Source organism: Cellulomonas sp. KH9 (assembly GCF_900114185.1).
Taxonomy (GTDB): Bacteria; Actinomycetota; Actinomycetes; order Actinomycetales; family Cellulomonadaceae; genus Cellulomonas.
Genome location: NZ_FOSE01000001.1, coordinates 851,418 through 907,752, shown reverse-complemented (window position 1 = coordinate 907,752; position 56,335 = coordinate 851,418). Strand labels below are relative to the sequence as shown.

Sequence of the window (56,335 nt, the reverse complement as noted above, 5' to 3'; positions counted from 1 at the left end):
CCGCCGGGCGTGAGGACCACGGCGAGCGTCCGCGCGGCGTCGTGCACGTCGAGGCGCCACGCGCCGGGCCCGGCCGTGACGGTGCCGAGCACCGCCTCCGCCGCGGCCGGGAGCGCGTCGACCCCCTCGACCTCCGCGTCCACACCGACCTCCCACGCGGCGGGGTCGGCAGCGGGGTCCGGGGCACCGAGACCGGTCGGCGGGGTCGTGTCCAGCAGGCGGCACGTCGTGGCCACGGCCGCCGTGCCACCGCCGACGACCTCGTGCACCCGGGCGGCCGCCTCCCGGACCACCTCCGGCGGGTGCACGTCGCGCTCTCCCGCCAGGACCGTGCAGCCGTCCGCGTCGAGCACCGCGCCGAGCGGCGTCGTCCGGAGCGCCAGGGCGCCCAGCACGGCCACCACCAGGACGACGACGGCCGCCACCGCGAGCCGTCCACGCTCCGCGGCGGGTGCCGGGAGCATCCCGGGCGGCGACCCCGTCGGGGCGTCGGGCGCAGCTGTCACGACCCGCGACCCTACCGATGCGGGACGCGTGGGCGGCGCGTCGTAGGGTCCGCCCGTGAGCGCAACCCCCCGCGTGGGTGTCGTCGTGACCGACGCCTACCCCTCCGAGGACCCCGACCACGACACCGCACCGCTCGTCGCCGCGCTGCGGGCGCACGGCGTGGCGGCCGCACCGGTCGTCTGGCACGACGCGGCCGTCGACTGGGCCGCGTGCGACCTGCTGGTGCTCCGCTCCCCCTGGGACTACCCGGAGCGCCTCGACGAGTTCCTCGCGTGGCTCGACGCCGCCGAGCGCGTCACGCAGGTGCTCAACCCACCGGCCCTGGTGCGGTGGAACCTCGACAAGCGCTACCTCACGCAGCTCGCCGACCTCGGGGTGGGCGTGGTCCCGACGACGTACCGGACGTCCCTCGACGACGTGCGCGACGACCTGGGCGGGTTCACCCCCGGCGCGCACGTCGTGGTGAAGCCCGCGGTGTCCGCCGGGGCGCGCGACACCGGGCTCTTCCGCGCCGGCGACCCGGGGGCACTCGACCTCGCGGGGCGGATCCTCGCGGCCGGCGGCGTGGTGATGGTGCAGCCGGAGGTGCCCGAGCTGTCGCAGGGCCACGAGAAGGCGCTGTACGTCATCGACGGGACCCTGACGCACGCGATCGCCAAGGGCGCGCTGCTGGCACCGGGCGGCGGGCTGATCGGCGGGGTGTACGCCGAGAACCCGCAGCGGGTCGACGTCACCGCGGCGGAGGCCGAGTTCGCGCTCGACGTCGTCCGCGCGGTCGACCGGGCCACGGGCAGCGGCGTCCCGCTGTACGCGCGCGTCGACACCGTGGACTCGGCCGAGCACGGGCTGGTGCTGCTGGAGGCCGAGCTGTTCGAGCCCGCGCTCAACCTGCACGTCGCACCCGAGGTCACCGGCGTGGTCGCCTCGGCGGTCCTCGCGCGCCTGGGTTAGTGTCCGCGCACCGGGCACCGTCCGGCGGTCCCCGGCGTTGAGGGGGCGACGGGCGCGCGTGCGTCCCGACCAGGGAGGTGCCGTGGCGAGCTGGTCCGACCGGTGGGCGCGTGCGCGTGCGCAGATGGACGCGCTGCCCCGCCCCGTGCGCGTCGTGGCCGTCACGGTCGTCGGCGGCACCGTGGTGCTCACCGGCGTGGCGATGCTCGTGCTGCCGGGGCCGGGCGTCCTCGCGATCCTCGCGGGACTCGCGCTGCTCGCCACGGAGTTCGCGTGGGCGCGGCGCTGGCTGGACCGCGCGCGGGCCGCCGGCCAGGCGGGCGTCGACAAGGGGCGTGAGGTGTGGGACCGGCGGCGGTCGGCCCCCGGGCCCGACCCGCTGCGGACCACGGAGCCGGCGGACGCGCAGGAGCCGGCGGACGCGCCGGAGCCGGCCGAGGTGCGGGACCCCCACGACCCCCAGGACCCGGTCGACCCCGTCGGCGCGTCCCGCTGAGGCCCCCACGTCCCGGGGTGGCTCCGACACCGCTCCCGTCGGACGATGGGCGTCATGCACACGCGATCGCTCGGCCAGGGCCTCGAGGTCTCCGCGGTGGGCCTGGGCGCGATGGGGATGTCCCAGAGCTACGGTCCCAACCCCGGGACGCGGGACGACATGGTCGCCGTGCTGCGCGGCGCGGTGGAGCGCGGGGTGACGTTCGTCGACACCGCGGAGGTCTACGGCCCCTACGCCAACGAGGAGCTCGTGGGCGAGGCGCTCGAGCCGCTGCGGGACCAGGCCGTGATCGCCACCAAGTTCGGGTGGGACATCCGCGACGGGCGCGCGGCCGGGCTGGACAGCCGCCCCGAGCAGATCTGTCGCGCCGTCGACGGGTCGCTGCGCCGGCTGCGCACCGACGTGATCGACCTGCTGTACCAGCACCGCGTGGACCCCGCGGTGCCGATCGAGAGGACGTCGCCGGGACGGTCGGCGAGCTGGTCGCGGCCGGCAAGGTGCGGCACCTGGGCCTGTCCGAGGCGAGCGCGCGGACGATCCGCCGGGCGCACGCGGTGCACCCGGTGACCGCGGTCCAGAGCGAGTACTCGCTGTGGACGCGCGACCCGGAGGCCGAGGTGCTGCCCGCGCTCGCGGAGCTCGGCATCGGCCTCGTGCCGTTCAGCCCGCTCGGCAAGGGGTTCCTCACCGGGACCGTCGACGCGACCACGACCTTCGCGCCCGGGGATATCCGGACCCGTGTGCCGCGGTTCGAGGCGGAGAACCGCGCGGCCAACGCCGCGCTGGTCGAGCACCTGCGGGAGCTCGCGGCCCGCCGCGACGCCACCCCGGGGCAGGTGGCGCTGGCCTGGCTGCTGGCGCAGCAGCCGTGGGTCGTGCCCATCCCCGGCACGCGCCGGCTCGCGCGCGTCGAGGAGAACGCCGCGGCGACGGGCGTCGCGCTGTCGGCGGACGACGTGGCCGACCTGGACGCGCTCGCAGCGCGCGTCGGGGTGCGGGGCGAGCGCTACGACGCGGAGCACCTGGGGTACCTCGACCGCTGAACCCGCCCTGCAGTGGCGGACGGCACAGCCGCGGGACCTGATGACCGGATACCCCCGGGGGTATCCTCGAGCCATGTCCACCAGCACCACGCCCCACCCCGTCCGGCGGGTCGTCGTGGTCGGCGGCGTCGCCGGCGGCATGAGCGCCGCCGCCCGCGCCCGCCGCCTCGACGAGCGCGCCGACATCGTCGTCCTCGAGCAGTCCGACTACGTGTCGTTCGCCAACTGCGGCCTGCCGTACCACCTGTCCGGCGAGATCGCCGAGCGCGGCTCCCTCCTGCTGCACACCCCGCAGACCCTGGCCGCCGCGCTGGCGCTCGACGTGCGCACCGGCAGCCGCGTGACCGCCGTCGACACCGCCGCCCGCACCGTCACCGTCGTCACCGCGGACGAGCAGTACACGCTGGGCTACGACGCCCTGCTGCTCGCCCCCGGTGCCGTCGCGGTGCGTCCGCCCGTCGAGGGGCTGGACCACCCGGCCGTGCACTCCCTGCGCACCGTCCCCGACCTGGACGCCCTCGGCGCACGCGTCACGGACCTGCTCACCGCCCGTGCCGCCGACGCGCCCGCACCCACGGCCGTCGTCGTCGGCGCCGGGTTCATCGGCCTCGAGGCCGTCGAGGCGCTGACCGCCCGCGGTCTGCAGGTGCACCTCGTCGAGCTCGCGGACCACGTGCTGCCCCCGCTCGACCCGGAGCTCGCGCCCCTGCTGGCCGACGAGCTGCGGGCCCACGGCGTGGGCCTGCACCTGGGCGCCGCCGCGCAGCGCGTCGCACCGCGCGGTCACGACGGCTCCGTCACGGTCACGCTGTCGGACGGCACCGAGCTGGCCGCCGACGTCGTCGTCGTCAACGTCGGCGTGCGTCCCGCGAGCGACCTGGCCCGCGACGCCGGCCTCGCGCTCGGCCCCACCGGCGCCATCCGCGTCGACGCCGACCAGCGCACGTCCGACCCGCACGTCTGGGCCGTCGGTGACGCCGTCGAGGTCACGCAGGCCGTCACCGGCACCGTCGGGCCCGTCCCGCTGGCCGGGCCCGCCAACCGGCAGGGCCGGCGCGCCGCCGACTCCATGGTCGGGCACCGCACCACGCCGCAGGCACCCGTGCTCGGCACCGCGATCGTGCGCGTCCTCGGCCTCACCGCGGCCGTGACCGGCCCGAACCAGGCGGCGCTCACCCGCGCGGGCCTCGACCACGAGGTGGTCCGCATCCACCCCGCCCACCACGCCGGGTACTTCCCCGGCGCCGAGCAGATCCACCTGGTGGCGACCTTCGCCCCCGACGGTCGCCTGCTCGGCGCCCAGGCCGTGGGCCGCGACGGCGTCGACAAGCGGATCGACGTGCTGGCCACGGCCCTGCGCGCCGGGATGACCGCCGACGACCTCGCCGAGCTGGAGCTCGCGTACGCGCCGCCCTACGGCTCGGCCAAGGACCCGGTGAACATGCTGGGGTTCGTCGCGCAGAACGTGCTCGACGGCACCACACCCCAGTGGCACCCCGACGAGCTCGACGCCGCCCGGGCGGGCACGCTCGTGCTCGACGTGCGCTCCCCCGGCGAGTTCGCCCGCGGCCACGTCCCCGAGGCGCTGAACGTCCCGCACACCGAGCTGCGCGGCCGCCTCGACGAGGTGCGCGCCGCCGCGGCCGGGCGACCGGTCAGCGTGCACTGCGCGAGCGGGGTGCGGTCGCACATCGCCACGCGTGTGCTGCTCCAGGCCGGCCTGGACGCCCGCAACCTGTCCGGCGGCTGGCTGACGCTCAGCGCCGTGCACCCCTCCCTGACCGACCCGGCCGCGACCCCGCGGACCGCTGCGTGAACCACCCCCGCCGCGCCGGCACCCCGCCGTGGCAGGCTGCGGGCAGACCCGTCCGCCGCTGACCCCCACCCGACGTCACCCCCTCGAAGGAGACCACCATGTGCTACCCCGTCCGCTGCGCCACCTGCCAGAAGACCACCTGGGACGGCTGCGGCCAGCACGCCGAGGACGTCATGGCCGAGGTGCCCCGCGACCAGCAGTGCACCTGCCCGCGCTGACGGCCCGCACCGCACCCCACCACCCCGCACGCCCGTGCCGCGGCACCGCCGCGGTGCCGCGGCAGGTCCCCAGGAGGACGCCATGGATCTGGACAAGGACGAGATGACCAAGGTCGGCAACCGGCTCCGGCGCGCCCAGGGCCAGCTCGCCGCGGTCGTGCGGATGCTCGACGAGGGCCGCAGCTGCGAGGACGTGGTCACGCAGCTGTCCGCCGTCTCGCGCGCGCTGGACCGCGCCGGGTTCGCGATGATCGCGTCCGGCATGAAGCAGTGCCTGGTGCAGGGCGAGAACGCCGCGGACGGCGACACCCCGACGCTGGACGTGCAGAAGCTGGAGAAGCTCTTCCTCTCGCTGGCCTGACGCCGGCGCGCGGGCCGGTGCGCCGGTGCGCGTCAGCCCGCCGCCAGACGGAACACCGGCCACCCGATCTCGGTGCGCCACGCCGCCGGGTCCGGCGTGTCCCGTGGGCCCACCAGGTACGTCTCACGCACCGGACCGGCCACCGCGAGCGCGTTCGCGACGACCCACGCGCCGAGCTCGCCGTAGGTGACGTCGATGTCGTCGTGCGCCCCGGCGTGCGTGGTGACGGCCAGCTCGACGGCCGGCAGGGTCACCGGGCGCACGCGCCCGACGCGCGGCGGAGCGGCCGTGGGGCGGTGGACGACCACGTGCCCGCGCCCGGTCTCGAAGAGCGCGTTGTCGTACGACCCTCCCGGGGGGCCGGCGGGCTCGTGGACCACGGCGTCGAGCTCGGCCGTCGCGTCGGCGTACCACCCGAGGACCTCGTCGAGCGCGACGTCGTCCTCGACCGCGGCCACCGTCGTGGCCGCGACGACGCGCAGCTCGACGTCGATCGGCGACGCGCTCGGCCGCAGGAGCCTGCGGAGCGAGACCACTGCGGCCCGGGTCCGGTCGAGCTGCGCCTCGAGCCGCCGCAGGTGGTCGGCGACGAGCGCCGCGCGGGCCCCGGGGTCCGGGGCGAGCAGGACGCGTCGCACGTCGGCGAGCGGCAGGTCGAGCTCCCGCAGCCGGTGGACGACCTGGGCGGTGGGGATCTGCTCCGCCGTGTAGCGCCGGTAGCCGGTGGCGGGGTCGACCGCAGCCGGCTCCAGCAGGCCGGCCTCGTGGTAGCGACGCAGGGTGCGGACGCTGAGGTGGGTCAGCCGGGAGAACTCGCCGATCGTGAGCACCGTCGCAGTCTGGACCCTCTCCCGGGGAGAGGGTCCAGCCTGGTGCCCATGACGACGACACCCGACACCCACGGCAGCCTCCCGACGACCATCCGCGAGTTCCTCGCGGCGCACGTGGTCCGCGACCCCGCCGCGATCCGGGCGTTCACGCCGACCGCGGTGGTGGTCGACGACGGGCGCACCTACCGCGGCACGGACGAGATCGTGCGGTTCCTGGCCGGCGCGGGCGCGCAGTTCACGTACACCACCGAGCTCGTGGGCGTGCAGCACCCCGACGACCGGCACTGGGTGGCCACGCACCGGCTGGCGGGCGACTTCCCCGGCGGCGTCGCGGTGCTCGACTACCGCTTCACGACGGACGGCGACCTGGTCAGCGAGCTCGTCATCGGCTGACCACGGCGCCGCGCCGACGGACCGCCGCGCGGCTCCTCAGTCGCGACGGGACCCCGCCGTCACCAGGCCGCACTCGTAGGCGATGATCACCGCCTGCACGCGGTCGCGGGCGCCGAGCTTGGCGAAGACGTTGCCGACGTGCGTCTTCACCGTCGTCTCCGAGACCACCAGCTCGCGCGCGATCTCGGAGTTCGACGCGCCCTCCGCGATGAGCCGCAGCACGTCGAGCTCGCGCGGGGTGAGGCTGCGCAGCCGCGGGTCGGGCCCCCGGTCGGGGTCGACACGCTCGCCGTCCCCCGGCAGGTGCGGTGCGAACAGGTCGAGCATGCGGCGCAGCACCCGCGGTGCCACGACGGAGGTGCCCGCGTCGACGGTCCGGATCGCGTCGAGCAGCTCGTCGGGGCGGGCGGACTTCAGCAGGAACCCGCTGGCACCGGCGCGCAGCGCCGCGAACGCCAGGTCGTCGACGTCGAACGTGGTGAGCACCAGCACCCGGGAGGCCGGGTGCTCCGCGACGATCCGCCGGGTCGCCTCGATGCCGTCCATGCCGGGCATGCGGATGTCCATGAGCACCACGTCCGGTGCGAGGGCGGCGACCTGCTCGAGCGCGACGCGGCCGTCGGCGGCCTCGCCGACGACCTCGAGGTCCGGCTCGCTCTCGACGACCATCCGGAAGCCCACGCGCAGCAGCGACTGGTCGTCCACCAGCAGCACGGTCGTCACGGTCGTCCTCCGTCGTCGGTCCGGTCCTGGCCCGGCTCCCCGTCCACCTGCTCCTGGCCCAGCTGCTCCGGGTCCGTCTCGCCCGTCCACGGCAGCACCGCACGCACGCGCCAGCCGCCCTCCGGCCGCGGCCCTGCCTGGACGTGCCCACCGAGCAGCTCCGCGCGCTCGTGCATGCCGACGATCCCCCGTCCCGTGCCACCGCCCGACCCCGGTCGTGTGCCTCCGGAGTCGGCGACGTCGATCTCGACCGTCGTCGGCGTGCGCCGGACCAGGACGTCGACCGACCCGGCACCCGGGGCGTGCCGCAGCACGTTCGTCAGCGCCTCGCCCAGGATCCGCAGCACCGCGAGGCGCACGGACGTGTCCGCCGGCAGCGCGGTGTCCAGGCCGTCCGCCGTCACGGGCAGACCGGCGGCGGCGAAGCGCTCGACCACCGTCGGCAGGTCCAGCTCGGTCGGCTCGGCCCACCGGTCCGTCCCGTCGGCCACGGACGGGCGGAGCGCCCCCAGGACGCGCTGCATGTCGACCAGCGCCGACCGGCCGGTGCGTGCGACCTGCCGCACCGCGTCCCGCGACCGGTCGGGTGCGCGCTCGAACGCGGCGTCGGCGCCGTCGGCCAGGGCGACCATGACGGTCAGGCTGTGCGCGACCACGTCGTGCATCTCGCGCGCGATGTGCGCGCGCTCGGCGGCGCGCGCCAGGGCGATGCCGTCGTCGCGCTGGCGCTCCAGCGCCTGGTACCGCTCCACGAGGTCGGCCGCGTGCTGCCGTCGGGCCCGTGCCGCCGACCCGGCGGCGACGCCCAGCAGCAGCAGCGCGAGCAGCAGCAGCACCGACCCCGTGCGGCGGCCGGCCGAGAACAGCGGCGCGTCCAGGATGGTCCTCCACTCCGACGGGTCCCCCTGGCCGGTCACGGCGTTGCCCCACAGGAGCATCTCGAGGAGGCCGAGGTCCTGCCACGCCCACAGCGCGACCGTGACGACCGTGAGGACGGCCCCGAAGACCAGCCACGTCGTCGTCGTCCCGCGCGACGCCGCCACGCTGTACAGGGCACACGCGAGGCACGCGCCGAGCACCCCCAGGACCCCCGCCACCTGCAAGGACGCCAGCGCAGCCACCACCAGCAGCACGGTCACGGCGATCGGCCGCACCCGCCGCAGGAGCAGCAGGCCGGCACCGACCGCGGTACCGACCAGCCAGGTCACGGTGACGCGGTCCGCGACCCCGGAGTCGGGCTGGTACAGCCCGAGGCCGACCGCACCGTTCGCGGTCTCCCAGATGAACATCGCGCCGACGAGCCCGACGAGGGCCATGACCGCCGCGACCGTGAGATCCATGACCCACGGCCGCGCGGTGACGAGCCGCGCGACCGGGCTGCCGGCCGCCACCTGCGCCTCGGTGAGCGGCAGCTCGTCGCGGGTGCTCGGCACCTGGACCACCGCGTCACGTCGGATCACGTGCCCACCCTCCCATCCCGGAGGGCCGGTGCGGTCTGCCTCCCGGCCCGCGGCGGCGCGTGCCGCCACCCGTGCGGAGGACGGGGCGGGTGACGGGTCAGCGGACGTCATGGCGTCCCAGCCGGTACCCCGCGGCGCAGAACGCCACGACGACCCACGCGCCGATCACCGCTCCCCCACCCCACGGGCCGAGCTGCGGGCCGTGCGTCGCGGTGTCCAGCGCCGCGAGCGCCGCGTCGTCCTGCAGGAGCCGGGCCCCCGCCGACGGCAGCGCCGCGCGGATCGTGTCGGTGGCCGCGCCCGGGTTGGCCGCCAGGACGAAGTCCGCGAGGAACACGAGCACCAGCCCGGTGACGATCGCGTCCGCCGGGCGCCGCAGGAGCATGCCGAGCGCCAGCCCCAGCAGGGCGACCGCGACGGCGAGCACCACGAAGCCCGCGAGCGCACGGGCAGTACCCGGCACCGCGAGGTCCACGGCCGGCGCCTCGCCGGCGCGCGGCCCGGTCGTGGCCAGGTACGACGCCCCCAGCGCCACCACCGCCGTGACGGCTGCCGCGACGGCCACGACGACCGCCTGCGCCCCGAGCACGGGCAGCCGGCGCGGCACCGCGGTGAACGTCGTGCGGGCCGTCCCGGTGGTGTGCTCCGCCGTCCCGACGACGGCACCGAGCACGAGGAACCCGAGCTGCGCGACCACGTACCCGGACACGACGACCCAGGACCCGGAGCGACCGTCCCCGGTCCGCACGAACAGGCCGAGCCCGTACGCCGTACCCGCCGTCACGACCACGGTGCCCAGCGCGAGCCACGGGTTCGATGGCACGCTGGTGAGCTTGGTCCACTCCGCGGCGAGCACCCGGGGGAACGTCGGGCCGGGGCGGGTGGGCGCACCGCGGGGCGGGCGCGTGGCGGCCCGGCCGGCGTCGAGCGTCGTCATCGCACGTCCCGGGTCCGCAGCCGCACCGCGGCCACGGTGAGGAGGAGGACGATCCACGCACCCAGGACCAGGCCACCGCCGACGGGACCGACGTCCGGCATGCCGGGCATCGGACCGTACGACGCGGGCGTCGTCAGGAGCTGGCCGGCGGTGCCGGGGGTGAACGCCCCGATCGCGCCGAGGGCCGTGACGCTGTGGGGAGGTGCCGCGCCCATGGTGCCGCCGCCGGGGTCGCCCGCCATCGCCAGCACGATGGGCAGGACCAGCACGACGCCGAGCGCGGTGACCAGCGCCGGCACGGTCCGGCGCAGCAGGGTGCCGAGCGCGTACCCGACCAGCGTCACCCCGACGACGAGCAGCACCATGCCCGCCAGGATGCCCGGGGTGTCCCCGACCGTCAGGCGGAGCGGCAGGTCGCGCGACACGGCCGAGGGCAGGACCCCGACGACGGTGGCGGCGACCGTCAGGACGGCCAGCCCCAGGGCGAACCCCGCCACGACGACGGTCTGCGCCGCGAGCACCGGCCACCGGCGCGGCACCAGCGTGAAGGTCGTCCGGGCCGCACCGGTGCGGAACTCCCCCGCGCCGAGCAGCACCCCCAGCACGAGGGGGCCCACCTGGGCCAGCATCAGGCCGGTGGCCAGGTCACGGGTCGGCTCGAACCCGGGGTCGACGGACGACGCGGTCGCGAACATGAAGGCGAGCGCACCGGCCGCCACGACGGTGACCAGGCCGGTCCACCACGGGGACCGCAGCGACGTCAGCTTGGTCCACTCGGACGCGACCACGCGCCCGAACGTGGGACCACCGGTGCGGGCGCCGGCCGCGGTGCGGACGCCACGGGGCGTCGTGGTGGCGCTCATCGGGCACCCCCACGGGTGTCGGCGGTGCGGTACTCGACGGCGTCGCCGGTGAGCTGCAGGTACGCCTCCTCGAGCGTGCCGGACTCGGCGGCCAGCTCCAGGACGGTCGCGCCGCAGCGGCGCGCGGCGGTGCCGACCTCGTCGACGGACGTGCCACGCACCTGCAGCACCCCGCCCTCCTGCGGCACGACCTGCGCACCGAGGGCCAGCAGCTCGCGGGCCAGCGGCTCGGGGTCGGTGGTGCGCACGCGCACCGCACCGGCCCGCTCGGACCGCTCGACGATGTCCTGCACCGTCGCGTCCGCGAGGAGCCGGCCCCGGCCGATGATGACGACGCGGTCGGCGCACAGCGCGAGCTCGTGCATCAGGTGCGACGAGAGCAGGACGGTGCGGCCCTCGGCGGCCAGCTCGCGCACCAGGCGGCGCACCCACAGCACGCCGTCGGGGTCCAGGCCGTTGACCGGCTCGTCGAGGACCAGGGTCTGCGGGTCACCCAGCAGCGCACCGGCGATGCCGAGCCGCTGCCCCATGCCGAGCGAGAACGTGCCGGCGCGGCGGTGCGCGACCGGCTCGAGGCCGGTCTGCGCGATGACCTCCCGGACGCGGGCCTTGCCGATCCCGTGCGTCTGCGCCATCGCCAGCAGGTGCTTGGAGGCCGTGCGGCCGGGGTGCACCGAGCGGGCGTCGAGCATGACGCCCACCGCGTGCAGGGGCGCGGGCAGGTCGGCGTAGCGCCGCCCGTCGACCCGCGTGGTACCGGCCGTCGCGCGCTCCAGGCCGACCACGACGCGCATCGTCGTCGACTTGCCCGCGCCGTTGGGCCCGAGGAAGCCCGTGACCGTCCCGGGCCGGGCGGTGAACGTGAGCCCGTCCACCGCCGTCGTGCTGCCGTAGCGCTTGGTCAGCGCCTCCACCTCGATCATGGTGTCTCCTCCGTGGGTGCGGGCCCGTGCCGGGCGTCCGTCGGTGACGCTACGGAGCCGACCCCGGCCGCCATCACCTGCCGGTGGACGAGAAGCGTGGGGCCGTCTCCTCGTCCCGTGGGAGGAGGAGATGCGCACGGCCCCATGCCTACGGGGTATAGGTTGGAGCCTCAGCAACGTAGGAACGAGGTGCTCCGGTGGCGACACGTGCCGGTCTGACCGTGCCCGTGCTGACGACCGCTGCGGCCGAGCTCGCCGACGAGGTGGGCTTCGCGCAGGTGACCGTCTCCGCCCTCGCGCGCCGCGTCGGCGTGCAGCCCGCCAGCCTGTACGCGCACCTGCGCGGCACCGACGACCTGCGTACCCGGATCGCCGTCCGCGCGCTCGAGGAGCTGGGCGACCGGCTGTCGGTCGCCCTGGCCGGGCGTGCGCGGCGCGCGGCGCTGCAGGCGCTGGTCGACGTCATGCGGGACTACGCCCGGGAGCACCCCGGCCGCTGGGCCGCCACGCAGGTGCGGGTCGACGTGACGCAGGCGGGCGCCGCGGGATCCCGCGTCTCGGCGCTGACGGCGGGCGTGCTGCGCGGCTACGACCTGCCCGGCGCCGAGGTCCCGCACGCCGTGCGGTTCGTCGGCAGCACCGTCAACGGCTTCCTGCACCTGCAGGCGATCGGCGGCTTCGACCACTCCGCGCCGGACGCCGAGCAGTCGTGGGCACGCACGACCGACGCCCTCGACGCGGCCCTGCGCGCCTGGCCGACCTCCTGACCCGCGGCCCGACCCCCGACACCCCGACGGACGACGAGACGATGACAGCCCTCACCCCGACCCCCCTGACCGACGACCTCGTGCACGGCGCCCTGGAGCTCGAGCGGACACCCCGCGGCGTGCAGCCCCACCGGCTCCCCGCCTGGGTGCGCCGCCAGCTGCCCGATCCGCAGCTGCTGATGGCCGAGGCGCAGCCGTCCGGCGTGCGCCTGGTCCTGCGCACGCGCGCGACGGCCGTCGCGCTCGACGCCCACCCGACCCGCCTGGCCTACGTGGGTGCCCCGGCGCGTCCCGCCGGGGTCTACGAGCTGCTGGTCGACGGTGAGCCCGCGGGCCGCGCGACGGTGGACGGCGGCGACGTGCTCGCGATCGACCCCGTCACCGGAGCCCGCGAGGTGCGACCGGGCGAGCCCGGCACCGTCGCGTTCCGCGACCTGCCGGCCCGCGACAAGACCCTCGAGCTGTGGCTGCCGCACAACGAGCTCGCGACCCTCGTCGCGCTGCGCACCGACGCACCCGTGCACCCGGTGCCCACCGGCGGGCGGCCCGTGTGGCTGCACCACGGCTCGTCGATCAGCCACGGGTCCAACGCGACCACCCCCACCGGCACGTGGCCGGCGGTGGCGGCCCGGGCGGCCGGGGTGGAGCTGGTCAACCTCGGGTTCGGCGGCAGCGCGCTGCTCGACCCGCAGACCGCCCGGACGATGCGCGACACCCCGGCCGACCTGATCTCGGTCAAGATGGGCATCAACATCGTCAACGGCGACACCATGCGGCTGCGGACGTTCACCGCCGCGGTCCACGGGTTCCTCGACACGATCCGCGACGGCCACCCGGACACCCCGCTGCTGGTCGTGTCGCCGGTCCTGTGCCCCATCCACGAGGACACCCCCGGGCCCGGCGCCTTCGACCCGAGCACGTTCGGGTCCGGGCCCGTGCGGTTCGTCGCCACCGGCGACCCCGCGGAGGTCCCCGCGGGGCGGCTGACCCTCACGGTGATCCGGGACGAGCTGAGCCGCATCGTGACCCAGCGCGGGCAGGACGACCCCCACCTGGCCTACCTGGACGGGCGTGAGCTGTACGGGACGCCCGACGCGACCGCGCACCCGCTGCCCGACGCGCTGCACCCGGACGCCGCGACCCACCGGGTCATCGGCGAGCGGTTCGCCCGTCTGGCGTTCGTGCCGGGCGGGGCGCTGGCGCGCGCCTGACGCGGCGGGCCGGCCGGACCGTCGGCCGCCGCACGCGCGGCGCCGCTCGACGCCTCACGCGAGGGGCGGCAGCCGCCTCGATCACCCGTGCGGGCGAATGCGCGCGCCCTCGCGGACAGCGTTTGCCGCCCCGGGTGCCCTGCGAAACGTTTAACGATCCACATCTCCCTTCAGACGGGCGTATCGGCCGTGGCAATGTGAAGGTTCACATCGCGGTCGCGGTCGGGCGGTCCTGCACCGGCGCAGAGCCCCGTCCGCCCGGCGGACCGTGAGGGCGCTCCCACGCCCGCGCCCCCGCGAACGACTCGAAGGAGAGCAGCATGAGACCAGCACGTGCACCCGGGGCCGCGGCCCCCGTGCGAGGAGCGCGACGCCGCTGGGCGTCCGCGCTCGCGGCGGCGGCCTTGACGGTCTCCGCCGCTGGGCTCGCGGTCGTCACCGCGCCCGCGGCGTCCGCGGCCACCGTCGACACGAACGCGTCGTACGTGCTGATCAACCGCGGCAGCGGCAAGGCGCTCGACGTCTACAACCTGGCGACCAACGACGGCGCCCGCATCACCCAGTGGACGCGCAACGACGGCTCGCAGCAGCAGTGGCAGTTCGTCGACTCCGGCAACGGCCTCTACCGGCTCAAGTCCCGCCTCTCCGGCAAGGTCCTGGACGTCCACAACTGGTCCACCGCCAACGGCGGGGCGATCGTCCAGTACACCGACCGCAACCAGGCCAACCAGCAGTTCCGCCTGCAGGACGCCCCCGGCGGCTACGTCACGCTCATCAGCCAGCACTCCGGGCTGGCCGTCGAGGTCCAGGGCGGATCGACCGCCGACGGGGCCAACATCGTCCAGTACTCCAGCTGGGGCGGCACCAACCAGCAGTGGCAGCTGGTGCAGCTCGGCGGCGGCGGCAACCCCGCGCCCACCCCGACACCCACGGCGAACCCGACGACCCCGCCGCCGACGGGCGGCACCTGCAACCTGCCGTCGTCCTACCGGTGGCGTGACTCCGGCGTGCTCGCGCAGCCGCGCTCCGGGTGGGTGTCGCTGAAGGACTTCACGGTCGCGCCGGTCAACGGCCAGCAGCTCGTGTACGCCACGACGAACACCGGCACCGCGTGGCAGTCGACCGCGTTCGCCCCGTTCTCGAGCTACTCGCAGATGGCCTCGGCGCAGCAGCGGACGATGCCGTTCACGGCCGTCGCGCCGTCGCTGTTCTACTTCGCGCCGAAGAACGTCTGGGTGCTGGCCTACCAGTGGGGCGGCCCGGCGTTCTCCTACCGCACGTCGACCAACCCGTCCGACCCGAACAGCTGGGGCGCGCACCAGACGCTCTTCACCGGGTCGATCTCCAACTCGGGCACCGGCCCGATCGACCAGGCGCTCATCGGTGACGACCGGAACATGTACCTGTTCTTCGCCGGCGACAACGGCCGCATCTACCGGGCGTCCATGCCGATCGGGAACTTCCCCGGCAGCTTCGGGTCGAGCTACGCGACGATCATGACCGACTCCAAGGACAACCTGTTCGAGGCGGTCCAGGTCTACAAGCTCGCCGGCCAGCAGCGGTACCTCATGATCGTCGAGGCCATGGGGTCGCAGGGCCGGTACTTCCGGTCCTTCACGGCCACCAGCCTGGACGGGCAGTGGACCCCGCAGGCCGCCACCGAGTCGAACCCGTTCGCCGGCAAGGCCAACAGCGGCGCCACGTGGACGAACGACATCAGCCACGGCGAGCTGCTGCGCACCAGCGCGGACCAGACCATGACGGTCGACCCGTGCAACCTGCAGCTGCTCTACCAGGGCCGCAGCCCGAGCTCGGGCGGCGACTACGGCGCCCTGCCGTACCGCCCCGGCCTGCTGACCCTGCAGCGGTGACCGGCCCGGCCTGACCCACCCCGACGCGCCCCTGCGGCCCGCTCCTCGGAAGCGGACCGCAGGGGCGCGTCTGCGTGCCCGGACGGGCACCGGACCCCGGCACCACCGGGCAGCGCGTCTATACATCGCGGGTATACCTCGTGTGTATAGTCCTGGTCGTGAGCATCGCACCCGTCCTCCTCGGACTCCTGCAGTCAGGGCCCCGCCACGGCTACGACCTCAAGCGCGCGTACGACGAGCGGTTCGGCCACGACCGCCCGCTCGCGTACGGGCAGGTCTACGCGACCCTCGCGCGCCTGCTGAAGAACGGGCTCGTGGAGGTCGAGCCCGAACCCGGTGACGGCCCGGACCGCAAGCGGTACGCCATCACGGACGCCGGCGTCAGCGACGTCGAGCAGTGGCTCTCGCACCCCGAGAAGCCCGAGCCGTACCTGCAGAGCACGCTGTACACCAAGGTCGTCCTCGCCCTGCTCACCGGGCACGACGGCGCGGACGTGCTCGACACCCAGCGGGCCGAGCACCTGCGGCTCATGCGCGAGCTCACCCAGCGCAAGGCGACCGGCGACCTCGCCGACCAGCTCGTGTGCGACCACGCCCTGTTCCACCTCGAGGCCGACCTGCGCTGGCTCGAGCTCACCACCGCGCGCCTCGACCGGCTCGCCTCCGCGGTGCGCGCGTGACCCGCCCGGACCGCCCCGCGCCGCGCCCACCGACCACCCGCCACGAGGGGACCCCCATGACCACCCTGCCCACGCCCGCCGGCGACGCCTCCCGCACCGCCGCCCTCGAGCCGGCGGGCCCGCTGCTGGTCGCCGACGGGCTCCGCCTCGCCTTCGGCCCGACGATCGCCCTGGCCGACGCCTCGCTCGCGGTGCACCCGGGTGAGGTCCTGGCGCTCATGGGCCCCTCGGGCTCCGGCAAGTCGACCCTGCTGCACTGCCTGGCCGGGATCCTGCGCCCCGGCTCCGGGACCGTGACCTTCGACGGCCGGGACGTCACGGCGATGTCCGACGCCGGGCGCAGCGCGCTGCGCCGCTCCGAGTTCGGCTTCGTCTTCCAGTTCGGCCAGCTCGTCCCGGAGCTCACCTGCGCGGAGAACGTCGCCCTGCCCCTGCGCCTGTCGGGGGTGTCGCGCCGGGACGCGCACCGCACCGCGCGCGAGTGGCTCGCCCGGCTCGAGGTGCCCGACGTCGCCGACAAGCGCCCCGGGCAGGTCTCCGGCGGCCAGGGCCAGCGCGTCGCCGTCGCCCGCGCGCTCGTCACACGGCCGCGGGTGCTGTTCGCCGACGAGCCGACCGGCGCGCTCGACTCCCTCAACGGCGAGCGCGTCATGCAGCTGCTCGTGGCCGCCGCCCGCGACACCGGTGCGGCGGTCGTCCTGGTGACCCACGACTCGCGCGTCGCCGCGTACTCGGACCGGGAGGCCGTGGTCCGCGACGGCCGCGTGCGCGAGCAGGTCCGCGCATGAGCCGCGGCCGCAGCGGCCGGCTCACCGAGCTCGCCCTGGGCGTGCGGATGAGCGTGAGCGGCGGACGGTCCGGGTGGGCCCGGCTCGCCCTGGTCGCGACCGGTGTCGGGATCGGCGTGGCGATGCTGCTGCTCGTCGCCTCGATCCCCACGGTGCTGGACGCCCGCACGTCGACGGACGCCGCCCGCGCCCCCGGCACGCAGGTCGAGGCCGCGGGCGACGACACGCTCCTGGTCAAGCGGATCAGCTCCGAGGTCGGCGACGAGCTCGTCGTCGGCCACCTGCTGCAGCCCGAGGGACCGGACGCCCCGCTGCCCCCCGGCCTCGACCGCGTGCTCGCACCGGGCGAGTCCGTGCTGTCGCCCGCGCTGCTGGCGCTGCTCGAGTCGCCCGACGGTGACGTCCTCGAGGGCCGCTGGGGCGAGCGCGTCGTCGGCACGATCGCGCCGGAGGGCCTCGTCGGCCCGCAGGAGCTGCGGTTCCTCGTCGGGACCGACGCCCTCACCGAGGTGAACGGCCTGCGCATCGACGGCTGGGGCCGCGGTGGCACCCCGGGCGGCGGGGGCGGGGCGGACGCCGCGGTCCTCCTCATGGCGCTCGTCGGCCTGACGGGCCTGCTCGTGCCCGTCCTCGGGTTCATCGCCACCGCCGTCCGGTTCGGCGGCGAGGCACGCGACCGCCGGCTCGCCGCCGTGCGCCTGGTCGGGGCGGACGTGGCGACGACCCGGCGGATCGCCGCGGCCGAGAGCCTGGTCGGCGCGCTGGGCGGCGTCGTCGTCGGCGCCGCCCTGTTCGCCCTCGCGCGGGCCGTCGTCCCGCCGCTGGTCGCGCCCAGCCTGTCGTTCCACGCCGCCGACCTGCGCCCCTCCCCGGTCCTCGCCCTGCTCGTCGTCCTCCTCGTGCCCGCGGCCTCGGTGCTCGTCACGCGCTCCGCGCTGCGGGGCGTGGTCGTCGAGCCGCTGGGGGTCGTGCGGCGCGGCACCACGGTGCGCCGTCGGCTGTGGTGGCGGGTCGCGCTGCCGCTCGTCGGCCTCGTGCTCATGCTGCTGCCGCTCGTCCGCGAGGGCCGGGGCGGCTACCTCGGTGGCGCCCAGGCGCCGGCCATGATCGGGATGGCGCTGCTGCTCGTCGGCGTCGCGCTGCTGCTGCCGTGGTTCGTCGACGTCACCGTGCGTCGGCTGCGTCCCGGCGGGCTGGCCTGGGACCTCGCGCTGCGTCGCCTGCAGCTCGAGAGCGGCACCGCGGTGCGGGCCGTGTCGGCCGTCGTCGTGTCCGTCGCCTCGCTCGTCGCGGCGCACGGCCTCATCGGCGCCGACATGAGCCCGGCGGGGCGCGACGGCACCGAGCTCGTGGCCGAGGTGATGGACGACCGGCCCGGGTCGGACGGGTCGCACTGGGCCCCGGCGCTCGCGGGCACGCCGGGCGTGCTCGGCGTCGAGACGCTCACCCGTGCGTGGGGCGAGCCGGTGGCGGGCGGTGAGTCGATCCAGGTCGCCGTCGGCAGCTGCGCGGCGTTCACCCGGACGACCGGCGTCGAGGAGTGCACCGACGGCGACGTGATGGTCGTCGTGCCCCCGGGCGGTGGCGAGACGCCGCAGGCCGGCACGTCCTACCTGCTGGGCGCCCCCGGGTCCGACGCCCCGACGTGGACGCTGCCCGCCACGGCCGAGGTCGTCGAGCCGACCACCTCGGACGCCTACGGCAGCATGGCGACCTACGTGCACGCCACGCCGGCGGGGCTCGGTGGCGTCGACCTCACGGCGGCCGGCGCCACCACGGGGGTGACCGTCGCGCTCGACCGCGCCGTCCCCGACGCGGCGGAGCACGTGCGGACCGCCGTCTCCCGGACCGACCCGACCGTGTCCGTCATGGTCACCGACCCCGACGCGGACAGCCCCATGCTCGTGGCGATCCGCCAGGCGCTGCTCCTCGGCACCATGGCCCTGCTCGTGGTGGTGGGGGCCAGCCTGGTGGTCAACGTGGCCGAGCAGCTGCGCGAGCGGCGCCGGCCCCTGGCGGTGCTCGCGGCCTTCGGGGTGCGGCGCCGGACGCTCGGGCTCTCGGTGCTCTACCAGGTCGCCGTCCCGGTCGCGCTGGGCATCGCGCTGGCCGTCGCCGTCGGCACCGGCCTGACCGTCGCCCTGCAGGTGGGGTCCGACATGCCGCTGAGCCTCAACGTCTCCGGCATCGCCCTGACGGCCGGCGGGGCCGCGGCCGTCGTGCTGCTGGCGACGGCGGCCATCCTGCCGCTGCTGGGCCGGGTGACGCGTCCGGCGGGCCTGCAGGGCGAGTGACCTGCACACCGGCGCCCCACGGTCCCTCCGCCCGGACGGACCGTGGGGCGTCGTGCTGCGTGCGGCAGCGGTTCCCCGTTGAGCGAACACGGTGGGGGATGGTCCCGCGATGGGCGATGGTTCTGGTGAGCAGAACCGCGGCGTCCGTCATCCGGACGTGCGCCGCCGGCCCCGCGAGACGAGGAGACCGGCCATGACCGTCACCACTGCCGACGCCCCCACCGCCCAGCTCACCCGCCAGGACCGTTGCGACCGCTGCGGTGCCCAGGCCTACGTCCGGGCCACGCTGCCCGGCGGCTCCGACCTGCTCTTCTGCGGTCACCACTTCCGCGCCCACGAGGCCGCCCTCGTCGGCGCCGGCGCGGACGTCCTGGACGAGCGCCACCGCATCGACTGAGCCCGAGCGCACGAACCACCGGGCACGCGCGGGAGCACGCCGCACGTGCCCGGTCCGACGTTCATCCGGCGCACGGCCCCCGCGCGCGTCGCATCGTCGCTAGCCTGCGACGATGCGACGCCGCAGGCCCGTGCACGACGTCGAGGTGGTCGACGAGGACCTCGACCTCGACCTCCCCGCGCCGCCGTCCCCCGACCCGGCCCCGCGTCGGCCGTGCCGGACCGCCCTGACGGCCGGCGCCGTCACCGTCGCCCTCCTCGGGGCCGTCGCCGCGCAGGTCGTGACGGACCGGGGCACCGAGGACCGCGTCCGGGCGACCGCCGCGCTCCCCGGGGCGATCACCCCGCTGGCCGGCCCTCCCCGCATGCTGCAGGCCCTGTCCGGCGCCACCGTGCGCACGATGCAGGCACGGGCCGGCGACGACGTGGTGGTCGGCGTGCGCGAGAGCGGGCAGGGCGCCGTGCGGGTCGTGGCGCACCAGGGTGTCACCGGCTCCGTGGCGTGGGAGGTCGAGCTCGTCGACGGCACGACGCGCCCCGGGCCCGACCGCGCGGTCGACCACGTCGTTCCCGCGTCGGGCACGTGCGCGTCGCTGCCGCGGGAGGAGCACCGGGTGGTCTGCCTCGTGCACGACGGCCTGTGGACCGTGACGGATGACGTCTGGCAGGCGGTACCCGCCTCCGTGGCACGCGTCGTCGTGCTCGACACCGCGGACGGGTCCGTCGTCACCGAGCTGACCGGCCCGCTGGCCCCGACGACGAGCAGCGTCCTGAACGTCGTGGGCGACCTGGTGGTCGTGGTCGACCCGGGGGACCCGCCGGCCGTGCGGGCCGTCACGCCGGACGGCGCGCGCGCCTGGACCTGGCGGGGACCCGGCACGCCCGACGAGCCCTCTCCCGAGGACCCGCCCGACCGGATGGGCCACCTCGTCGAGGCGTTCCCGGTCGGCGACCTGGTCGGGGTCGTCACACCCTCGACGGTGCGGCTCCTCGACACCACCGGAGACCTCGTGCGCACCGTGCCCGTGCCCGACGGTCACGCCTTCTGGGGGTGGCAGCACGGCCGCGTCCTTCTCGGCTCCGACCAGGTGGAACGTGGTGCGTCCGGCGGACCCGGCGCGCTCGGCGGACCCGGCGGGTTCGGCGGACCCGGCGGGTTCGGGGCACTGGCCGGGCTCGGGCGGCCCGGGGACGACGGCCGCGACCGTGGCACCGTGGTGGTGCACCCCGGCGGGGAGACCCGGGTGCCGGGCGACCCGGTCGGGCTGGTCCTCGACGACGGCAGCGTGGCGGGGCTCCTGCTCACCACCGACGGGGCGAACCTGCACGCGTGGGACCTCGACGGCGAGGCGACGTGGACGGCGCCCTTCGACCCGCAGCACGGCGTCCTGGTCGTCGACCGGCGCGTGCACCTCAGCGCAGGCGCCGACCTCGTCACGCTCGACGCCCGCACCGGCGAGGAGGTGTGGCGCGCCGACGCGTTCACGGGCCCCGTGCTCACCGACGGGCAGCACCTGCTCACCCTGTCCGTCGCGCACACCGGCCCGGCGGTGGCCGCGCTCGACCCCAGGACCGGCGAGGAGGTGTGGCGGTCCCCGGTGCCGGACGGCACGCGGACCCTGTCGGCCCTCCACGGCCGGCTGACCGCCCGGACGCTCACCGCTGCGGGTGATGTCGAGGTGACGGTCCTCGGCTGACCGCCTGGTCGGTGGCCGCTGTGGGAGCGTCCCCCGGTGGACCCGGAGAGGGCCCCACGACCCCGGGGAGCGACAGGGCCCCCGCTGCGCGCGCCACCCCGACCTACCCTGAGGCCGTGACGACGAACCCCCTGACCAGGCGCCTGCGCACCCGAGGGTGGACGCCGTGACGACGACCCTCGCGATCATCGGCACCGGCGAGGTCGGCTCCCAGCTCGCCCGCGCCGTCGTGCGGAACGGGTACCGCGTCGTCCTCGCCAACTCCCGGGGCCCCGAGACGCTCACCGGGCTGGTCGCCGAGCTGGGGCCGGCGGCCCGCGCCGACCACGCCGCCGCCGCCGCGGCCGCCGGCGACGTCGCCGTCCTCGCGTTCCCCTACCGCCCCGAGCACGTGCTGCCCGTCGCGGAGCTGGCGGACAAGATCGTGCTCGACACCAACAACTACATGGTGTGGCGCGACGGCCACCTCCCCGAGGTCGACTCCGGGGAGGTCACCGAGCACGAGCTGCGCCAGCGGCAGCTGCCGACCTCACGGCTGGCCAAGGCGTTCACGCACGTGGAGGCGGTCCACCTGTTCGACCGGGCCCGGCCCGCGGACGCCCCGGACCGGATCGCCCTGTCGGTGTCGAGCGACCACCCGGACGCCGTCGCGTTCGTCACGCGGCTGTACGACCAGCTCGGGTACGACACCGTCGACAACAGCCCGCTGCGCGAGTCCTGGCGGACCACGCCGCGAACCCCGGCGTGGGACGACCACGCCGTCCAGGGCCGCGAGCAGCTCGCGGCCAACCTGCTGCGGGCGCGACGCGTGGTCCGGCCCTGACGGGCTGACGGGTCAGGGCTCTCGAACCCCTTCCCGACGGTCGGAGCCGAGAACCGCGTGACGCGGCCCACCGCGCCCGCGCGTGCGCGGGCCACCGCACGGCACGTACGGTCGTGCCTCGTGCGTGACGGACGGGACGGGGGCGGCGCGAACCGGGTCCTCGCGGGCCTCGACGAGCAGCAGACCGCCGCCGTCGTCGCACCGCCGGGCCCCGTGCGGATCATGGCAGGCGCCGGGACGGGCAAGACACGCACGATCACGCACCGCATCGCGTACCAGCACCTCACCGGGGACGTCCCCGCGCACGTGGTGCTGGCCGTGACGCACTCGAGCAAGGCCGCGGGCGAGATGCGCGACCGCCTGGCGCGGCTCGGGGTGGGCGGCGTGCAGGCGCGCACGTTCCACGCCGCGGCGCTGCGGCAGCTGCGGTACTTCTGGCGCGCGACGGGCCTGCCGGGCGACGGCCCGGTGCTCGTCGACGCCGACGGGCCGGGCGCGCAGTACCGCTACCTGCGTGGTGCGCTCGGTGCGGTGCTGCGGACGCCCGCGCGGGACGTCGACGCGTCGATGGTCACCGACCTGGCGACCGAGCTGACGTGGGCCGCGGCGCGCGACCTCACGCCCGAGGAGTACGAGGTGCAGGCCGAGGCGGCGGGGCGCAAGCCCGGGATGCGGCTGTCGACCGTCGCAGGCGCCATGCGCCGGTACGCGACCGCCAAGCGCGCCGCGGGCGTGCTGGACTTCGCGGACCTGCTGGCGACGTGCGCGCGGCTGCTGGAGGACGACGACGAGGTCGCCGCCACCGTGCGGCGGCAGTACGCCGCGTTCGTCGTCGACGAGTACCAGGACACGGACCCGGCGCAGCAGCGGCTGCTCGACGCGTGGCTGGGCGCGCGCGACACCCTCGCCGTGGTGGGCGACGCGCGGCAGGCGGTCTACGCGTTCAAGGGTGCGGACACCTCGCTGCTGCGCGACTTCACCGTGCGGTTCCCGCACGCGGTGACCGTCGACCTCGTGCAGGACTACCGCTCGACCACGCAGGTGGTCGACGTCGCGAACCGGCTCATGGCCGGGCGGCCGGAGGCAGCGGGCCCGGCGCTCGTCGGCGTGCTCGGCGACGGGCCGACGGCGCAGGTGGTGCGGGCGGACGACGAGGACGACGAGGACGCACGGATCGTCGCGACGGTCCGCCGGTGGCTCGCCGCGGGTGTGCCGCCCGAGGAGATCGCAGTGCTGCACCGGTTCAACGCGCAGGCCGTCGCGCTGACCGCGGCGCTGCGGGACGCCGGGATCGCGGTGGTCGCGGCGGACGGGCAGGCGTACTTCGACCGCCGCGAGGTCGCGCACGTGCTCGCGCTGCTGCGCCGGCACGCCGCGGCTGCGCCGGACGAGGACGCGGCCGAGGTGCTGGACCAGGTGCTCGCACGCGTCGGCCACGACGCCGACGCACCGCCCGACGGCACGGGCGCCGCCCGCGAGCGCTGGGACGCCCTCGAGGCGCTGCGGTCGCTGGTCGCGTCCCTGCCCCCGGCCGGCACCGTGCGGGCCCTGTCCGCCGACCTCGACCGCCGCGCCGCCGAGGACCACGCGCCACCCGGCCGCGGTGCCGTCACCGTCAGCACCATCCACAAGGCCAAGGGCCTGGAGTGGGAGGCGTGCGTGGTCGCGCGCATGACCGAGGGCTCGCTGCCGTCGGTGTACGCGACGACGCCCGCGGAGATCGCGGAGGAGAGGCGCCTCGCGTACGTGGCGGTGACGCGTGCCCGGCGGCACCTCGTCGCCACGTGGGCCGCGGCGCGGCGCGGCGGGCGGGCGAACACGCCGTCGCCGTACCTCGGCGCGTTCACGGCGCCGCGGGCCGGGGCGTCACGCTCGGGCCGCGAGGCCGACGCGCCACGGTCGCGGTCGACGCCCGCGCTGAGCGTCGGGCAGCGGGTCACGCACGACACCCACGGACTGGGCCGCGTCGTCGACGTGCGCGACGGGAAGGTGACGATCGACTTCGGGTCCGGTGGGCGCAGGACGGTCGCGTCGGGACGCATCGTCACGCTGTGACGAACCGCCCACCCCGGTCCAGGACCTGCGCCCCCTCGGCGGCCGGACCGCCCGGGTAGGCTCCCGGACGAGCCTGGCCCGACGGCTCACCAGGAGGAACGCACCGGTGGAGACCACGTCCGCACGCACCACGCCGACGCCGGGGACGACCCCACCACCGCGGCTGAGCCGCGACGGCAGCGTGCACGTCACCGACGAGCGGGTCAACACCGTCACGCACCTCGCGGCGAGCTGCTTCGCGCTCGTCGGGGGCGCCGTCCTCGTCGCCCAGGCGGTCACCGGGGGCGACCTGTGGAAGATCGTCGGGCTCAGCGTCTACGCCGCGTCCGTGCTCCTGCTGTTCGTCGCCAGCACGCTGCACCACGGCATCGACCGGGGGCCGCGCGTCAACGGCGTGCTGCGGACGCTGGACTACGCGTCGGTGTTCGTCCTGATCGCCGGGTCGGTGACGCCGCTGGTGCTGGTGCTGTTCCGCAACCCGTACGGCTGGGCCGTGCTGGGAGCGGTCTGGGTCGTCGCCGCCATCGGCATCGCGCTGCGCTCGACGCTGCGCGAGCTGCCCAAGTACGTGACGAACACGCTGTACATCGCGATGGGCTGGATGCCGGTGGTGCTCGTCGGGGCGGGCGTCGAGCTGCCCGTGGGGGCGTACGTGCTGATGGCCGCCGGCGGGCTGATCTACAGCGTGGGGTTCGTGGTGTTCGTGGTCGAGCGCCCCAACCCCCTGCCCGGCGTGCTCGGCTTCCACGAGATCTGGCACGTGCTGGTGGTGCTCGCCTCGGTGCTGCACTACCTGCTGATGTACCGGTACGTGCTCCCGGCCTGACACCCCGCAGCCGAGCAGCGCGTCGCCCTCCGGCGCGCGCGCCGTCGTCCCGGACGGGTCGAGGCGGGCAGGATGGGCGCGTGACCGACCTCCCCACCTTCACCGTCGCCGACCTCGAGGCCGAGCCCGTGCTCGACCTGCCGGCGTTCACGCAGGACGACGCCGTGGACCTCGGTCTGCTGGCCGTCGCCGTGGTCCGCGAGCGCGGCGCGAACCTCGCGGTGCGCGTCGAGCTGCACGGCGAGACGGTGTTCCTGGCCATGACCGGCTCGACGGGCGCGGGCAACCTGCCCTGGCTCGAGGGCAAGGCGCGGGTCGTGCACCGCCTCGGTGAGGCGTCGCTGCTGATCCGCCGGCGCCACGAGGCCGCGGGCACGCCCTTCGACCAGCGCACCGACGTCGACCACGACCGCTTCAAGGCGCACGGCGGGTCGGTGCCCCTGCGCGTCGCCGGCGAGGTCGTGGGCACCCTGACGACGTCGGGCGAGCCGGACGTCGTCGACCACGCGGTGGCAGCGGAGTCGGTCCGGCGGTTCCTCGCGGCGCGCACCGCCTGACGCATCCGCCGCCTGACGCACCTGCCGCGGGACGCGCGCGGCCGGGTGCGCCCCCAGGGCGTCGGACGTAGCGTCGAAGGGTTCGTCGACGTCAGGGGGGCGCCATGCTCGACAACCTGCTCAGCCCCGGCCGCATCGGCCGGCTCGAGACCCGCAACCGCATCGTCATGCCACCGATGCACGTCGGCTTCGGTCGCCGCGTGGAGGAGCAGGAGGTCGCGTACTTCGCCGCGCGGGCCGCCGGCGGGGTGGGCCTGATCATCACCGGGACCATGACGACGACGTCACGGTTCGAGGACAACGAGGGCTGGCCCAAGGTCGAGGACGACGCGGTCGTCCCGGACCTGGCGCGGCTCGCGGACGCCGTGCACGCGGAGGGCGGCCTGCTGGCGGGCCAGCTCACCCCGGGGTCGGGGCGGGTGGGACCCGCCGAGCCGGGGGGCGACGTCCCGGTGTCCTCGTCCGCGACGCCGTGGTTGTCCGACCCGTCACGCCTGTGCCGTGAGCTGAGCACGGCCGAGGTCGAGCAGCTCGTCGCCGACTACGGCCCGGCCGTGGCACGGCTGGCGGCCGCCGGGTTCGACGCGGTCGACATCCACTCCCACACGGGGTACCTGATCGACCAGTTCATGAGCAGCCAGTGGAACCAGCGCACGGACCGCTACGGCGGCTCGCTGGAGAACCGGCTGCGCTTCCCGCTGGAGCTGATCGCCGCAGCCCGTGCCGCGGCACCGGACCTGGCGATCACCTTCCGCCTGACCGTGGACCACCACATGCCCGGCGGCCGCACCCTGGACGAGGCGCTGCAGATGGCGCCGGTCATCGCCGGTGCGGGCATCGACCTGCTCATGGTCGACGACGGCGCGTTCGAGACCGTCGACTGGATCTTCCCGCCGTACTACATGGGCGACGCGCCGCTGCTGCCGGGGGCCGCGGCGGTCCGCCGTGTCGTGGGCGTGCCGGTCATGGCGACGGGCAACATGACCCCGGAGATCGGGGACCGCGCTGTGGCAGGCGGCGAGGTCGACTTCATCGGCATGGGCCGCGCGCTCATCGCCGACCCCGACCTGCCGCGCAAGCTGGCGGCCGCCCGGCCCGAGGCGGTCCGTCCCTGCATCCGCTGCAACCAGCTGTGCGTGGGCAACATCCTCGTGGGCCAGCCCCTGGGCTGCGCCGTGAACCCCGAGGTCGGCATCGAGGCGCACCTGCCGGGGCCCGCGCAGCAGCAGAAGCACGTGGTCGTCGTCGGGGCCGGGCCCGCCGGGCTGGAGGTGGCCCGCGTCGCGGCGTCCCGCGGGCACCGGGTCGACGTCTACGACGAGAACGAGCACGCCGGCGGTGTGCTGTGGCCGGCGGCCACGCCGGACTTCAAGCGCGAGCTGCGGCGCATGGTCGACTGGTGGCAGGGGCAGCTCGCCGACCTGCCCGTCACCCTGCACCTGGGACACCGCATCACCGCGGACTCCCCCGAGCTGCGCGACGCCGACCAGGTCGTCGTCGCCACGGGGTCCGTCCAGCTGGTGCCCGCGAGCATCCCCGGCACGGACCGGGACGACGTGGTCGACGTCCTGCGCTTCCACCAGGGTGCGCCGGTCGGGCACCGCGTCGTCATGGTCGGCGGCGGGCTCTCGGGGTCCGACGCGGCCCTCGAGCTCGCGCGCGAGGGGCACGACGTGACCGTCGTGGAGATGCTCGACGAGATCGCCCGGGACATGCTGCTGGTCAACCGGATCACGCTGCTGCGCGACCTGGACGAGGCCGGGGTGCGGCTGCTGACGAGCACCCGGGTGAAGGAGATCACGGACGACGGCGTCGTGGTCGAGGGGCCGGACGGCCCGGCGACCCTGCCGGCGGACACCGTGGTGCTCGCGCTCGGCAGCCGCCCGCGCAGCGACCTGCTCACGGAGCTGACCGCCGCGGGCCTGCCGGTCGAGGCCGTCGGGGACTGCGTGCAGCCGGCCAAGGTCGGGGAAGCGGTCAACAACGGGTACGCGCTGGCGGCGCGGCTGTAGCGCGCAGGAGCACGGCGTCGAGCGCCCACGCGTCCGGGGACCCGTCGGCCGCGAGGCACGTCACCCCGCCGGGTCCCGGGACGGCGGGGTCTCGGCACCTCCCTCGTCCGGCTGGTACCAGTCGCTGAGGGCGGGGTCCTCGGTGTCGAGCCAGGCGCCCGCACCCTCGTCGGGCTCGGTGGCCACGACACCCACGACGAAGTCGTCGCCGTGCTCCTCGATGCCCGCGCGGACACCCTGCTCCAGGGCCTCGCGGGCGTACCGGCGTCGCAGCGTCAGCGGGTCGCGCGCCAGGTCCTTGGCCCAGGCGACCATGACGAAGATGAGCACCACCGCGAACGGCAGTGCCGAGACCATCATGAGGCTCTGCAGCCCGGTCAGGGCGACCTGACCGCCACCGACCAGCAGGACAGCGGCGACCGTCGCGAGTGCCGCCCCCCACACCACCGTCGTCCAGCGCCGCGGGGTGGGGTTGCCCTGCTCGGACAGGCTGGCCATGACGATGGAGGCGGAGTCGGCGCTGGTGACGAAGAAGATGACGATCGAGACGACCGCGAGCACCGAGGTCACCGCACCGAACGGCAGCTCCCGCAGCAGAGCGAACAGCATGTCCTGCCCGGACTCGCTCGCGCTCATCGCGGACCTGGTCTGCTCGAGCCACATGGCGGTGCCGCCGACGACGGTGAACCACACCAGGCACACGGCGCTCGGCACGACGATGACGGCGGTGACGAACTCCCGCAGGGTCCGGCCACGGCTGATCTTGGCGATGAACATCCCGACGAAGGGCGTCCACGAGACCCACCACGCCCAGTAGTAGGTGCTCCAGGCGCTCATGAACTCCTGCGCGTCGGGCGACGTGGCCGCGGACTGGCCCATCATCACCGGCAGCTCGGCCACGAACGTCATGAGGGCGCCGGGCACGAGGTTGAGCAGGAGGACCGTCGGGCCCACGACCAGGATGAACAGCCCGAGCAGGCCGGCCAGGACCATGTTGACGTTCGACAGGGCGCGGATGCCGCGCTTGAGCCCGGAGACCGCCGAGAGGATGAACGCGACCGAGAGCACCGCGATGATGCCGACGATCACCGCGTTGCCGAGGGGACCGACGCCGCCCACGATCTCGATCCCCCGGCCGATCTGCAGGGCACCGATGCCCAGGGACACCGCGGTGCCGAACAGCGTGACGACGATCGCGAACACGTCGACGACCTTGCCGAGGACGCCCTGGCTGCGCTCCCCGAAGACCGGCTCGAGCAGCGCGGACATCAGCGGCGAGCGACCCTTGCGGTACGCCGCGTACGCGACGGCACCGCCGACCAGCGCGTAGAACGCCCAGGCGACCGGGCCCCAGTGGAACAGCGTCTGCGCGAGCGCGACGTGCATGGCCTGGCCGCTGCCCGGCGCGGTGCCGGTGAACGCCGGCGGCGGGTCGAGGAAGAACGACATCGGCTCCAGCGGGCCGTAGAACAACAGGCCGATCCCGATGCCCGCCGAGAACAGCATCGTCACCCACGAGACCGTGGAGAACTCGGGCTCCTCGTCGTCCTGGCCCAGACGGACGGCCCGGTGCCGGCCGAAGCCCAGCCACATCATGAACACGAGGACGGCGACGGTCAGGACGCCGAAGAACCAGCCGAAGTCCACGGTGACGAGCTCGAAGGCCGCGTTCGCGAACTCCGCGAGGCCGGCCGGGAGGAGCAGGCCCCAGGCGATCACGGCGAGCACCACGGCCGCCGCGATGGTGAACACCACCTTGTCGATCCGGAAGGAGAGGTGCGTCTGCTCGACACCGATCCCCGGCAGCAGCGCGGGGTGCGGGCTGCCGAGGGTGCCGGGAGAGGTGACCTCCTGGAGGATCCGCGCAGCGCGGACGCGTTGCGCGGCGGAGGGACGGCCGGACCGGCTGCTGGTCGATCCGGTGCGCGTGTCGCTCATCACCGATTCGCCCTCTTCCTGGGTCACGAACGGGCCATCGATGATAGGTGACCCGGGCAACCGGGCGCGTCCGACCCCCGGGCACACCCCCGCGCGCGGGCGACGGCCGGTCGCGCCCTGGCCTGCGTCCGCGCACCCGACGAGGCGGCGGAGCACCCCTCGCCGCGCCGCCGGACGTCGCCCGGATCACAGGCGTCGACGCAGTCCGCGCAACCCCGCACGGCAGCCCGGCGGAGTGGCACCGGCTCGACGCGGCGCCCCGGGGGTGCGTCCGGACGGGCCGCCGTCCTCGTCGCGACCTCACGGAGGTGCGCGACGTCACGCGCCCTCGATGCGACCCTCCCGATACCCCCCGGGGTATCTTCGGGTGACCCGGGGCACCGGGGACCGGACGAACGAGGGAGAGCACGAGATGTGCCGAGCGACGACGTGCCGCGTGTGCGGCAGGACCACCTGGGCGGGCTGCGGGCAGCACGTCGCCTCCGTCAAGCAGGGCGTCCCCGCGTCGCAGTGGTGCGACGGCACGCACACCGCCGCGCAGACCGAGGCCGCCGCCGCGAACCGCGGAGGGTTCTTCTCCCGCCTGTTCGGGCGCTGAGGAACGGTCGGCCCGACGACCTTCCCAGCGGCGCGCCGTACGATCCGGGACGTGCCGGCCACCCCTGTCATCCACGTGAGCGCCGTCGTCCTGCGCCGGGCCTCGGGCGAGGTCCTCACCGTGCGCAAGCGCGGCACGCACCGCTTCATGCTCCCCGGCGGCAAGCCGGAGCCGGGCGAGAGCGCCGCCGCCACGGCCGTGCGGGAGGCGCACGAGGAGGTCGGCGTCGTGCTCGACGAGGCCCGCCTGCGCGAGCTCGGCACGTTCCGCGCCGCCGCGGCCAACGAGGCCGGCCACGAGGTCGTCGGCACCGTCTTCGAGCACCCGCTCGACGGCGCGACCGCCCCCGCGGGCGAGATCGAGGAGCTGCGCTGGCTCGACCCCGCCGGCGCCCTGCCCGACGACCTCGCCCCGCTGCTCGAGCACCACGTGCTGCCGGTGCTGGCGGGCACGACGCCGCCGGTCTGACACGGCGACCGCCGGCGGGCTCGCGAGCCCGCCGGCGGTCCACCGCCGGTCCTGCTAGACCCAGGCCGTCCAGTCGGCCTTCGGGATCAGGCAGTGCACGCCCTTCACGGAGTCCACGACCTGGCTGACCTCGAAGTCGCCGGCCGCCGAGAGGTACGCCAGGGCCACGGCCCGCGGCACCCCGAACCGCACGTGCAGGAACGTCACCGCGTGACGCACCGCCCGGCGCATCGCCTCATCGAGGTCCGCGTCCATGCCGGTCGGGATCCAGTGCGTCGCCGTCTCGACGACCGGGTTGCGCAGGCCGCCGAGCGCGACGCCCGCCTGCGCAGCCGGCACCACGCTCAGCCGCAGCGTCGCCCGCAACGACGCCTCGAGCGCGGTGAGCGCGACCTCGCCGTTGCCCTGCGCGAAGTGCGGGTCGCCCGCGTAGAACAGTGCACCGTCGACCGACACCGGCAGGTACAGCGTGGCGCCGACGCCGGCGTGCTTGATGTCCATGTTGCCGCCGTGGTCGCCCGGCGGCACCGAGGGCACCGGTGCGGTGGTGTCCGGTGCGGTCCCCATCAGCCCGAGGAAGGGCGCGAGCCCGAACTGCACGGTGCGCCCGGGCCCGGCCTCCATGACGCCCACCTCCCGGCCGTCGCGGTGGTCGACCCACGCGAAGTGGCTCACGGACCCGTCGGTGATCATGCGGTCGACGTGCCGGGTGGGCGAGGAGTCCCGGTCCTGGGGGTACTCCCCCGCCAGGGCGCCGAACCCGTGCCGGTTGCTGACGAACCCGTACGGCACGCGGTACGCGAGGTCCAGGACGTCGACCCGCAGCATGTCGCCGGGCCGGGCGCCTGCCACGGCGATCGGGCCGGTCACCACGTGCGGGCCGTCGTCGGGGCCGTTGACCAGCCCGCTCGCCGCGACCTCGACCGCGTCGTCCAGCACGTCCACGTCCCCGAACTGGCGGATGTAGCGGGCCGGGTCGCGCCCCTGGTCGGCCAGCAGACCCTCGTGGGAGAGGGTGTCGAGCGTGACCGTCGCACCGTCGGCCACCTGCAGCACCGGCGTGGCGTCGGCGTTGGGCAGCCAGCCCCAGCGCACCTCGTCGGCGCGCGAGGGCAGGTAGTGCTCGCCGAGGACCGCGCCCTGGCCGGGCTGCAGCGTGGGGACGGCGACCGCCGTCGCGGCGCTCACGCCGCACCGCCCGGCATGCCGACCACCAGGTCGACCTCGACCAGCGCACCGACGGCCAGGCCGGTGACCCCGACGCACGTGCGGCTGGGCAGCGGGTCGTCGAACCAGGTGCGGTACTCCGCGTTGAACGCGTCGAAGTCGTCGAAGTCCGTCAGGTAGGCCCGGACCATCAGGGTGTCGTCCAGCTCGGCGCCCGCGGCGCGGACGACGGCCTGCAGGTTCGCCATCACCTGACGGGTCTGCTCCACCAGGCCGCCGGCGACGAGCTGCCCCGTCGCGGGGTCCGTGGGCATCTGCCCGGTGACGAACAGCAGGTCACCGAACTGCACGGCGTGGCTGAACGGGCCGACCTGGGGCGGCACCCCGGCCGACGGGGGGAAGACGTGGTGCGTGCGTGTCTTGCTCATCTCTCAGACCTCCGCCGAGTCCATCGCGCGGACGAAGCGACGCGTCGCCTCGACCTGCGGGTCACCGATCACCTGCTCTGCCGTGCCCTGCTCGACGACCACCCCGCCCGCCATGAAGACGACCCGGTCCGCCACCTCGCGGGCGAACCGCAGCTGGTGGGTGGCGATGATCATCGTGAGACCGCCCTGCCGCGCCAGGTTCTGGATGACGCCCAGCACCTCCGCGACCAGCTCGGGGTCCAGCGCGCTGGTCGGCTCGTCGAGCAGCAGCACCTTGGGGTTGGACGCCAGCGCCCGGGCGATGCCCACGCGCTGCTGCTGACCACCGGACATGTGCCGCGGCAGGGCGTCCGCGCGGTGCGCCATGCCCACCTGCGCCAGCAGCTCGTCGGCGCGGGCGTCGGCGTCCTCCCGGGACCAGCCGTGCACCCAGCGCAGCGGCGCCGCGACGTTCTCCCGCGCCGTGAGGTGGTGGAACAGGTTGAACTGCTGGAACACCATCCCCACGCCGGCGTCGACGCGCTGCTTCGCGACGTGCCGCTCGACCAGCTCGTCGCCCCGCTCGGAGTACCCGATGGCCGTGCCGCCGACCAGCACGGCACCGCCGTCCAGGCCCTCGAGGTGGTTGATGCAGCGCAGCAGCGTGCTCTTGCCCGAGCCGCTGGGTCCCAGCAGCGCCACCACCTCACCCTGCCGGATCTGCAGGTCGATGCCGCGCAGCACCTCGTTCTCGCCGTAGGACTTGCGCAGGCCGAACGCCTCGATGAGCGCCTGGCCGAAGCTGCGCGGCGGCGGGTCCGCGTGGGTCAGCGGTGCCGCCTCCCCCACGCCGGCGTCCGTGCGGTCGGGGGCCCGGCGCGGGTCGGGCTCGACCGTCGCGGGCACGGCCACCGCCGGTCGGCCGAGGCGTGCCGCCCACGTCCGCAGCGAGGTCCGCGACGGACGGTCGAGGTCGAGCGCCCGCTCCACCGCGAGCTGCACCAGGGTCAGCGCCCCGGTCAGCACCAGGTACATCACGGCGGTGGCGAAGTAGATCTCGAAGTAGTCGAACGTGGCCGACGCGAGCTGCTGCGTGCGCAGCGTGAGCTCCGGGACCGCGATGATCGACGCGAGCGCCGAGTTCTTCATCGTGGTGACGGCCTCGCTGCCCAGCGCCGGGACCATCGAGCGCAGGGCCTGGGGGGCCACGACGCGACGCATGAGCAGCGTCGGCCGCATGCCCAGGGCCCGGCCCGCGGCGACCTGCCCGGGGTCGACGCCCTTGATGCCGGAGCGGAAGATCTCCGCGAAGAACACCGCCTCGTTCAGCGCGAGCGCCACGCCGCCTGCCACGAGCGGGGACAGGGTGATCCCCGCCCGTGGCAGCACGGAGAAGACGAAGACGAGCTGCAGGATCAGGGGCGTGCCGCGGTAGAGCGTCACGTACGCCCGGGCGACCCACGTGAGGGCCGGGAAGCGGGTGAGCTGCATCGCCGCGAGGAGCAGGCCCAGGACCATGCCGCCGGCGAACCCCATCGCGGTGAGCCGCAGGGTGAAGCCGATGCCCTCGAGGAGGTAGGGAAGGGTCAGGTAGTGCAGGAACTCGGTCATGGTCGGGCCGCCCTCGCGTCGCTCGTCAACTCGGTCGGTGCGACGGTCAGCCGACGCTCAGCACGGTGGGCTCGGCCAGCGCGTTCTCGTCGAGGGACCACTTGCCCGCCAGCTCGTCCTGCAGGCCGGAGTCCTGGATCTCGACGAGCGCGGCCTGGACGGCGTCACGGAAGGCGTGGTCGCCCTGCAGGACGCCGATGCCGATCTCGTAGTCGAGCATCACGGTCTCGGCGGTGTCGAGGTCGTCCGGGTGCTGCGCGACGTAGCCGCGCACGGTGTTGACGTCGTTGATGTAGGCGTCGGCGCGGCCGGCGAGGATCGCCTGCACGCAGTCGGCGCTGGAGTCGAAGAGGCTGACCGTGGGCGCCTCGAGGCCGGCGGCCTCGCACTCGGGGACCAGCGCCTCGACCAGCGGGACCTCGACGTACCCCTTGTTCAGGGCGACGGTGGTGCCGCACAGCGAGGTGTCGATGCCGGTGATGCCCTGCGGGTTGCCCGTGGTCACGAGGATCCCGTCGAAGACCTTGGAGTAGCTGATGAAGTCGACGCCGCCGTGGGCGCGCTCCTCGGTGGCGTACAGGTTGGAGATGATCCAGTCGGCCTGGCCGCTGGCGACCGTGGGCACGAGCTCGGAGAACCCGACCGGCAGGTAGTCGACGTCGAAGCCCAGGCAGTCGCCGATGGCGTCGCCGAGGTCGATGTCGAAGCCCATGAACTCGTCGGGGTTCTCGGGGTTGACGACCTCGTAGCCGGGGGTGTGCGGGTTGAGCGCGTTGGTCTTGGTCGTGCCCACCAGGTCGGGGTTCTGCTCGCGCAGCTCGACGCACGCGGCGGAGTCGGCGAGCTCGGGGTAGGTGACCTCGCCGGCGCCCTCGGCGGCCGAGCTGGAGCCTGCGCACGCCGTCAGGGCGAGCAGCGCGGCGACCGCTCCGGTGGTGAGGACTGCCGTACGGGAGTTCTTCGTGGTGCGCATCGCGGGTGCCTTCCAGTCGCTGGGCACCGGCGCCGGGGACCCACCGAACAGGCGGGGCCGCGACGCCGCCGTTGGTGTCTCTCGGTCGGATGGTCTGACCGATGAGGCATGAACGTAGACGCGCACCGGGGGGCGGAAACCGGCATCCCGGACCTGGAAACACACTGTTTACCGAGTCGACCCAGGGCGAAACATTGGTCAGACCATCTGACCGGATCGCGTTGCTAGCGTGCCGGTACGCACACTCCCCGCATCGACGACGGCCACCGAAGGAGCACCCTCGTGACGACACCGGTCCCGCCGTTGGCGCGCAGGTCACCCACCATCTCGGCCACCCTCGCCGCACACCTGGAACGCCTCATCGCCACCGGCGAGCTGGCCCCCGGGCAGCGGCTCCCGGGTGAGCGGGAGCTCGCCGAGCAGCTCGCCGTCTCCCGCGCGTCGCTGCGCGAGGCGATGTTCGAGCTCGAGTCGAAGCACCTCGTCGAGCGCCGGCCGGGCCGCGGCACCGTGGTCGTCGAGCCGTCGGCCGAGCAGCGCGACCTCGAGGGCCTGAACGCGGGGACGAGCGGCGACGCGAGCGCCGACGCCGCCGAGCTGCGGCTCATCGTCGAGCCGTCCGTGGCCGGGCTCGCCGCCCGCCGGGCCACGTCCGCGAACCTCCTGCAGCTGCACGACGTCCTCGACGCCTCCCAGGGTCCGCTCAGCGCCGCGCGCTCGGTCGAGCTGGACCTGGAGTTCCACCTGCTGCTCGCCCAGGCGGCCCGCAACCCGCTGCTCACCACCCTGCACGGGCTCATGGCCGACTGGACCCTGCCCGTGCGCCGTCGCTCCCACGCCACCAAGGCCGCCCGCGCGCGCTCGCTCGCCGGGCACCAGTCGATCTACGACGCGGTGGAGGCGCACGACGCCGACGCCGCGACCGCGGCGATGCGCGAGCACCTGACCGACATCCACACCCAGCTGAAGGACGCCTGATGCGCCGCCCCACCACCGTCGGCCTGTACACCTCCGGCCTGCTGCTCCTGACCGCCGCGACCGGTGCCATCGACGCCGTGAGCTTCCTCGCCCTGGACGGCGTCTTCACCGGCAACATGACCGGCAACGTGCTGTTCCTGGCCTTCGCGCTGGTCGGCGTGCCCGACATCCCGCTGCTCAACAACGCGTTCGCGCTCCTGGGGTTCGCGCTCGGGTCCGTCGTCGGCGGGCGGCTCGTGCGCCGCGGGCACCCCGTGGGCCTGCCGACCCGCAGCGCGTGGCTCCTGGCCGCCGGGACGGCCCTGGTGTTCGTGCTCGTCGGGGTGTGGGCCGCGGTCGGCGAGCTGGCCGCCCCGGGTCAGATCAGCCTCACCGCCGTGCTCGCCGCGCTCATGGGCGCACAGGTCGCGGCGGTCAAGCCGGTGGGCAACACCGACATCACCACGGTCGTCGTCACCAGCACGCTCGCCAACGTCACGCGGGAGAGCCGCCTCGGCGGCGGGCGCCAGACGGGGGCCCAGTGGCGGCACCGGACGTTCGCGATCGTCGCCATGGGCGCGGGTGCCGCGCTGGGCGCGGCGGTGCTGCGCGTGACCGACGGCCCCGTCGCGCTGGCGGCGTCGGGGGTCGTGTTCGCCGCCGGGGTCGCGGCGCTGCTCGTCGCCCGGGCCGACCAGCAGCGGTCGGTGCGCCGCCTGCAGTCACCCGCGGCGGCGGCCGAGGCACCGCCGACGGAGGTGCTCGCCGCACGCTGACGTCTCCGTCGGCGGGTGCCGACGGCGTGAGCGGGGACGGGGGCCGAGGCGCCGCGCGTCCGCGCGGTTCCGCTCGTTGAGCTTGACGTGGGCAGCGTTGTCGGAGGCCGGACGCGCGGCGTTCGCTGCACGGGACCCGCCCGCGGCCCGGCGCGCCGCTACCCGGGCAGCGCCCCCGCGAGCGCGAGCACCGCGACGACCACGCCGCCCAGCAGGCCGCCGCCCAGGGCGACGCCGGCGGCGACCTTGGCCACCACGACCGACACGGGGTCCTTCTCCCGCCAGCCCAGGTCCGTGGCGGCGTCACGTACCGCCCGGTGCAGCCGCGAGGGCGCCTGCCGCGTGCGGCTCAGACGCCCCCACGACCCGTCGGCACGACGCCCGTAGACGCTCACCGCGGCCGCGCCGGCCGCCCGGCCACGGAACGCGCCCGTCGAGCCGGCGCCGCCGCCGCGCGAGGCCGTGCCACGACGAACCCGGTCCTCGAGGGTGTAGGTCATCCGCCCCGGGTCGCACCGTACGACCGCCGCGACGTCGGTGGCGGACCGGGAGCCCGCCGGACCGGGCGCGACCACGGGCCGACGGTGCCCGACCGTGAACCCGTGGGCGGTCGCCTCGACGACCAGGTCCGCACCGGCCCGCACCGCCACCGCGCGGCGCAGGTCGTCGACCGGGCCCGTACCGCCGTCGCCGTCCGTCACCGCACCGCCCTCCTGCCGCTCCGCCGCCGCCCGCCCGCGCGCGTCAGCCGGCCACCCGCTCGTACGCGTCGACCAGGGAGACGAACTCCGCGCGCAGACCGTACCGGTCCTCCCCCAGGGCCGACTCGGCGCGCTCCCGTGCGCGGCGCGGGTCGGCACCCTCGGCGTGCTGCGAGCGGGTCACCGCCAGCCCGAACTCGGCGACCGCGGAGGCGAACCGGAAGTCGGCGCTGGGCGTCCGCGTGTAGGCGTCGGCCCCGGCGGGGTACACGACCTCGGTGCTCTCGGACGCGCCCGGCTGCTTGTAGCGCACGCGCACGCTCAGGAAGTCGTCGGAGTCGCCCGCCTCGACGTCCTGGTAGGTCAGGTCGTCGCTCCCCACCTCACCGTCCGCCGGGACCAGCTCGTAGAACGCGGTCACCGAGTGGCCGGCGCCCACGTCGCCCGCGTCCTTGGTGTCGTCGGCGAAGTCCTCGTCCGCCAGGCGGCGGTTGTCGTACCCGAGCAGCCGGTAGCGCGCGACGGTCGCAGGGTTGAACTCGACCTGCAGCTTGAGGTCCTGCGCGACGACGAACATCGTCGAGTCGAACTCGTCGACCAGCACCTTGCGGGCCTCGTCGAGCGTGTCGATGTACGCGTAGTTGCCGTTGCCGTGGTCGGCGATCGCCTCCATCGTGCTGTCCTTGAGGTTGCCCATGCCGAAGCCGAGCACCGAGATGTAGACCCCGGTGCGGGCGTGCTGCTCGATGAGCTCGGTCAGCTCGTCCGGGCCGTACGGCCCGACGTTGAAGTCACCGTCTGTCGCCAGCACCACGCGGTTGTTCCCGCCCTCGACGAAGTTCTCGGTGGCCAGCTCGTACGCGGTCTGCAGACCCGCCGCCCCGGCCGTCGACCCTCCCGCGCGCAGCTCGCGCAGGATCCCCACCAGCTCGTCGTGGCGGTCGCCCGGCACCGAGTCGGCGAGCACCTCGTCGCTGCCGGCGTAGGTGACGATCGAGACGGTGTCGTCCTCCCCCAGGCGCTCCACCAGCAGCGAGAACGACTCGGCGAGGAGCGGCAGCTTGTCGGGTGCGGACATCGAGCCGGACACGTCGAGCAGGAACACGATGTTGTTGCCGGCGCGGGTGGGCGTCGCGTCCGTGGCCTGCACACCGATCATCGCGAGCCGGTGGTCCGACGCCCACGGGGCGTCGGCGACCTGCGTCGTGACGGTGAACGGGTCGTCCGCCCCGGGTGCCGGCGCCGGATAGTCGTAGTCGAAGTAGTTGACGAGCTCCTCGATCCGCACACCCTGCGGCGACAGGCCGTCGCGGAGCTGGCGGCGCAGGTTGCTGTAGGAGGCGGTGTCGACGTCGGAGGCGAACGTGGACAGCGGGCTCGCGGCCACGTCCTGGAACGGCTGTTCCGGGGAGTCGTCGTACTCCTCGCCGCCCGGCGGGACCTCGCGCCACTCCTCGGGGGCGGGCACGTCCTCGAGCGTCGCCCCCTCGTACGCGGCGTCGCTCATGCCGTCGGCGGAGCACGCGGCGAGCAGGGAAAGGGCGAGCGCGGCGCAGACCGCCGCGGACGCAGCCGTCGGGCGGCGCGTTCCAGAACGCCGCGCCGACACGGGAAGGGCACTCCTCGACGACCAATTGCGCATCATTTCGCCTCCGCTGTGAGGCTTGAATCCTGGCGACCGGTGCACCGCTCTGGCCAGCACGGGAGGGTCACGCGAACGTCCCGGTCGGGTAACGGCCGAGAGGTGCTTAGCGGTCCGGTCGGCGCCGCACGCCGATTTCCCCGTCGTTCCCGGGTGATTTCTCGACGATTCTCTGGGGGCGCCGGAACGACCTGAGGTCCGTCGCAGATGTTCACCCGACCGCCGCCGGGCACGTGCCGCGGCCCGCGGGCACGATACGACCGTGGTCGAGCTGACACTGACACCCCACGCACGCCGTCGACTCCTGCGGGCGAACATCCCCGCCGCGCTGGTGCCCGCGCTGCTGCTCGGCTGCGGCCTCGGCGGGCTCATGCTCCTGGCCGGCCGCACGGGTCAGGCCCTGGCCTACGTCGGTGCGGCGCTGGCCCTCGTCGTCCTCGGCGTGCGGCTGTCCCTGGTGCACGCCGGTCGCGCGCGCGTCGTGTTCGGTGACGGCACGTACGCCCTGCGGTCGCTGGTCGGCGAGCGGCGGTTCGCGGCGGCCGACGTGGCGGCGGCCGCGATGGTCACCCGCATGCCGCTCGGTGCGCTGACCTCCCACCACCTGGTGCTCGCCGGTCACCGCGGCACGCTGGCCCACCTGGACGGCGCGATGTGGGACCAGGCACAGCTCACCGCGCTCGCGCACGACCTCGCGGCCCGCGGCGTGCCGGTGACGGCGTTCCCGCACCCGATCACCGCTGCCCAGCTGCGTGCGGCGGACCCGCGCTTCCTGGCGTCCTGGCGCGCGCACCCGGTGCGCAGCGCGTTGCTGGCCGTGGGTGGCGCGCTCCTGACGATCGCGGTCGTGGTCGTCGTCGTGCTCGCCGTGCTGTGACGTCCTGACCCCGGGGCGTGGCGGCCGGGGACGTCCCGCGGGGCGTGGCCGTGCGAGCTCCCGTCCCCGATCGTGCCGTCGGTCCCCGAGGATCCGGTTCGCGCGCTATCGTCCGGGTCCCGCCGAGCGGCGAGGTCGGCGGCGTGCGCTGCCCGGTCCGGACGAGGAGAGCCACGATCGTGACGCACACCGGCAACGCCACGCGCGCACCGCACGTCCGGGCGATGGTCCGCGGCCACCGGGGACGGTTCGCCGTCTCGTACGTCTTCCAGGTGATCGGCGGTGTCGCGCCGCTGTTCCAGGTGCTCCTGCTGCGGGCGGTGGTCGACGGGCTGATCGAGGGGCGGACCGGCACGGCGCAGGCCTTCGGGCAGATCGCCGCGATGGCGGGGCTGGGGCTGCTCGGCGTGTGGTCGACGTGGGCCGCGAGCGTGACGGCGACCGCGGCCGCGGGCCGGGTCATCGCGGACCTGCGCTCGGCGATGTTCCGGCGCCTGACCACGATGCCGATCCACTTCTACACGACGGTCCGGCCCGGCGCCGTCGTCAGCCGCGTCACCAACGACGTCAACGGCGCCGAGGAGATGTACACCTCGGTGATCCCCGTGGTGGTGTCCAGCGTGACGACGATCGCCACGTCTCTGGTCATCGTCGCGTTCGTCGACCCGCGCCTGGTGCTGCTGCTCGTCGTCGTGCCGATCGCGATCGCGTACGTCCGCAAGGCCGAGGCACGGATCAACGAGCTGATCGGCAGGTCCTTCGAGGTCACCAAGGACCTCGCGTCCACCGCCGAGACGTTCGTCAGCCGCGACGGCGCGGTGCTCGCGCGGCAGAACGGCCAGACCGCCCGGGAGCAGGCGACCTTCCAGGAGCGGTCCGCCGCGCTGGCCGGCCTGTCCACCGGCATCAGCCGGGCCGCCGCGACCTCGGGTGCGAGCTACGGGACGGCGTTCGTGCTCATCACCGCGGGCGCGCTGGCGATGGGCGTGTGGCTCGTGACGGAGCAGGACGTGACCGTCGGCAGCGTCATCCTCATCGTGCTCTACCTGCAGCAGCTCCAGGCACCCGTGCAGCGGCTGCTCAACACCCGCTACCCCCGGATGCGCTCGTCGATCGCGCTCGACCGGGTCGAGGCGGTGCTGGCCGCCCGGCCGACGCGCGAACGCCCTGACGGCGCCCGGGCACCGGGAACGGCCGGCACCGCGCCGGGCGACGCGACGGCCGCAGGTGGGCGGACGGGCGCGACGCCTGCCCTGCGCACGCGCGACCTGCGGTTCCGGTACCCGCCGGTGTCGGCGTACTCGATCGACGGGCTGTCCCACGCCGGCGACGCGCTGTCCATCCCGTGGCTGCCGATGGTCGGCCTGTCCGGCGACGACGGCGTGCGGCACGTCGGTGGAGGCCGCGAGGGGACGGGCGACGCCCTCGACGGGATCGACCTGACGGTGGGACGCGGTGAGGTCGTCGCCGTGGTGGGGTCGTCGGGCGCCGGCAAGTCGACGCTGGCCACCGTGATCGCCGGTCTCGTCGACGCGGACAGCGGTGTCGTCGAGGTCGACGGCCGGCCGCTGGCCGACCTGGACGAGCAGCAGCGCGCCGGCCTGATCGCGTACATCCCGCAGGACCCGTACGTGCTGCACGCCTCCGTGCGGGAGAACCTGCGGTACGCACGCCCCGACGCCACCGACGAGGAGCTCCTCGCGGTGTGCGAGCAGGTGGCCCTCGGTGACCTGGTCCGCGGCCTCGACGACGGCCTCGACGCGGTCATCGGCGAGAAGGGGCACCGCCTGTCCGGGGGCGAGCGCCAGCGCCTCGCCATCGCCCGCGCCGCGCTCCGGCGCCCCGCCCTCGTCGTGCTCGACGAGCCGACCGCCCACCTGGACACCGCGACCGAGCGGCACGTCCGCGCCGCGATGTCCACGCTGTTCGACGGCGCCGGGGTCGTGATGATCGCGCACCGGCTGTCCACCGTCCGCGACGCCGACCGCATCGTCGTCCTGGAGCACGGCCGCGTCGCCCAGGAGGGCCCGCACGACGAGCTCGCCGCGGTGGCCGGCGGCGGGTACCGCCGGTTGCTGGACGCGGGGGCGATGGGGCGGGAGTGACCGGGTGCGCGCGCCGCGCCGACGCGACGCAGCGCGGGCGCCCGCGCGACCGGGGACGGTGACGCGCAGGTCTTGACGGTCCGATCCGCGCAGGAGGAGCGTTCCCGGAGGGCCGTGCTCCGCGCACGGCCGCGCGGTCGCGGTCCGCCGCGACGTCCGCGACGCCGCACGGCGCCGCCACGGCGCACGGGCCGGGCCCGCGCCGCCGTCAGTCCCGCCGCGCACGCGCCCGCCGACGTCGTCGCGCGCGCCCGTGGCGTACGCCGTGATCCGCAAGGAGGCACCGCCATGCGTCTTCGTCCCGTCCTCACCGCCGGCGCGCTCGTCGCCGTCGGCACCGTCACGATCGTCACCGCAGCCGTCGGCACGCCCGGCTCCGGCACCACCGTCACCACCGACTCCGTGACCGGCCGGCTGGACGGCAGCGAGGGCCGCGGCGTCCTCAAGGTCCAGCAGGACGGCGTGCGGCTCATGAGCCACGGGCCCACCGACGTCACGACCTTCGACCTCACCTACCCGCCGGGCGCCTTCTCCGGCTGGCACTCGCACCCGGGGATCGTCGTGGTCGTGGTCCGGTCGGGCGAGGTCGTCCGGCAGAGCGGCTGCACGTCGCAGCGGTTCGGGCCCGGCGACGCGTTCACCGAGGTCGGGCCGCACCAGGTGACCAACCCGACCAGCACGACGGCCGTCCTGTCGATCACGCGGATCTACCCGGCCGCCGGCGCGTCGACACCGCGGATCGACGAGCCCGCCCCGCGCTGCTGAGCATCCGTGCCGGTCGCCTGCGGCCCGCCGGGTGACGTCGTCGCGCGCCCTGGCAGAACGCCCACGTTCCCGCGGGGGCTGCGCTAGCGTGCGCGGCGTGGACGGGCGCGCAGTCCGGGGTGCGTACGCAGCAGCAACGGTGCTGGTCGTCGCGGCGTGCGCGGGGGGGTGCAGCACCCGCGGTGAGGCACGGCCGTCGGACACGGCCGGCATGAGCCACCTGGTCGAGACTGACCTGCGCACGTCGCCGACCGACCGTCACTTCACCGGGCCCCCGTCGCCGCTCCACGCGAGCCTCGTCGCCCGCCGCGACGGCTGCGTGGCCGTGGTCGTCGACGGCGTCACCCGCATCCCGGTCTGGCCCGACGGCACCACCGTCGAGCAGGACGTCGACGACCTGCAGCGGTACATCGTGACGCTGCCGGGAGGGACCGAGCTCGTCGCGCGCCCCACCGACGGCGACGAGTTCACGGCCGACGGCGTGGTGGTCGACGCGACCGAGCCGTTCACCGACCCGATCGACCCACCGAGCCTCGTCACGACCTTCCTGGGGTTCTGCGCGGTGGACGCCGCGCCCGTGCTGTTCGCGGACGAGACGACGTTCTCGGTCACGCGGTGAGCCACGGACACGGCCCGACGAGCCGGTCCCCGGCGTGTGGTCAGACGTTCACGAGCGACACGGGGACCCCGAAGTCCTCGTCGTCGAGGATCTGCGTGATCCGCGCACGGTCGTCCCCGCCCGGGTAGAAGACGCGGATCTCGGCCTGGTCCGGGTCGGAGTCGCACGGCGCGACGACCGCGACGTCCACCTGGTCACCGACCGCCTCGATGCGCCCCACAAGCCCCGCATGCGCCTCGAGCGCCGCTTCCACCCGGGACCGTTCGGGCAGGTCACCGCACGCCACACCCGACGGACGGTTGTCGTAGAGCGCCTCGGTCAGCACGCCGGGGAGCACGAGCACCGCACCGGCGGCCACCGCGGCCAGCACAAGAGCGACCCACCACGCTCGTGCGCCGCGCGCCCACCGGCTCGTCCGCCCCCTCGTCACGGGACCAACCTGGCGCCGTCGGGCGAGTCGCGTCAACGGCCTCGCGGCCCCGGCGGCCCGCGGCTCAGCCCACCTCGGCTCAGCCCACCGCTGCCAGCACGTGCGGGTCCGCGCAGCCGCGCGCGAACCCCGCGATCCGGCGGTCGACGTCCCGCTGCAGCACGACCCGCCCGATCCGCTCGGCCACCGGCGCCAGCCACGCCGGGCGGCACGTGAAGCTGTACCGCCAGACCGCGCGCGTCCCGCCGTCCGGCAGCGGGGCGAAGCGCCACCCGCCGGCCATGACGGCGAAGAACCACGGCCCCTCGACCATCTTCATCCCGACGTTCGTCGGGGGCTTGTACGAGACGTACTCGCTGACCATCCGCAGCCCGGAGCGGTGGCGCGTCAGCGTCCGCACGCCCTTGGCCGGGACGGTCGCGCCGTCGAGGAACGACTGCCGTCGGATGAACGGGTCCCAGCGCAGGCGGGTCTCCCCCGTCGTCTGCGACACCGCGAACGCGACGTCGGGCGGCACGGGCAGGTCGACGCTCGACTCGACGATCATCCGCCGACCCTACGGCGGGCCGGGTGCTCCGGCGTCCGGCACCGCCCGCTTCCGCGGCGGTTCACCTGGACGTGGCTCGGCTGTCGCGCCACCTCGCGGAGGGTGCCCGCAGGGTCGTCATGGGGTGTCCTCGATCGTGCGCGCCCCGTCGGGCCGCATCAGCGGCGGTGTCAGGGTCTTCGGGCCGTCGCTGACCGCGGTGTACAGGGCGGCCGGTCGACCGGCGCCACCGGTCAGGCGACGGGCGGTGCCGCTCGTCGGGCGCACGAACCCCTCGGTGCCCTTGACCCAGCGGCGGAAGTTCGAGCGGTCCAGGTGCGTGCCCCACACGGCCTCGTACACGTGCTGGAGCTCACCGAGGGTGAAGTGCTCGGAGACGAACGCGGTCGCCAGCGGCGTGTACTCGAGCTTGGCGGCCACGCGGTCCACGCCGTCGGCCAGGATCCGCGCGTGGTCGAACGCGAGCTCGGGGCCGTCGCCCTCGTCGTTGCCGCCCGTCAGGCCGGGCAGGTCGAGGTCGGACACGTCCCACCAGCGGGCGTAGCGGGCGTCGGACCCGGCGGTCGGCTCGGGCAGGTCCGGGGCGAACGCGACGTGCGCGACCGACACCACCCGCATGCGCGGGTCACGTCCCGGCGCGCCGTACGTGCCGAGCTGCTCGAGGTGGCCGGCGAGCTGCTCGACACCGGTCTCCTCGGCCAGCTCGCGCCACGCGGCGTCGGCGATGTCCTCGTCGATGTCCACGAACCCGCCGGGCAGCGCCCACGCACCCGCGTACGGGTCGTCGGCCCGCTCGATCAGCAGCACCTTGAGCGCACCGTCACGGACCGTGAAGATGCACAGGTCCACCGTGACGGCGAACGGCGGGTAGTCGTGCGGGTCGTACCCCTCGGGCGCCTGGGCGTGGGTCGTCATCGGTGCGTCCCTTTCGTGGGCCGTGGCGTCGAGCACGGCTGTGTGTCGTTCGGTCGAGGTCCGCGACGTCAGCGCGACTCGTCCAGGATGATCTTGTTGCGGGCCAGCTCGGTCAGCGCCCTGCTCGCGGTGGCGGCGCCGACCGCGGCGGTCAGGTCGGTCAGGACGGCCACGGTCGTCGGACCGTTGCGGCGGGCGTCCAGCGCGGTCGCCTTGACGCAGAAGTCCGTCGCGATGCCCACGACGTCCACGTGGGCGATGTTCCGCTCCATCAGCAGGTCCGCCAGGCGCTCGCGGCCGTCGACCGGGTCGACGATCCGCCCCTGGAACCCCGAGTAGTCCTGCCGGGACTCGCCCTTGACGACGTGCACGGTCCGCTCGGGCAGCACCAGGTCCTGGTGGTAGTCGGCGCCCGGGGTGCCGGCGACGCAGTGCACCGGCCACGTGCTCACGTAGTCCGGGTCGCCGTCGGCGGCGAAGTGCCCGTCGTTGGTGTCCGGGAGCGGGGCGTGCCAGTCGCGGGTCGCGACGATGGTGTCGTACCGGTCCCCGGTGCGCGCGAGGTAGTCGCTGATCTGCTGGGCGACGGCAGCGCCACCGGCCACGGCGAGCGCGCCGCCCTCGCAGAAGTCGTTCTGCACGTCCACGACGATCAGTGCGGTCCTCATGCTGCGGTCCTTCCCAGGCGGGGTGTGACGGTCCGGCACCGGCTCGTGCTGGTTGTCGGTGGCGTCGAGGGGGTGGCGGTCCGGGTGCTCATGCGTCGGCTCCGACCAGGTTGCCGATGGCGGTGGGGTCCGCGACCAGGCGCGGGGTCCCGGGGGCGAGGTCCAGGTCGAGCGCGGTCAGCTCGGACTTCGCGCCGCGGTGGTGGGCGCGGATCTCGGCCAGGGACGGGCGGTGCACGACGTGCCCGTCGCGGATCACCGCGACCTGCAGCGCGCGACCCGGTCCGGTCTCCGGCGCACCGGGCAGGTGCCGCACGACGACGACCTCACGGGTCGCGTGGCCCTGGTGGTCCAGCGCCCGGTAGGCGACCTTGCGGCCCCCGACGCTGCCCTTGCTGGTGGCCTTCTTCGCGACCGGACGCAGCGGGGCGTCCGGGCCGGGCTCGTCGGCGATCGCGACGAGCTTGTAGACCATCCCGGCGGTCGGGTGACCCGACCCGCCGACGAGCTTGGTCCCTGCGCCGTACAGGTCGATCGGCGCGTCGGCCAGCGCGGCGATGGTGTGCTCGTCCAGGTCGGAGGTGACCGAGATCGTCGTGCTCGTAGCACCCAGGGAGTCCAGGAGGGCGCGGGCCCTGCGCGCCTCGTCACCGAGGTCCCCGGAGTCCAGGCGGATGCCGCCGAGGTTCGTCCCGGCGGCCTCGACGGCCGCGCGGATCCCCTGCGGGACGTCGTAGGTGTCCACCAGCAGCGTGGTGCCCGTCCCGAGGGAGGCGACCTGGGAGGCGAAGGCCTCGCGCTCGCTGGTGTGCCCGAGGGTGAACGCGTGCGCGGCGGTGCCGCGCGTGGGCACGCCGTACTGGAACCCGGCCTGCAGGTTGCTGGTGGCGGCGAACCCGGCGATGTACGCGGCTCGCGCGGCCGCGACGGCGGCACTCTCGTTGGTGCGTCGGCTGCCCATCTCGAGCAGCGGCCGGCCGTCGGCGGCACTGACCATCCGCGCTGCGGCCGAGGCGATCGCGCTGTCGTGGTTGAGGATCGACAGGATCAGCGTCTCGAGGACGACGCACTCGGCGAACGTCCCGGAGACCGTCAGGACGGGGCTGTTCGGGAAGTAGATGTCACCTTCCCGGTACCCCTCGATGTTCCCCGCGAACCGGTACCCGAGCAGGTGGTCGGCGGTGCGCTCGTCGATGATGCCGCGGTCCAGGAGCCAGGCGACCCGGCCCGTGTCGAACGTGAAGGTCTCGATGGCCTCGACGATCCGGCCGAGGCCTGCCACGACGCCGTACCTGCGGCCGTCGGGCAGGCGGCGGGCGAAGGCCTCGAAGACCGCCTGGTGGTGAGCGGTGCCGTCGGCGAGGGCTGCGCGGAGCATGGTGAGCTCGTAGTGGTCGGTCAGCATCGCGGTGCTGGCCGCGGCCGCCGTCGGCGTTGTGGTCATGTTGACCATTATGGCGCGCGGGCCAGGGTTTTATAGTCACACCGACCCTAATTCACGGTGACGAGCATCACACCGCACCAGGCGCTGAGCGTCTCGACGCAGATGACTCCCGGCCAGGAGCTCAAGATCCGCGGGTCCGAGAGGTTGACGGCTGGGCGAGCCGGCCCCTGGACCCTGCTCCGGTCGAGGTTCACGAGGTCGGGCGGAGCCTGGCGGCTGCTCTCGAGCGGACCTCGCGGATCGCTGACGCGCTGGCGTTGCAGGCCGAGCGCACACAGGACGACGAAGGATCCGCCCAGGCCGCGGCCGCGGCCCGCGCTCTCGACGCGGCTGTCAGTGCGCTCGGAACCTTCGGGCGCAGCATGGCCGACCGCTACGGGCTGGAGGCGTGGGCCGACGAGGCGCCGGGCGCCAACGAGTGATGCGACCGCCCACCAGGCGGTCATGAGCCCTGAGGCGTCCGGCACCCGATCGCGGACATCCGGCCACCTCATCCTTCCGGCGACACCCGCGGCGCCACGGGTAGGTGTCACCTACTCGTGCATCAGCCCCCTCCTCGGCCGCGACACCGAGGAGCCCACCACACCGACCATGGCGCCGGCTCAGCACGCGAACGGCTTCTAGGCCACCGCCCCACCCCACAAGCCCCGTCACCTCGGCTCACCGATGCGGCGGGGCTTGTGGCGTCCGCCGAACCACATCGTCGTTATCCCGAGGGTTCCACCGACCCGTCGCCGGGACGCACGTCACGCGACCACCCTCGCGCCCCACGCCCCCCACCGGCCCTGACCTGCCTGTACCGTCGATCCGTCACCCGCAGCACCCCTCACCGGGCGCACGCGGACGACACGGGTGTTGTCCCTCGGATTCCACGAGTGAAACCCCTCATCACCCGGGCCTCTAGCTCAACTGGCAGAGCAGCGGACTTTTAATCCGCGGGTTGTGGGTTCGATCCCCACGGGGCCCACCTGAACTGCGGAAACGCCGTGCGGGCCTGCCTCCGGTCGGTCGACTCCTGGCCTGTGAGAGGCTCGAGCGAGCCAGATCTTCGGTCTCGCCCCGTAGTCACTCGGAAGGAACTCGCTGTATGCGTCGTGTGCCCGGCCGCTCTCCGCACGCTCGACCGGGTGCGCGCTCGCGGCGGCGGGCGCCCGTCGCCGCCGGCCTGGCGCTGGTGCTCGGTCCTGTGCTGCTGGTCGGCTGCTCGCCCGCGCAGTTCGCGCCGCAGGAGCGGTCGACCACCGCCCTCGACGAGGCGTCCGACGAGCTCAGCACGATCGTCGCCGGGTTCGCGCCCGAGGGCTGCACCGACGCCTCGCTGCCCGGCACGGTCGAGGAGGAACGCCTCACGGCCGTCCTGCCGGACGAGGCGGACCCGTCGCAGCCCGCCGACCGCACGTTCGCCCGCGCGATGGTCGAGGGCGCCGGGTTCGGTGACTTCACCGCCGCCCTCGCCGAGGAGGTCTGCAGGCAGGACTCCCTGGCCGATGCGACGACCGTCGTCGAGCGCCTGGGCACCGAGCTGTGGCGGGACGCCGTCGCGCGCGCCCAGTCGACCGACGGCGTCGCCGGGGAGCTGCCGGCGAGCGACGACCGCCCGCTGTACTGGACCCGGCTCGAGGCCATGTCCGTGCTGCACCAGTGGAGCCCGGACTTCGCGCTCTCCACCGAGGAGCGGGCGTCGCTGGTCGATGCCTTCGACCGGGCGGCCCGGGGCATGCACGACATCGACCTGCCGACGGGCGACCAGGTGACGCGGGTGCTGGTCAGCGGGTTCGACCCCTTCACGCTGGACGGTGGCGCCACGGGCCGGGCGCGGGGAACGGTCGGCAACCAGATCCGGCACGGCAACCCGTCCGGCGCGACCGCCCTGGCGGTCGACGGGACGACGACGACGGCTCCCGACGGCACGACGGTGCACTACGAGGCGTACACCTTGCCGGTCAGCTACCCCGAGTTCGAGCGCGGGTACCTGGAGGACACGGTCGGGCCGCTGATGGAGGCCGGCGACGCCCGGCTGGACGCGTCGATCACCATGAGCCAGGCGGGCGGCGCGTTCTTCGCGCTCGAGCAGTGGAACGGCCGCTACCACGGCGACGTCGCCGGGAACGACGACTTCGCCCCCTGCCCGCCCGCGCCCCTGACGGGCGCCCCGCAGCTCGCGAAGGACAACCCCGGCTGCAACACGCAGGTGCCGGCACGCTGGGGTGGCGGCGACACGCTGACGGATCCGCCGCAGTGGACCGCGTCGACGCTGCCGATCGAGCAGATGATCGAGGCGCGCACGGGCGCGGACCTCCCCCGACCGCCGGGCGACGGGTGGGAGGACGAGTCGGTCGCGTTCGGCGTGCTGTGGAACACGAGCTACACGTACTTCCCCAGCTGCGACTCCCGGGATCTGGAGGACGCCTTCCAGCGCGAGGACACGTACCCGCCCGCCGTCGAGCCGACACCTCCGCCCGAGGACTCGTGCGCGCGCAGCGGCGGTGGCGGCGCCTACCTCTCGAACGAGTCGGCGTACCGCAACACGCTGCTGCGCGACCGGGCGGGGCTCGGCATCCCGGCGGGGCACATCCACACCCCGGACATGCAGCACTTCGCCACGGACTTCGCCGTGACGGACGCGACGTTCGAGGCGTGGCGTGACGCCATCGTCGCCCAGTCGCGCGAGCTCATCGAGGTGGTGGCGGCCCACAGCTGACACCTGCGGGCACGCGCGCGTGGACCGGCACCGCCCCGGCGGACACGGGAGCGCGCGGCAGCGTGGTGTCGCGGACCCCACCGCCGGACGCCGGTCAGCGCGCGGCGAGCACGAGGAGCGTGGCGGCCACCGCGCAGGCCAGGACGCGCACGTGGTTCCACGCGAGCCACTGCGGCACGTAGGAGCGCCACTGCGTCGCGGGGTCGAGGGCTGCCTCCAGCCGGTCGTTGAGGGGCACGTTCGCTGCTGCGGTGACCCCCACGCAGCCGATCAGGTGCGCGGCCGCGGCAGCCACCGCGAGCATCGCCGTCGGGGCTCCCGTGACGAGCGCGACCGTGGCAGTGACGAGCGCGAGCACCAGAGACCCGAAGAGGACCGTCATGAACGGTGGTCGTACGGCCGCACGGTTGATCGCGCGCATCGCGGCGGCGCCGTCGGCCGGCGGCAGCGCACGCAGGCCCGTCATCACGAAAGCGGAGAACGCGAGGAGGGCTCCGCCGGTGAGTGCGGTGGTGACGGCGGCGGCGAGGGCGAGCAGGGACGTGGCGTTCATGGTGCCCAGCGCACCGCACCCGGGCCGGCGCGTCCATGCCCGCAGCGCCGACGGGCATGCCCGTCCGTCCGGCACGAGCCGCGGCGCGCGCCGACGTGTCGGGTCACGCCTCGGTGGCCTCGTCGAAGCGCTCACGTGCCGCGCGCACGGCCGGCAGGTGGTCCGCGCTCCAGCCGAGCAGCGCGTCGACGAGGTCCTGCAGCGTGCGTCCGAGCGCGCTGATGCGGTACTCGACCGCGACGGGACGCGTGCCGACGACGACGCGCTCGACCATGCCGTTGCGCTCCAGCCGGCGCAGTGTCGCGGTCAGGGACTTCTGCGTCACGACAGGGATCGCGCGGCGCAGCTCGTTGAAGCGGCGCGGGCGCTCGCACAGGGCGTCGAGCACCTGCAGCGACCACTTGTCGAGCACCTGGTCCAGCAGCTCGCGCTGCTCGGCGGTGACCTGCGGGGCGACCGGTGCGGTGGGGGCCGGTGCGGTGGGGGCCAGGGCGGTGTCGCTCATGCCACCTAGTCTCGTTGAAGTGCCTTTCGGTGACCAGGTACACATCGGATACCACCCCGATGGATCCGAGAAGGAGCACCGATGACCGTCCAGCTGCTCACCCCCGAGGGCATGTTCCAGCCCGTCCCGTACCACCACGTCTCCGTCGCGACCGGCACGCGGCACGTCCACGTCGCGGGCCAGATCGCGCGCACCCCCGACGGCGACCCCGTCGCCCCCGGCGACCTGCGCGGCCAGCTCGTGCAGGCACTGCGCAGCACCGCCCGAGGACTCGCCGGGGCGGGCGCGTCGTTCACCGACGTCGTGCGGCTGCGGTTCTTCGTGACGGGCCGGCAGCCGGAGATGTACGCCGACTTCGTCGCCGGCATCGAGGACGTCAGCGAGGAGCTGGGCCTGCCGACGCCCCTGCCGCCGCTGTCCGCGATCGGCATGGACCACCTCGTCGAGCCCGACGTGCTGGTCGAGGTCGAGGCGTACGCGGTGCTCGACTGACCGGCTCGTCACGGTCCTCCCTTTACAACGTTGGAGATCCGCCCTACGGTCGGATCGCGCGGCCCGGCCGCGCCCACCCTGCGTCCAGCGCTGCACCCAGGAGGCCCCCGTGCGCACCCGACCGTCCCGGACCGCCGCCCCGCTCGTCCCCCTCGCCGCGGCCCTCGCCCTCGCGCTCGTCGCCGGGGCGGGGGCCGGACCCGCGACCGCCGGTCCGCCGGGCCACGCCGGAGGACCCGGCCGCCCGCAACCCGCTCCGGTGGCCCCGACGTTCGTCGACGCCACGGTGCACGACCCGTCCGTCGTCGTCGCGGATGACGAGATCTGGGTGTTCGGCTCGCACCTGCAGGTCGCGCGGACCGACGACCTGATGGCCTGGGAGCAGGTCGCGGCGGGGGTCACCCCCGACAACCCGATCTTCGAGGACGTCACCACCGAGCTCGCCGAGGCGCTCGAGTGGGCGCAGACCGACACCCTCTGGGCCCCCGACGTCTTCCAGCTCCCCGACGGCCGCTTCGCGATGTACTACAACGCCTGCAAGGGCGACTCCCCGCGCTCGGCCATGGGCCTGGCCGTGGCCGACTCGGTGGCCGGCCCCTACGAGGACCAGGGGGTCTTCCTGCGCTCGGGCATGTGGGACCAGCCCAGCGAGGACGGCGCGATCTACGACGCGCGCGTCCACCCCAACGTGGTCGACCCCGACGTGTTCGTCGACGCCGACGGGCGGATGTGGATGGTCTACGGGTCGTACTCCGGCGGCATCTTCATCCTCGAGATGGACCCCGTCACCGGCTTCCCGCTGCCGGGCCAGGGTTACGGCGAGCACCTCGTCGGCGGCAACCACAGCCGCATCGAGGCGCCCAGCATCCTGTTCGACGAGGGGACCGGCTACTACTACCTCTTCCTGTCGTTCGGCGGCCTGGACGCGAACGGCGGCTACAACGTGCGCGTCGCACGGTCCGAGCACCCCGACGGCCCGTACGTCGACGCCGAGGGCAACCCGATGTCCGAGGTCAGGTCCGACCCGTCGCTCCCGCTCTTCGACGACGCGTCGATCGCGCCCTACGGCGTCAAGCTCCTGGGCAACCACCTCTTCCAGCGCGAGGTCGGCGACCCCGGCACCGGCCTCGGCACGGGGTACGTCTCCCCCGGGCACAACTCCACCTGGACCGACCCGGAGACGGGCGAGCACGCCCTCGTCTTCCACAGCCGGTTCCCCGGGCAGGGCGAGACGCACCACGTCCGCGTGCACGAGATGACGATGAACGCGCACGGCTGGCCCGTCGTGGCGCCCTACCGCTACGCGGGCGACGCGCCGGGAGCCCACCCGGGCAAGCGCCCCGACCACCGCAGGGACACGTTCCGGCTGCCCGACGTCGCCGCGCAGTACGCCCTGGTCGACCACGGCAAGGCCATCTCCCCGGACATCACCCGCGCCGTCACCGTGCGTCTCGAGAGGAACGGCCGGGTCACCGGCGACCGTGAGGGCCGCTGGCAGCTGCGCGGCGACGACGGCGTGCGTCTGACGGTCGACGGCGCGACGTACGACGGCGTGCTCGCCCGGCAGTGGCAGCCCGACCGGCAGGAGTGGGTCGTCACGTTCAGCGTCCAGTCCCGCGCCGGCGTCTCCCTGTGGGGCAGCGCGGTGCCGCCCCTGAGCGCGACGGAGGCCGTCGCCGCCGTCGCGGCCGACCTCGACCTGGGCGACACGTCCGCGGTCGTGACCGACCTGACGCTGCCCACGACGGGGACCCACGGCACGACGATCGCGTGGGCGTCGAGCGACCCGGCCGTCGTCTCGGCGGACGGCGAGGTGACGCGCCCCGAGCACGGCGCCGGCGACGCGTCCGTCACGCTGACCGCCACCGTGCGCAACGAGCGGCGCGCGGCGACCGTGCGGTTCGAGGTCACCGTGCCCGAGCGCACGCCCGGCGGACTCGCCGGCACGTGGTCGTTCGAGGGCGACCTGGCCGAGGCCACGGGCACGCTCCCCGCCGGCACCGTCACCGGCCCGCGCATCGGCACCACCGGCGGCACGGTGTCCTACGTCCCCGGCGTGGCCGGGCAGGCGCTGCACCTGGACGGCACCAGCGGGGTGCAGCTCCCGCAGGGCCTGGTGAGCGGTCCGACGTACTCCGTGTCCCTGTGGCTGCGCCCCGACGCGGTGACCCCGTACACGGCCGCGTTCTTCGCCGCCCGCGACGAGCGCAGCTGGGTCAGCGTCGTCCCCCGCGGCCCGGACGGCAGCACGATGGCGTGGTCCGGCGAGTCCTGGTACGACGCGAGCACGGGCGGGCAGGTCCCGGTCGGCGAGTGGACGCACCTGGCGCTGACGGTCGACGGCGGCGACGTCGCCGTGTACGTGGACGGTGCGCAGCGGTTCGCCGGCACGGGCTTCCCGCAGGTGCTCACCACCACGACCGGCACGTTCGCCGTCGGTGTGAACTGGTGGGACACGCCGTTCCAGGGCGCGGTCGACGAGCTCACCGTCCACACCGGCGCACTGTCCGCCGACGAGGTCGCCGCACTGGCCACCCGCTGACCCACCCAGGCAGACCCACCCGGCTCCGTCCGCGGTCGCCCAGCATCCTGCTCATCCCCGGGACGTCGTCCGTGGCGCACCTGCGCGAGAACGTCGCGGGCGCCGGGCTGACCCTCACCGAGCTGGACGTGGCCGAGCTGGACCGCATCGGCGGCTGACGTCGCCGCGTCCGCGGTCACGCGGCGCTGCCGACCCCACCCTCCGGCGCCGGGCCCGCGGGGCCGGCCGGGGCCAGCGCCGCGGTGAGCCGCGCCACGCCGAACTCGAACGCCTGCGCGACGTCGCCCCCGAGCCGGAACGCCCCCGCCAGCTCCATGGTGAGGAACCCCGTCGCCCAGGCGGTCACCAGCCGCGCCGCGTCCAGCGCCTGCGCCGGCCCCACCAGGTCCGCGGCCACGCGCAGCACGGGCGCGCTGGCGCGCTCGAGCGCCGCGGGCTCCGCGGGCTCCGCGCCGACGGTCTGCATCAGCCGGAAGCCCTCCGGCCGCTCGTGCGCGAACGTGCGGAACGCCAGCGCCAGCCCGGCGACCGTGGGATCGGCGGCCGCGAGCCGCTCCCCCAGCTCCTCGACCGTGGCGGCGGCGACCAGCCCGAGCAGCGCGTCGCGGTCCCGCACGCGCTTGTAGAGCGACGGCGCGCGCACGCCCACCCGCTCGGCGACGGCCTGCATGGTCAGGCGCGACGGCCCGCCGGCCTCCAGCAGGTCACGCCCGGCGGCGACGATGTCGGTGAGCGACGTGCGTTCCGGCGTGGGCATGCACCCTCCTATGGCTATTGACCTTAGCCATGAAGGCTAAGTACGTTAGCCATCTAACCACGACCCCTCGGAGGAGGACCCATGAAGCTCGGTCCGCACCTGCACCGCATCGGCAACGACGTCGTCGCCGTCCACCTCGTCGACACCCCCGAGGGCGTGACGATCATCGACGCCGGGCTCCCCGGCCACTGGCGCGAGCTGCTCGCCGAGCTCCGCGCGATGGGCCGGACGCTCGACGACGTCCGCGGGGTCGTCCTGACGCACGGCGACACCGACCACCTCGGCTTCGCCGAGCGGCTGCGCCGGGACCACGGCGTCCCGGTCCACGTGCACGCCGCCGACGCGGACCGCGCGCGCGGCGGCGACAAGCCCAGGCCCCCGTCGACCTCCTGGCGTCCCGTCCCCGTCCTCGAGTTCGTCGCCTACGCCCTGCGCAAGGGCGGCTGGCGCACCACCTACCTCACCGAGGTGGTCGAGGTGCAGGACGGCGACGTCCTGGACCTGCCGGGCGCACCCCGTGTCGTCGCGATGCCCGGGCACTCCCCCGGCAGCATCGCCGTGCACGTCCCGGTCGCGGACGCCGTGTTCGTCGGCGACGCCCTGACGACGCGCGACGTGCTCACCGGCCGGACCGGTCCGCAGCCGGCACCGTTCACCGACGACCCGGCGCTCGCGCTCGCGTCGCTGGAGCGGCTGACCGGCCTGGCGGCGAGCTGGCTGGTCCCCGGCCACGGCGCCCCGTGGCGGGGGGACCCGGCCGACGCGCAGGCCGCCGTGCGACGGGCCGCTGGCGCACGCTGAACCGACCCCGTCAGACCAGCAGCCCGATGACGAGCGCGACGACGCCCAGCAGCGGCAGCAGCCCCTGCGAGCGCGCGGCCGACGCCTTGCTGCGGTCCGACAGCAGCAGCACCAGCGCCGCCGCGACCATCGACCCGGCGCCCGCGAGCACGAGCGCCGACCCGACCGCGAGGTGGCCGGCGACGACGAGCACGATCCCGACCGCCACGACCACCGCCAGGAACAGGTTGTAGAACCCCTGGTTGTACGCCAGCGCCCGGGTAGCCTGCGCCTCCTGCGGGCTGGTGCCGAAGACACGCCGGGCACGGGGCGTCGTCCACGCCACCGACTCGAGGTAGAAGATGTCGACGTGCACGAGGGCGGCCACGCCCGCGAGCACCAGTCCGGCGACCACCACGGCAGGACCCCCTCGACCGCCGGGCAGGGCCCCGGCACCGCCCGTGCCCCCATCGTGGCCCCGCGGACGCCCGGCGGCGACGCGGGACGGTCCGGGACGGCCGGCCCGCCCGGGATCGGGCCCCGCCGGACCATGCCCGCACCAGGCGGTGCACCAGGCGACGGACCAACTCCGCCTCTCGTCGTCAACCCGGGCGATCCGGATGCCGATGCTGGACGGTGACGGATGACCCAGGTCCGTCGTGGAGAGGAGGCTCCGTGAGGAGCACGACAACCGGTACCGCTCTCCCCCGCACCCCGCGACCGGACGGCCGCACCCTGGCCGTCGCCCTCGGTGTCGCGCGGCGCAGCGTCCCCGCCCTGCGGCTGCCGCCGCTGAGGCGGAAGGCCGTTCCGGGCCTGTCGCCGCTCGAGGCGTCCGGCTGGACCGGGGAGACCGGGGCGAGCCCCGGCCACGAGCCGGCGCGGTAGGCACCCCCGGG

General features: G+C 74.9%; 54 protein-coding genes, 1 tRNA gene and 2 pseudogenes (1 of these 57 running past the window's edge). 34 read left to right on the top strand and 23 right to left on the bottom strand.

Translation table 11 applies throughout. The annotated features are described in order from the left end of the window. Nucleotides 1-506, bottom strand: the 5' end (the start) of a protein-coding gene (locus tag BMZ16_RS04075; RefSeq protein WP_143082746.1) for a DUF4232 domain-containing protein. It extends 955 nt beyond the left edge of the window; only the first 506 of its 1,461 coding nucleotides appear in the window; the start codon lies at nt 504-506; its stop codon lies off the left edge, out of view. A gap of 55 nt (nt 507-561) precedes the next feature. Here BMZ16_RS04075 and BMZ16_RS04070 point away from each other — a divergent pair, with 55 nt between their 5' ends. The 5 genes and pseudogenes from BMZ16_RS04070 to BMZ16_RS04050 all read left to right on the top strand — a co-directional run bounded on the left by BMZ16_RS04070 (nt 562) and on the right by BMZ16_RS04050 (nt 5,392). After that, complete coding sequence (locus BMZ16_RS04070; protein WP_089798265.1) at nt 562-1,458, top strand: ATP-grasp domain-containing protein; 897 nt, start codon at nt 562-564, stop codon at nt 1,456-1,458. An 82-nt stretch (nt 1,459-1,540) separates the two neighbouring features. Continuing rightward, complete coding sequence (locus BMZ16_RS19675; protein WP_255366341.1) at nt 1,541-1,954, top strand: PGPGW domain-containing protein; 414 nt, start codon at nt 1,541-1,543, stop codon at nt 1,952-1,954. 54 nt (nt 1,955-2,008) lie between these two features. Then, a pseudogene (locus BMZ16_RS04060) lies at nt 2,009-2,997 on the top strand (aldo/keto reductase). A 73-nt stretch (nt 2,998-3,070) separates the two neighbouring features. Continuing rightward, nucleotides 3,071-4,813 carry an FAD-dependent oxidoreductase gene (locus BMZ16_RS04055; RefSeq protein WP_089798264.1) on the top strand — a complete coding sequence of 581 codons (1,743 nt, stop codon included), beginning with the start codon at nt 3,071-3,073 and terminating at the stop codon, nt 4,811-4,813. Nucleotides 4,814-5,113: 300 nt separating this feature from the next. Continuing rightward, nucleotides 5,114-5,392 (top strand): metal-sensitive transcriptional regulator, encoded by a 279-nt coding sequence (locus BMZ16_RS04050; RefSeq protein ID WP_089798263.1) that lies wholly within the window; start codon nt 5,114-5,116, stop codon nt 5,390-5,392. A 32-nt stretch (nt 5,393-5,424) separates the two neighbouring features. Here BMZ16_RS04050 and BMZ16_RS04045 read toward each other — a convergent pair whose 3' ends face one another. Beyond that, nucleotides 5,425-6,222 (bottom strand): MerR family transcriptional regulator, encoded by a 798-nt coding sequence (locus tag BMZ16_RS04045; protein WP_089798262.1) that lies wholly within the window; start codon nt 6,220-6,222, stop codon nt 5,425-5,427. A gap of 48 nt (nt 6,223-6,270) precedes the next feature. Here BMZ16_RS04045 and BMZ16_RS04040 point away from each other — a divergent pair, with 48 nt between their 5' ends. Further along, a complete protein-coding gene (locus BMZ16_RS04040) occupies nt 6,271-6,615 on the top strand; it encodes a Cif family virulence factor (RefSeq protein ID WP_089798261.1) in 345 nt (114 codons plus the stop codon). A gap of 36 nt (nt 6,616-6,651) precedes the next feature. Here the strand turns inward: BMZ16_RS04040 and BMZ16_RS04035 are convergent, their stop codons facing one another. The 5 genes from BMZ16_RS04035 to BMZ16_RS04015 all read right to left on the bottom strand — a co-directional run bounded on the left by BMZ16_RS04035 (nt 6,652) and on the right by BMZ16_RS04015 (nt 11,521). Further along, nucleotides 6,652-7,338, bottom strand: a complete 687-nt coding sequence (locus tag BMZ16_RS04035) for a response regulator (RefSeq protein ID WP_089798260.1) — start codon at nt 7,336-7,338, stop codon at nt 6,652-6,654. Next, entirely contained in the window at nt 7,335-8,798 is a 1,464-nt protein-coding gene (locus tag BMZ16_RS04030) for a sensor histidine kinase (RefSeq protein ID WP_255366340.1), read from the bottom strand. Before BMZ16_RS04030 ends, BMZ16_RS04035 begins: the two co-directional genes overlap by 4 nt. A 97-nt stretch (nt 8,799-8,895) precedes the next feature. Continuing rightward, complete coding sequence (locus BMZ16_RS19940; RefSeq protein WP_089798258.1) at nt 8,896-9,735, bottom strand: hypothetical protein; 840 nt, start codon at nt 9,733-9,735, stop codon at nt 8,896-8,898. Then, complete coding sequence (locus tag BMZ16_RS04020; protein ID WP_089798257.1) at nt 9,732-10,598, bottom strand: ABC-2 transporter permease; 867 nt, start codon at nt 10,596-10,598, stop codon at nt 9,732-9,734. The genes BMZ16_RS19940 and BMZ16_RS04020 overlap by 4 nt, the downstream gene beginning before the upstream one ends. After that, entirely contained in the window at nt 10,595-11,521 is a 927-nt protein-coding gene (locus BMZ16_RS04015; RefSeq protein ID WP_089798256.1) for an ABC transporter ATP-binding protein, read from the bottom strand. The genes BMZ16_RS04020 and BMZ16_RS04015 overlap by 4 nt, the downstream gene beginning before the upstream one ends. A gap of 197 nt (nt 11,522-11,718) precedes the next feature. Between BMZ16_RS04015 and BMZ16_RS04010 the strand changes: the two genes are divergently transcribed. The 13 genes from BMZ16_RS04010 (at nt 11,719) to BMZ16_RS03950 (ending at nt 27,498) form a co-directional block, all read left to right on the top strand. Continuing rightward, on the top strand, nt 11,719-12,288 hold the full coding sequence (locus BMZ16_RS04010) for a TetR/AcrR family transcriptional regulator (RefSeq protein ID WP_089798255.1): 570 nt from the start codon (nt 11,719-11,721) through the stop codon (nt 12,286-12,288). Between the two features lie 41 nt (nt 12,289-12,329). Next, a complete protein-coding gene (locus BMZ16_RS04005) occupies nt 12,330-13,499 on the top strand; it encodes an SGNH/GDSL hydrolase family protein (RefSeq protein ID WP_089798721.1) in 1,170 nt (389 codons plus the stop codon). A 320-nt stretch (nt 13,500-13,819) separates the two neighbouring features. Next, complete coding sequence (locus BMZ16_RS04000; protein WP_089798254.1) at nt 13,820-15,370, top strand: non-reducing end alpha-L-arabinofuranosidase family hydrolase; 1,551 nt, start codon at nt 13,820-13,822, stop codon at nt 15,368-15,370. Nucleotides 15,371-15,528: 158 nt separating this feature from the next. Further along, nucleotides 15,529-16,050 (top strand): PadR family transcriptional regulator, encoded by a 522-nt coding sequence (locus BMZ16_RS03995; RefSeq protein ID WP_089798253.1) that lies wholly within the window; start codon nt 15,529-15,531, stop codon nt 16,048-16,050. A 56-nt stretch (nt 16,051-16,106) separates the two neighbouring features. Beyond that, the gene (locus BMZ16_RS03990) at nt 16,107-16,838 is read left to right on the top strand and encodes an ABC transporter ATP-binding protein (RefSeq protein ID WP_089798252.1); all 732 of its coding nucleotides are present in this window, start codon (nt 16,107-16,109) and stop codon (nt 16,836-16,838) included. Continuing rightward, nucleotides 16,835-19,132 carry an FtsX-like permease family protein gene (locus BMZ16_RS03985; protein WP_089798251.1) on the top strand — a complete coding sequence of 766 codons (2,298 nt, stop codon included), beginning with the start codon at nt 16,835-16,837 and terminating at the stop codon, nt 19,130-19,132. The genes BMZ16_RS03990 and BMZ16_RS03985 overlap by 4 nt, the downstream gene beginning before the upstream one ends. A 193-nt stretch (nt 19,133-19,325) precedes the next feature. Next, nucleotides 19,326-19,529 carry a DUF7455 domain-containing protein gene (locus BMZ16_RS03980; protein ID WP_089798250.1) on the top strand — a complete coding sequence of 68 codons (204 nt, stop codon included), beginning with the start codon at nt 19,326-19,328 and terminating at the stop codon, nt 19,527-19,529. Nucleotides 19,530-19,641: 112 nt separating this feature from the next. Beyond that, complete coding sequence (locus BMZ16_RS03975; protein ID WP_089798249.1) at nt 19,642-21,225, top strand: outer membrane protein assembly factor BamB family protein; 1,584 nt, start codon at nt 19,642-19,644, stop codon at nt 21,223-21,225. Nucleotides 21,226-21,391: 166 nt separating this feature from the next. Next, the gene (locus tag BMZ16_RS03970) at nt 21,392-22,048 is read left to right on the top strand and encodes an NADPH-dependent F420 reductase (RefSeq protein ID WP_089798720.1); all 657 of its coding nucleotides are present in this window, start codon (nt 21,392-21,394) and stop codon (nt 22,046-22,048) included. 120 nt (nt 22,049-22,168) lie between these two features. Continuing rightward, nucleotides 22,169-24,103 carry an ATP-dependent helicase gene (locus tag BMZ16_RS03965; protein WP_177199578.1) on the top strand — a complete coding sequence of 645 codons (1,935 nt, stop codon included), beginning with the start codon at nt 22,169-22,171 and terminating at the stop codon, nt 24,101-24,103. A 106-nt stretch (nt 24,104-24,209) separates the two neighbouring features. After that, a complete protein-coding gene (locus BMZ16_RS03960) occupies nt 24,210-24,929 on the top strand; it encodes a PAQR family membrane homeostasis protein TrhA (protein ID WP_089798247.1) in 720 nt (239 codons plus the stop codon). Nucleotides 24,930-25,009: 80 nt separating this feature from the next. Then, entirely contained in the window at nt 25,010-25,486 is a 477-nt protein-coding gene (locus BMZ16_RS03955) for a heme-binding protein (protein WP_089798246.1), read from the top strand. 104 nt (nt 25,487-25,590) lie between these two features. Continuing rightward, complete coding sequence (locus BMZ16_RS03950) at nt 25,591-27,498, top strand: oxidoreductase (RefSeq protein WP_089798245.1); 1,908 nt, start codon at nt 25,591-25,593, stop codon at nt 27,496-27,498. Between the two features lie 60 nt (nt 27,499-27,558). On the opposite strand, the gene BMZ16_RS03945 is transcribed toward BMZ16_RS03950, so the two are convergent. Beyond that, nucleotides 27,559-29,436: a BCCT family transporter gene (locus BMZ16_RS03945; RefSeq protein WP_143082745.1), complete on the bottom strand. Its 1,878-nt coding sequence runs from the start codon at nt 29,434-29,436 to the stop codon at nt 27,559-27,561. Nucleotides 29,437-29,848: 412 nt separating this feature from the next. Between BMZ16_RS03945 and BMZ16_RS03940 the strand changes: the two genes are divergently transcribed. Both BMZ16_RS03940 and BMZ16_RS03935 read left to right on the top strand, forming a co-directional pair. Then, a complete protein-coding gene (locus BMZ16_RS03940) occupies nt 29,849-30,034 on the top strand; it encodes a hypothetical protein (protein WP_089798719.1) in 186 nt (61 codons plus the stop codon). Between the two features lie 51 nt (nt 30,035-30,085). After that, on the top strand, nt 30,086-30,502 hold the full coding sequence (locus BMZ16_RS03935; protein WP_218143307.1) for an NUDIX hydrolase: 417 nt from the start codon (nt 30,086-30,088) through the stop codon (nt 30,500-30,502). A 54-nt stretch (nt 30,503-30,556) separates the two neighbouring features. Here BMZ16_RS03935 and BMZ16_RS03930 read toward each other — a convergent pair whose 3' ends face one another. The 4 genes from BMZ16_RS03930 to BMZ16_RS03915 are packed head-to-tail and all read right to left on the bottom strand — an operon-like array spanning nt 30,557 to nt 34,660. Further along, entirely contained in the window at nt 30,557-31,690 is a 1,134-nt protein-coding gene (locus BMZ16_RS03930; protein ID WP_089798243.1) for an acetamidase/formamidase family protein, read from the bottom strand. Further along, on the bottom strand, nt 31,687-32,097 hold the full coding sequence (locus tag BMZ16_RS03925; RefSeq protein WP_089798242.1) for a RidA family protein: 411 nt from the start codon (nt 32,095-32,097) through the stop codon (nt 31,687-31,689). The genes BMZ16_RS03930 and BMZ16_RS03925 overlap by 4 nt, the downstream gene beginning before the upstream one ends. Before the next feature lie 3 nt (nt 32,098-32,100). Continuing rightward, nucleotides 32,101-33,687 carry an amino acid ABC transporter permease/ATP-binding protein gene (locus BMZ16_RS20020; RefSeq protein WP_089798241.1) on the bottom strand — a complete coding sequence of 529 codons (1,587 nt, stop codon included), beginning with the start codon at nt 33,685-33,687 and terminating at the stop codon, nt 32,101-32,103. 46 nt (nt 33,688-33,733) lie between these two features. Further along, nucleotides 33,734-34,660, bottom strand: a complete 927-nt coding sequence (locus BMZ16_RS03915) for an ABC transporter substrate-binding protein (RefSeq protein WP_089798717.1) — start codon at nt 34,658-34,660, stop codon at nt 33,734-33,736. 282 nt (nt 34,661-34,942) lie between these two features. On the opposite strand from BMZ16_RS03915, the gene BMZ16_RS03910 reads away from it, so the two are divergent. Beyond that, nucleotides 34,943-35,638 (top strand): FadR/GntR family transcriptional regulator, encoded by a 696-nt coding sequence (locus BMZ16_RS03910; RefSeq protein WP_255366337.1) that lies wholly within the window; start codon nt 34,943-34,945, stop codon nt 35,636-35,638. Further along, entirely contained in the window at nt 35,638-36,393 is a 756-nt protein-coding gene (locus tag BMZ16_RS03905) for a YoaK family protein (RefSeq protein ID WP_089798240.1), read from the top strand. Before BMZ16_RS03910 ends, BMZ16_RS03905 begins: the two co-directional genes overlap by 1 nt. A gap of 158 nt (nt 36,394-36,551) precedes the next feature. On the opposite strand, the gene BMZ16_RS03900 is transcribed toward BMZ16_RS03905, so the two are convergent. Then, the gene (locus BMZ16_RS03900; protein WP_089798239.1) at nt 36,552-37,094 is read right to left on the bottom strand and encodes a hypothetical protein; all 543 of its coding nucleotides are present in this window, start codon (nt 37,092-37,094) and stop codon (nt 36,552-36,554) included. Nucleotides 37,095-37,137: 43 nt separating this feature from the next. Further along, the gene (locus BMZ16_RS03895) at nt 37,138-38,601 is read right to left on the bottom strand and encodes a vWA domain-containing protein (RefSeq protein ID WP_255366336.1); all 1,464 of its coding nucleotides are present in this window, start codon (nt 38,599-38,601) and stop codon (nt 37,138-37,140) included. A gap of 397 nt (nt 38,602-38,998) precedes the next feature. Here BMZ16_RS03895 and BMZ16_RS03890 point away from each other — a divergent pair, with 397 nt between their 5' ends. From BMZ16_RS03890 to BMZ16_RS03875, 4 genes are all read left to right on the top strand, one after another. Continuing rightward, the gene (locus BMZ16_RS03890) at nt 38,999-39,613 is read left to right on the top strand and encodes a hypothetical protein (protein WP_089798237.1); all 615 of its coding nucleotides are present in this window, start codon (nt 38,999-39,001) and stop codon (nt 39,611-39,613) included. Nucleotides 39,614-39,792: 179 nt separating this feature from the next. After that, on the top strand, nt 39,793-41,718 hold the full coding sequence (locus BMZ16_RS03885; RefSeq protein ID WP_089798236.1) for an ABC transporter ATP-binding protein: 1,926 nt from the start codon (nt 39,793-39,795) through the stop codon (nt 41,716-41,718). Between the two features lie 288 nt (nt 41,719-42,006). Further along, complete coding sequence (locus BMZ16_RS03880) at nt 42,007-42,483, top strand: cupin domain-containing protein (RefSeq protein WP_089798235.1); 477 nt, start codon at nt 42,007-42,009, stop codon at nt 42,481-42,483. Nucleotides 42,484-42,694: 211 nt separating this feature from the next. After that, nucleotides 42,695-43,102 (top strand): hypothetical protein, encoded by a 408-nt coding sequence (locus BMZ16_RS03875; RefSeq protein WP_143082744.1) that lies wholly within the window; start codon nt 42,695-42,697, stop codon nt 43,100-43,102. 40 nt (nt 43,103-43,142) lie between these two features. On the opposite strand, the gene BMZ16_RS03870 is transcribed toward BMZ16_RS03875, so the two are convergent. The 5 genes from BMZ16_RS03870 to BMZ16_RS03850 all read right to left on the bottom strand — a co-directional run bounded on the left by BMZ16_RS03870 (nt 43,143) and on the right by BMZ16_RS03850 (nt 47,115). After that, nucleotides 43,143-43,532 (bottom strand): hypothetical protein, encoded by a 390-nt coding sequence (locus BMZ16_RS03870; RefSeq protein ID WP_143082743.1) that lies wholly within the window; start codon nt 43,530-43,532, stop codon nt 43,143-43,145. A 79-nt stretch (nt 43,533-43,611) separates the two neighbouring features. After that, nucleotides 43,612-44,079, bottom strand: a complete 468-nt coding sequence (locus BMZ16_RS03865) for a type II toxin-antitoxin system RatA family toxin (protein WP_089798232.1) — start codon at nt 44,077-44,079, stop codon at nt 43,612-43,614. A 117-nt stretch (nt 44,080-44,196) separates the two neighbouring features. After that, entirely contained in the window at nt 44,197-44,994 is a 798-nt protein-coding gene (locus BMZ16_RS03860; RefSeq protein WP_089798231.1) for an NUDIX hydrolase, read from the bottom strand. A 68-nt stretch (nt 44,995-45,062) separates the two neighbouring features. Then, the gene (locus BMZ16_RS03855; RefSeq protein ID WP_089798230.1) at nt 45,063-45,662 is read right to left on the bottom strand and encodes an isochorismatase family protein; all 600 of its coding nucleotides are present in this window, start codon (nt 45,660-45,662) and stop codon (nt 45,063-45,065) included. An 88-nt stretch (nt 45,663-45,750) separates the two neighbouring features. Then, nucleotides 45,751-47,115, bottom strand: a complete 1,365-nt coding sequence (locus tag BMZ16_RS03850) for a nicotinate phosphoribosyltransferase (RefSeq protein ID WP_089798229.1) — start codon at nt 47,113-47,115, stop codon at nt 45,751-45,753. Between the two features lie 885 nt (nt 47,116-48,000). On the opposite strand from BMZ16_RS03850, the gene BMZ16_RS03840 reads away from it, so the two are divergent. Both BMZ16_RS03840 and BMZ16_RS03835 read left to right on the top strand, forming a co-directional pair. After that, nucleotides 48,001-48,073, top strand: a tRNA-Lys gene (locus tag BMZ16_RS03840). Between the two features lie 207 nt (nt 48,074-48,280). After that, on the top strand, nt 48,281-49,807 hold the full coding sequence (locus tag BMZ16_RS03835) for a C15 family peptidase (RefSeq protein WP_255366335.1): 1,527 nt from the start codon (nt 48,281-48,283) through the stop codon (nt 49,805-49,807). Nucleotides 49,808-49,901: 94 nt separating this feature from the next. Here BMZ16_RS03835 and BMZ16_RS03830 read toward each other — a convergent pair whose 3' ends face one another. Further along, nucleotides 49,902-50,360 (bottom strand): anthrone oxygenase family protein, encoded by a 459-nt coding sequence (locus BMZ16_RS03830; RefSeq protein WP_089798226.1) that lies wholly within the window; start codon nt 50,358-50,360, stop codon nt 49,902-49,904. 103 nt (nt 50,361-50,463) lie between these two features. Then, a complete protein-coding gene (locus BMZ16_RS03825) occupies nt 50,464-50,865 on the bottom strand; it encodes a winged helix-turn-helix transcriptional regulator (RefSeq protein WP_177199577.1) in 402 nt (133 codons plus the stop codon). Between the two features lie 81 nt (nt 50,866-50,946). On the opposite strand from BMZ16_RS03825, the gene BMZ16_RS03820 reads away from it, so the two are divergent. The 3 genes and pseudogenes from BMZ16_RS03820 to BMZ16_RS19660 all read left to right on the top strand — a co-directional run. Continuing rightward, nucleotides 50,947-51,357 (top strand): RidA family protein, encoded by a 411-nt coding sequence (locus tag BMZ16_RS03820; protein ID WP_089798225.1) that lies wholly within the window; start codon nt 50,947-50,949, stop codon nt 51,355-51,357. 109 nt (nt 51,358-51,466) lie between these two features. Then, nucleotides 51,467-53,899, top strand: coding sequence for a LamG-like jellyroll fold domain-containing protein (locus BMZ16_RS03815; RefSeq protein ID WP_089798224.1), 2,433 nt, complete (start codon nt 51,467-51,469; stop codon nt 53,897-53,899). Nucleotides 53,900-53,931: 32 nt separating this feature from the next. Beyond that, nucleotides 53,932-54,057, top strand: a pseudogene (locus BMZ16_RS19660) (oxidoreductase); the annotation flags it as partial. A 17-nt stretch (nt 54,058-54,074) separates the two neighbouring features. Here the strand turns inward: BMZ16_RS19660 and BMZ16_RS03805 are convergent. After that, nucleotides 54,075-54,656 carry a TetR/AcrR family transcriptional regulator gene (locus tag BMZ16_RS03805; RefSeq protein WP_089798222.1) on the bottom strand — a complete coding sequence of 194 codons (582 nt, stop codon included), beginning with the start codon at nt 54,654-54,656 and terminating at the stop codon, nt 54,075-54,077. 81 nt (nt 54,657-54,737) lie between these two features. Here BMZ16_RS03805 and BMZ16_RS03800 point away from each other — a divergent pair, with 81 nt between their 5' ends. Beyond that, on the top strand, nt 54,738-55,457 hold the full coding sequence (locus tag BMZ16_RS03800; RefSeq protein ID WP_089798221.1) for an MBL fold metallo-hydrolase: 720 nt from the start codon (nt 54,738-54,740) through the stop codon (nt 55,455-55,457). Between the two features lie 10 nt (nt 55,458-55,467). Here BMZ16_RS03800 and BMZ16_RS03795 read toward each other — a convergent pair whose 3' ends face one another. Continuing rightward, nucleotides 55,468-55,854 (bottom strand): DUF1304 domain-containing protein, encoded by a 387-nt coding sequence (locus tag BMZ16_RS03795; RefSeq protein ID WP_089798220.1) that lies wholly within the window; start codon nt 55,852-55,854, stop codon nt 55,468-55,470. Between the two features lie 257 nt (nt 55,855-56,111). Between BMZ16_RS03795 and BMZ16_RS03790 the strand changes: the two genes are divergently transcribed. Continuing rightward, nucleotides 56,112-56,324, top strand: a complete 213-nt coding sequence (locus BMZ16_RS03790; RefSeq protein ID WP_089798219.1) for a hypothetical protein — start codon at nt 56,112-56,114, stop codon at nt 56,322-56,324. The last annotated feature ends 11 nt before the right edge of the window (nt 56,325-56,335 follow it).

Bases quoted from the DNA above. Each gene is read 5' to 3' on its own strand.
- BMZ16_RS04040 (WP_089798261.1), top strand. From the start codon at position 6,271: ATGACGACGACACCCGACACCCACGGCAGCCTCCCGACGACCATCCGC.
- BMZ16_RS03830 (WP_089798226.1), bottom strand. From the start codon at position 50,360: ATGAACGCCACGTCCCTGCTCGCCCTCGCCGCCGCCGTCACCACCGCA.
- BMZ16_RS03945 (WP_143082745.1), bottom strand. From the start codon at position 29,436: ATGAGCGACACGCGCACCGGATCGACCAGCAGCCGGTCCGGCCGTCCC.
- BMZ16_RS04000 (WP_089798254.1), top strand. From the start codon at position 13,820: ATGAGACCAGCACGTGCACCCGGGGCCGCGGCCCCCGTGCGAGGAGCG.
- BMZ16_RS03865 (WP_089798232.1), bottom strand. From the start codon at position 44,079: ATGATCGTCGAGTCGAGCGTCGACCTGCCCGTGCCGCCCGACGTCGCG.
- BMZ16_RS03800 (WP_089798221.1), top strand. From the start codon at position 54,738: ATGAAGCTCGGTCCGCACCTGCACCGCATCGGCAACGACGTCGTCGCC.
- BMZ16_RS03925 (WP_089798242.1), bottom strand. From the start codon at position 32,097: ATGAGCAAGACACGCACGCACCACGTCTTCCCCCCGTCGGCCGGGGTG.
- BMZ16_RS04015 (WP_089798256.1), bottom strand. From the start codon at position 11,521: ATGATCGAGGTGGAGGCGCTGACCAAGCGCTACGGCAGCACGACGGCG.
- BMZ16_RS03855 (WP_089798230.1), bottom strand. From the start codon at position 45,662: ATGAGGACCGCACTGATCGTCGTGGACGTGCAGAACGACTTCTGCGAG.
- BMZ16_RS19940 (WP_089798258.1), bottom strand. From the start codon at position 9,735: ATGACGACGCTCGACGCCGGCCGGGCCGCCACGCGCCCGCCCCGCGGT.
- BMZ16_RS03905 (WP_089798240.1), top strand. From the start codon at position 35,638: ATGCGCCGCCCCACCACCGTCGGCCTGTACACCTCCGGCCTGCTGCTC.
- BMZ16_RS03990 (WP_089798252.1), top strand. From the start codon at position 16,107: ATGACCACCCTGCCCACGCCCGCCGGCGACGCCTCCCGCACCGCCGCC.
- BMZ16_RS04055 (WP_089798264.1), top strand. From the start codon at position 3,071: ATGTCCACCAGCACCACGCCCCACCCCGTCCGGCGGGTCGTCGTGGTC.
- BMZ16_RS03825 (WP_177199577.1), bottom strand. From the start codon at position 50,865: ATGAGCGACACCGCCCTGGCCCCCACCGCACCGGCCCCCACCGCACCG.
- BMZ16_RS03975 (WP_089798249.1), top strand. From the start codon at position 19,642: ATGCGACGCCGCAGGCCCGTGCACGACGTCGAGGTGGTCGACGAGGAC.
- BMZ16_RS03860 (WP_089798231.1), bottom strand. From the start codon at position 44,994: ATGACGACCCACGCCCAGGCGCCCGAGGGGTACGACCCGCACGACTAC.
- BMZ16_RS03850 (WP_089798229.1), bottom strand. From the start codon at position 47,115: ATGGTCAACATGACCACAACGCCGACGGCGGCCGCGGCCAGCACCGCG.
- BMZ16_RS03820 (WP_089798225.1), top strand. From the start codon at position 50,947: ATGACCGTCCAGCTGCTCACCCCCGAGGGCATGTTCCAGCCCGTCCCG.
- BMZ16_RS20020 (WP_089798241.1), bottom strand. From the start codon at position 33,687: ATGACCGAGTTCCTGCACTACCTGACCCTTCCCTACCTCCTCGAGGGC.
- BMZ16_RS04020 (WP_089798257.1), bottom strand. From the start codon at position 10,598: ATGAGCGCCACCACGACGCCCCGTGGCGTCCGCACCGCGGCCGGCGCC.
- BMZ16_RS03940 (WP_089798719.1), top strand. From the start codon at position 29,849: ATGTGCCGAGCGACGACGTGCCGCGTGTGCGGCAGGACCACCTGGGCG.
- BMZ16_RS03880 (WP_089798235.1), top strand. From the start codon at position 42,007: ATGCGTCTTCGTCCCGTCCTCACCGCCGGCGCGCTCGTCGCCGTCGGC.
- BMZ16_RS03875 (WP_143082744.1), top strand. From the start codon at position 42,695: ATGAGCCACCTGGTCGAGACTGACCTGCGCACGTCGCCGACCGACCGT.
- BMZ16_RS03915 (WP_089798717.1), bottom strand. From the start codon at position 34,660: ATGCGCACCACGAAGAACTCCCGTACGGCAGTCCTCACCACCGGAGCG.
- BMZ16_RS03805 (WP_089798222.1), bottom strand. From the start codon at position 54,656: ATGCCCACGCCGGAACGCACGTCGCTCACCGACATCGTCGCCGCCGGG.
- BMZ16_RS03985 (WP_089798251.1), top strand. From the start codon at position 16,835: ATGAGCCGCGGCCGCAGCGGCCGGCTCACCGAGCTCGCCCTGGGCGTG.
- BMZ16_RS03980 (WP_089798250.1), top strand. From the start codon at position 19,326: ATGACCGTCACCACTGCCGACGCCCCCACCGCCCAGCTCACCCGCCAG.
- BMZ16_RS04005 (WP_089798721.1), top strand. From the start codon at position 12,330: ATGACAGCCCTCACCCCGACCCCCCTGACCGACGACCTCGTGCACGGC.
- BMZ16_RS03950 (WP_089798245.1), top strand. From the start codon at position 25,591: ATGCTCGACAACCTGCTCAGCCCCGGCCGCATCGGCCGGCTCGAGACC.
- BMZ16_RS04050 (WP_089798263.1), top strand. From the start codon at position 5,114: ATGGATCTGGACAAGGACGAGATGACCAAGGTCGGCAACCGGCTCCGG.
- BMZ16_RS03895 (WP_255366336.1), bottom strand. From the start codon at position 38,601: ATGAGCGACGCCGCGTACGAGGGGGCGACGCTCGAGGACGTGCCCGCC.